The 57,671-nt window shown below is 46.9% G+C and carries 47 protein-coding genes, 1 tRNA gene and 1 pseudogene (2 of these 49 cut by a window edge); 30 read left to right on the top strand and 19 right to left on the bottom strand.

The annotated features are described in order from the left end of the window. The 3 genes from ICE90_RS07485 to metG form a co-directional block, all read right to left on the bottom strand. Nucleotides 1-836, bottom strand: partial view of a ScpA family protein gene (locus tag ICE90_RS07485; protein ID WP_215320375.1) — the 5' portion only. The gene continues 28 nt to the left of window position 1, outside the view; 836 of the gene's 864 nt are visible here — the first part of the coding sequence; the start codon lies at nt 834-836; its stop codon lies beyond the left edge, outside the window. After that, nucleotides 829-1,017: a DUF3460 family protein gene (locus tag ICE90_RS07490; RefSeq protein ID WP_215320373.1), complete on the bottom strand. Its 189-nt coding sequence runs from the start codon at nt 1,015-1,017 to the stop codon at nt 829-831. Before ICE90_RS07490 ends, ICE90_RS07485 begins: the two co-directional genes overlap by 8 nt. Before the next feature lie 103 nt (nt 1,018-1,120). Further along, nucleotides 1,121-2,791, bottom strand: coding sequence for a methionine--tRNA ligase (metG, locus tag ICE90_RS07495; protein ID WP_216191786.1), 1,671 nt, complete (start codon nt 2,789-2,791; stop codon nt 1,121-1,123). A gap of 161 nt (nt 2,792-2,952) precedes the next feature. On the opposite strand from metG, the gene ICE90_RS07500 reads away from it, so the two are divergent. From ICE90_RS07500 to ICE90_RS07515, 4 genes are read left to right on the top strand one after another with little or no spacing between them, the layout of a single operon-like run. Then, a complete protein-coding gene (locus tag ICE90_RS07500) occupies nt 2,953-3,795 on the top strand; it encodes a formate dehydrogenase accessory sulfurtransferase FdhD (RefSeq protein ID WP_216191788.1) in 843 nt (280 codons plus the stop codon). 40 nt (nt 3,796-3,835) lie between these two features. Further along, nucleotides 3,836-4,402 carry a dCTP deaminase gene (gene dcd, locus ICE90_RS07505; protein ID WP_216191790.1) on the top strand — a complete coding sequence of 189 codons (567 nt, stop codon included), beginning with the start codon at nt 3,836-3,838 and terminating at the stop codon, nt 4,400-4,402. Between the two features lie 12 nt (nt 4,403-4,414). After that, complete coding sequence (locus ICE90_RS07510) at nt 4,415-5,329, top strand: ion channel (RefSeq protein ID WP_216155698.1); 915 nt, start codon at nt 4,415-4,417, stop codon at nt 5,327-5,329. Continuing rightward, complete coding sequence (locus tag ICE90_RS07515) at nt 5,326-7,593, top strand: arginine/lysine/ornithine decarboxylase (protein WP_216191792.1); 2,268 nt, start codon at nt 5,326-5,328, stop codon at nt 7,591-7,593. Before ICE90_RS07510 ends, ICE90_RS07515 begins: the two co-directional genes overlap by 4 nt. Nucleotides 7,594-7,638: 45 nt before the next feature. Here the strand turns inward: ICE90_RS07515 and ICE90_RS07520 are convergent, their stop codons facing one another. The 3 genes from ICE90_RS07520 to argH are packed head-to-tail and all read right to left on the bottom strand — an operon-like array spanning nt 7,639 to nt 11,140. Next, nucleotides 7,639-9,168: a TRAP transporter large permease subunit gene (locus tag ICE90_RS07520; protein WP_216191794.1), complete on the bottom strand. Its 1,530-nt coding sequence runs from the start codon at nt 9,166-9,168 to the stop codon at nt 7,639-7,641. Further along, the gene (locus ICE90_RS07525; RefSeq protein WP_216191796.1) at nt 9,165-9,716 is read right to left on the bottom strand and encodes a TRAP transporter small permease subunit; all 552 of its coding nucleotides are present in this window, start codon (nt 9,714-9,716) and stop codon (nt 9,165-9,167) included. The genes ICE90_RS07520 and ICE90_RS07525 overlap by 4 nt, the downstream gene beginning before the upstream one ends. A 5-nt stretch (nt 9,717-9,721) precedes the next feature. Beyond that, nucleotides 9,722-11,140, bottom strand: a complete 1,419-nt coding sequence (gene argH, locus ICE90_RS07530) for an argininosuccinate lyase (protein WP_216155689.1) — start codon at nt 11,138-11,140, stop codon at nt 9,722-9,724. A gap of 43 nt (nt 11,141-11,183) precedes the next feature. Between argH and hemC the strand changes: the two genes are divergently transcribed. Then, nucleotides 11,184-12,149, top strand: coding sequence for a hydroxymethylbilane synthase (gene hemC, locus ICE90_RS07535; RefSeq protein WP_216191798.1), 966 nt, complete (start codon nt 11,184-11,186; stop codon nt 12,147-12,149). A gap of 34 nt (nt 12,150-12,183) precedes the next feature. Beyond that, entirely contained in the window at nt 12,184-13,008 is an 825-nt protein-coding gene (locus ICE90_RS07540) for a uroporphyrinogen-III synthase (RefSeq protein ID WP_216191801.1), read from the top strand. A 16-nt stretch (nt 13,009-13,024) separates the two neighbouring features. Here ICE90_RS07540 and ICE90_RS07545 read toward each other — a convergent pair whose 3' ends face one another. Together ICE90_RS07545 and ICE90_RS07550 are read right to left on the bottom strand one after the other, a co-directional pair. Then, entirely contained in the window at nt 13,025-13,597 is a 573-nt protein-coding gene (locus ICE90_RS07545) for a chorismate lyase (protein WP_216191803.1), read from the bottom strand. A gap of 2 nt (nt 13,598-13,599) precedes the next feature. After that, nucleotides 13,600-15,150, bottom strand: coding sequence for a DEAD/DEAH box helicase (locus ICE90_RS07550; RefSeq protein ID WP_216155677.1), 1,551 nt, complete (start codon nt 15,148-15,150; stop codon nt 13,600-13,602). 65 nt (nt 15,151-15,215) lie between these two features. Here ICE90_RS07550 and ICE90_RS07555 point away from each other — a divergent pair, with 65 nt between their 5' ends. After that, entirely contained in the window at nt 15,216-15,410 is a 195-nt protein-coding gene (locus ICE90_RS07555; RefSeq protein WP_216155674.1) for a hypothetical protein, read from the top strand. 36 nt (nt 15,411-15,446) lie between these two features. Here ICE90_RS07555 and ICE90_RS07560 read toward each other — a convergent pair whose 3' ends face one another. Then, nucleotides 15,447-16,844 (bottom strand): coniferyl aldehyde dehydrogenase, encoded by a 1,398-nt coding sequence (locus ICE90_RS07560; protein ID WP_216191805.1) that lies wholly within the window; start codon nt 16,842-16,844, stop codon nt 15,447-15,449. 49 nt (nt 16,845-16,893) lie between these two features. Here ICE90_RS07560 and msrA point away from each other — a divergent pair, with 49 nt between their 5' ends. Continuing rightward, on the top strand, nt 16,894-17,466 hold the full coding sequence (gene msrA / locus ICE90_RS07565) for a peptide-methionine (S)-S-oxide reductase MsrA (RefSeq protein WP_216191807.1): 573 nt from the start codon (nt 16,894-16,896) through the stop codon (nt 17,464-17,466). A gap of 13 nt (nt 17,467-17,479) precedes the next feature. Here msrA and pdxH read toward each other — a convergent pair whose 3' ends face one another. Beyond that, complete coding sequence (pdxH, locus tag ICE90_RS07570) at nt 17,480-18,115, bottom strand: pyridoxamine 5'-phosphate oxidase (protein WP_215320334.1); 636 nt, start codon at nt 18,113-18,115, stop codon at nt 17,480-17,482. A 22-nt stretch (nt 18,116-18,137) separates the two neighbouring features. Between pdxH and ICE90_RS07575 the strand changes: the two genes are divergently transcribed. The 6 genes from ICE90_RS07575 (at nt 18,138) to ICE90_RS07600 (ending at nt 26,038) form a co-directional block, all read left to right on the top strand. Further along, the gene (locus ICE90_RS07575; RefSeq protein WP_216191809.1) at nt 18,138-18,887 is read left to right on the top strand and encodes a ThiF family adenylyltransferase; all 750 of its coding nucleotides are present in this window, start codon (nt 18,138-18,140) and stop codon (nt 18,885-18,887) included. Nucleotides 18,888-19,189: 302 nt separating this feature from the next. Continuing rightward, nucleotides 19,190-20,515, top strand: coding sequence for an amino acid permease (locus ICE90_RS07580; RefSeq protein WP_304609763.1), 1,326 nt, complete (start codon nt 19,190-19,192; stop codon nt 20,513-20,515). 12 nt (nt 20,516-20,527) lie between these two features. Next, complete coding sequence (gene ald / locus ICE90_RS07585; protein WP_216191813.1) at nt 20,528-21,646, top strand: alanine dehydrogenase; 1,119 nt, start codon at nt 20,528-20,530, stop codon at nt 21,644-21,646. An 87-nt stretch (nt 21,647-21,733) separates the two neighbouring features. Then, the gene (locus ICE90_RS07590; RefSeq protein ID WP_072583759.1) at nt 21,734-22,309 is read left to right on the top strand and encodes a TMEM165/GDT1 family protein; all 576 of its coding nucleotides are present in this window, start codon (nt 21,734-21,736) and stop codon (nt 22,307-22,309) included. 45 nt (nt 22,310-22,354) lie between these two features. Next, entirely contained in the window at nt 22,355-24,964 is a 2,610-nt protein-coding gene (gene pepN, locus ICE90_RS07595) for an aminopeptidase N (RefSeq protein WP_216191815.1), read from the top strand. 75 nt (nt 24,965-25,039) lie between these two features. After that, on the top strand, nt 25,040-26,038 hold the full coding sequence (locus tag ICE90_RS07600) for a class 1 fructose-bisphosphatase (RefSeq protein WP_255533332.1): 999 nt from the start codon (nt 25,040-25,042) through the stop codon (nt 26,036-26,038). A gap of 65 nt (nt 26,039-26,103) precedes the next feature. Here the strand turns inward: ICE90_RS07600 and cphA (ICE90_RS07605) are convergent, their stop codons facing one another. Together cphA (ICE90_RS07605) and cphA (ICE90_RS07610) are read right to left on the bottom strand one after the other, a co-directional pair. After that, complete coding sequence (gene cphA / locus ICE90_RS07605) at nt 26,104-28,674, bottom strand: cyanophycin synthetase (protein WP_216191818.1); 2,571 nt, start codon at nt 28,672-28,674, stop codon at nt 26,104-26,106. Nucleotides 28,675-28,686: 12 nt separating this feature from the next. After that, nucleotides 28,687-30,867: pseudogene (gene cphA, locus ICE90_RS07610) on the bottom strand (cyanophycin synthetase); the annotation flags it as partial. 204 nt (nt 30,868-31,071) lie between these two features. On the opposite strand from cphA (ICE90_RS07610), the gene ICE90_RS07615 reads away from it, so the two are divergent. The 8 genes from ICE90_RS07615 to ICE90_RS07650 all read left to right on the top strand — a co-directional run bounded on the left by ICE90_RS07615 (nt 31,072) and on the right by ICE90_RS07650 (nt 40,688). After that, on the top strand, nt 31,072-33,405 hold the full coding sequence (locus ICE90_RS07615; protein ID WP_216191819.1) for an ABC transporter ATP-binding protein: 2,334 nt from the start codon (nt 31,072-31,074) through the stop codon (nt 33,403-33,405). Next, complete coding sequence (locus ICE90_RS07620; protein WP_216191821.1) at nt 33,402-33,869, top strand: DUF1854 domain-containing protein; 468 nt, start codon at nt 33,402-33,404, stop codon at nt 33,867-33,869. The genes ICE90_RS07615 and ICE90_RS07620 overlap by 4 nt, the downstream gene beginning before the upstream one ends. A gap of 550 nt (nt 33,870-34,419) precedes the next feature. Further along, entirely contained in the window at nt 34,420-35,682 is a 1,263-nt protein-coding gene (oxlT, locus tag ICE90_RS07625) for an oxalate/formate MFS antiporter (protein ID WP_215320307.1), read from the top strand. A gap of 113 nt (nt 35,683-35,795) precedes the next feature. Then, the gene (locus ICE90_RS07630) at nt 35,796-36,167 is read left to right on the top strand and encodes a DUF2946 domain-containing protein (protein WP_215320305.1); all 372 of its coding nucleotides are present in this window, start codon (nt 35,796-35,798) and stop codon (nt 36,165-36,167) included. A 79-nt stretch (nt 36,168-36,246) separates the two neighbouring features. Beyond that, nucleotides 36,247-38,439, top strand: coding sequence for a TonB-dependent receptor (locus tag ICE90_RS07635; RefSeq protein WP_216191823.1), 2,193 nt, complete (start codon nt 36,247-36,249; stop codon nt 38,437-38,439). Between the two features lie 2 nt (nt 38,440-38,441). Further along, nucleotides 38,442-39,701, top strand: coding sequence for a sialidase family protein (locus tag ICE90_RS07640; protein ID WP_216191825.1), 1,260 nt, complete (start codon nt 38,442-38,444; stop codon nt 39,699-39,701). After that, nucleotides 39,698-40,174 (top strand): redoxin domain-containing protein, encoded by a 477-nt coding sequence (locus ICE90_RS07645; RefSeq protein ID WP_216191827.1) that lies wholly within the window; start codon nt 39,698-39,700, stop codon nt 40,172-40,174. The genes ICE90_RS07640 and ICE90_RS07645 overlap by 4 nt, the downstream gene beginning before the upstream one ends. 37 nt (nt 40,175-40,211) lie before the next feature. Continuing rightward, nucleotides 40,212-40,688, top strand: coding sequence for a copper chaperone PCu(A)C (locus ICE90_RS07650; RefSeq protein WP_215320296.1), 477 nt, complete (start codon nt 40,212-40,214; stop codon nt 40,686-40,688). Nucleotides 40,689-40,773: 85 nt separating this feature from the next. Here ICE90_RS07650 and ilvD read toward each other — a convergent pair whose 3' ends face one another. Next, nucleotides 40,774-42,465, bottom strand: coding sequence for a dihydroxy-acid dehydratase (ilvD, locus tag ICE90_RS07655; RefSeq protein WP_215320294.1), 1,692 nt, complete (start codon nt 42,463-42,465; stop codon nt 40,774-40,776). Nucleotides 42,466-42,694: 229 nt separating this feature from the next. Between ilvD and ICE90_RS07660 the strand changes: the two genes are divergently transcribed. Further along, nucleotides 42,695-43,324, top strand: coding sequence for a response regulator transcription factor (locus ICE90_RS07660; RefSeq protein WP_216191829.1), 630 nt, complete (start codon nt 42,695-42,697; stop codon nt 43,322-43,324). 78 nt (nt 43,325-43,402) lie between these two features. Continuing rightward, nucleotides 43,403-44,416 (top strand): helix-turn-helix transcriptional regulator, encoded by a 1,014-nt coding sequence (locus ICE90_RS07665; RefSeq protein WP_216191831.1) that lies wholly within the window; start codon nt 43,403-43,405, stop codon nt 44,414-44,416. 60 nt (nt 44,417-44,476) lie between these two features. Here ICE90_RS07665 and ICE90_RS07670 read toward each other — a convergent pair whose 3' ends face one another. The 3 genes from ICE90_RS07670 to ppa form a co-directional block, all read right to left on the bottom strand. Further along, nucleotides 44,477-44,815, bottom strand: a complete 339-nt coding sequence (locus tag ICE90_RS07670; protein WP_072583818.1) for a P-II family nitrogen regulator — start codon at nt 44,813-44,815, stop codon at nt 44,477-44,479. A gap of 70 nt (nt 44,816-44,885) precedes the next feature. After that, a complete protein-coding gene (locus ICE90_RS07675; RefSeq protein ID WP_216191833.1) occupies nt 44,886-46,505 on the bottom strand; it encodes an NAD+ synthase in 1,620 nt (539 codons plus the stop codon). A gap of 34 nt (nt 46,506-46,539) precedes the next feature. Beyond that, the gene (gene ppa, locus ICE90_RS07680) at nt 46,540-47,076 is read right to left on the bottom strand and encodes an inorganic diphosphatase (protein ID WP_216155610.1); all 537 of its coding nucleotides are present in this window, start codon (nt 47,074-47,076) and stop codon (nt 46,540-46,542) included. A 183-nt stretch (nt 47,077-47,259) separates the two neighbouring features. On the opposite strand from ppa, the gene ICE90_RS07685 reads away from it, so the two are divergent. Next, the gene (locus ICE90_RS07685; protein WP_216191834.1) at nt 47,260-49,320 is read left to right on the top strand and encodes a sodium-translocating pyrophosphatase; all 2,061 of its coding nucleotides are present in this window, start codon (nt 47,260-47,262) and stop codon (nt 49,318-49,320) included. Between the two features lie 112 nt (nt 49,321-49,432). Here ICE90_RS07685 and trxB read toward each other — a convergent pair whose 3' ends face one another. Further along, a complete protein-coding gene (trxB, locus tag ICE90_RS07690) occupies nt 49,433-50,389 on the bottom strand; it encodes a thioredoxin-disulfide reductase (protein WP_216155604.1) in 957 nt (318 codons plus the stop codon). A 39-nt stretch (nt 50,390-50,428) separates the two neighbouring features. Here trxB and ICE90_RS07695 point away from each other — a divergent pair, with 39 nt between their 5' ends. From ICE90_RS07695 to recQ, 5 genes are all read left to right on the top strand, one after another. Then, nucleotides 50,429-52,741, top strand: a complete 2,313-nt coding sequence (locus ICE90_RS07695) for a DNA translocase FtsK (RefSeq protein WP_370624657.1) — start codon at nt 50,429-50,431, stop codon at nt 52,739-52,741. Between the two features lie 6 nt (nt 52,742-52,747). Then, nucleotides 52,748-53,431 carry an outer membrane lipoprotein carrier protein LolA gene (locus ICE90_RS07700; protein WP_216191836.1) on the top strand — a complete coding sequence of 228 codons (684 nt, stop codon included), beginning with the start codon at nt 52,748-52,750 and terminating at the stop codon, nt 53,429-53,431. Nucleotides 53,432-53,479: 48 nt separating this feature from the next. Next, complete coding sequence (serS, locus tag ICE90_RS07705; protein WP_216191837.1) at nt 53,480-54,790, top strand: serine--tRNA ligase; 1,311 nt, start codon at nt 53,480-53,482, stop codon at nt 54,788-54,790. 45 nt (nt 54,791-54,835) lie between these two features. Next, nucleotides 54,836-54,925: transfer RNA gene (locus ICE90_RS07710), tRNA-Ser, on the top strand. 121 nt (nt 54,926-55,046) lie between these two features. Then, nucleotides 55,047-56,885: a DNA helicase RecQ gene (recQ, locus tag ICE90_RS07715; protein WP_216191838.1), complete on the top strand. Its 1,839-nt coding sequence runs from the start codon at nt 55,047-55,049 to the stop codon at nt 56,883-56,885. 43 nt (nt 56,886-56,928) lie between these two features. Here the strand turns inward: recQ and ICE90_RS10830 are convergent, their stop codons facing one another. Continuing rightward, nucleotides 56,929-57,051: a hypothetical protein gene (locus ICE90_RS10830; RefSeq protein ID WP_255533333.1), complete on the bottom strand. Its 123-nt coding sequence runs from the start codon at nt 57,049-57,051 to the stop codon at nt 56,929-56,931. 195 nt (nt 57,052-57,246) lie between these two features. Next, nucleotides 57,247-57,671: the final stretch of a hypothetical protein gene (locus ICE90_RS07720; RefSeq protein WP_216191839.1), read on the bottom strand. 550 nt of this gene lie beyond the right edge of the window; only the last 425 of its 975 coding nucleotides appear in the window; its start codon lies beyond the right edge, outside the window; it ends in the stop codon at nt 57,247-57,249.

Below are 57,671 nucleotides of genomic sequence, written 5' to 3' on the forward strand. Positions count from 1 at the left end.
ACATAAATTGGGGCATACGGCTCAGCTTGAGTAATTTCTACCAAAGCTTCACGTGAGAGTTCAAGCATTGCAATAAAGTTGACGATGACCACAGGAACACCTTTACCAGACTTGATAGCGTCTTCAAACAATTCACCAAACTCTACAAATTTAGTGCTTTGTAGGCGGCGCAAAATGCGCGTCATAAAGTCACGAACGGATAATTCTTCACGAGTAATCGTATGATGCTGAGTGAGTTTGGCGCGATGTAAAACGTCACGCCAAGCCATTTGCAAGTCTTCTACATTGACATCTGGCCACGCAATGGCGACGGTGGTATCCACGTAACCGTGTGCTACTTGGAAATCACGCCCTTGCTGTGGAATCTGATCGAGCTCTTGCGCTGCTAACTTCATACGCTCGTACTCTAAGAGGCGACGCACTAATTCTGCGCGCGGATCTTCTACTTCTTCTTCGCTATCTGCCTTCTTCATTGGCAGGAGCATGCGAGACTTAATTTCAATCAACATGGCGGCCATGAGTAGATACTCGGCTGCCAGTTCAAGGTTGTGATGGCGGATTTGATCAACATAGCTCAGGTACTGCTGAGTAACCTGTGCCATCGGAATATCGAGAACATTGAAGTTCTGTTTGCGAATCAAGTACAGCAATAGATCTAATGGACCTTCAAATGCCTCTAGAAAAACCTCTAAAGCATCTGGTGGAATATAAAGATCGGTAGGGAGCTTGAAAAGCGGTTCGCCATAGAGCTTGGCGAAAGCAGCCGACATTCCATCGGTAACTGATGGAGTGCTATCTAGTAAATCCGACATCGGCTGTGCGCTAGGCTCAGTCATTCGAATACACGTAGGCGCGTTGCTTGAGTTTTGCAGCTTTTGCGCGGCGCTGGTCTTCAACGCTTAATGGCTCTTTATCCCAAAGCAGGGCGCGACCAGCTTGCTGTTCGGCTTCGAGGTTTGGATGCTCTGTTTTGAGTTCAGTTAAGAACTGGGTGATTTCAGATTGATATCTTGCCATGGCATTTCCTAAAATACTCAATAAATTCAATAACTTATGAAATTAATCCGAAAAGTTATCTAGGGACTACAACTGCCATTATAGGTGCTTTTTAGGGCTATTTTTACAAGTTTGCAGCCAGCAAAGCCTCAATTTGAGGGGCTTCAACCCGGGTCATGAGGTGCTTATAGGGCTTGATAGGGTTCTTACTGGAAAGCGGGGTATTAATGTCTGACCAGGAAAGGGGTGGCAAGGAGAAGAATTCTTCAACTCCAGCTGCTACATGAGGAATCACTGGCTTAAGGTACAGACTCATCATCCGGAATGCCTCCAGGGTAATACTGCAAACTCGCTGTAAATCTGCTTCACGTTCTGGATCTTTAGCGATTTCCCACGGCTTGTTCTCATCTACAAAGCCGTTAACTTTGTCAGCCAACTCCATCACGGTACGCAATGCTTTTGCATATTCGCGTCCCTCATAGAGTTCAGCAATTTTTTCGCTAGCACCAGCAATCTCTTTGAGTAGTGGATTACTCATCGCTTCATCAGAAACTACGCCATCAAATCGCTTCACTAAGAAGCCTGCGCTACGACTTGCAATGTTGATGTACTTACCGAGTAAGTCACTATTCACTCGTGCAACAAAGTCTTGAAGATTTAAATCTAAATCTTCCGTGCTGTCATTGAGCTTAGTTGCGAAGTAGTAGCGGAACCACTCAGGATTAAAGCCGCACTCAATCACGCTATTGGCGGATATTAAAGTGCCGCGTGACTTACTCATCTTCTCGCCATCAACCGTTAAGAAGCCATGAGCAAATACATTGGTTGGCGTGCGATAACCGGCAAACTTCAAAGTAGCAGGCCAGAATAAGGTGTGGAAATACAGAATATCTTTGCCGATGAAATGGTATTGCTCGGTAGTAGTATCTGGCTTAACCCACTCATCAAAATTAAGGCCTTTAGCTTGGCAGTAATTGAGGAAGCTAGCGTAATAGCCAATCGGGGCATCAAGCCACACATAAAAGTACTTACCTGGTGCATCCGGGATCTCAAACCCGAAATACGGGGCATCGCGGGAGATATCCCAGTCGCCCAGCTTGCTTTCGCCAGGCTGGCCAACCCATTCTTTCATCTTATTTCGAGCTTCGGGCTGCAGCGGTGTTTTAACTTGCGTCCAGTCGCGTAAGAATTCTTCGCAACGTGGATCAGACAGCTTAAAGAAGTAGTGATCCGAAATCTTTTTAATAGGTGTTGCACCACTCACTACTGAGAAAGGATTCTTTAAATCAGTAGGTGAATACGTTGCACCACACTTTTCGCAGTTATCACCATACTGATCTTTAGCGCCGCACTTAGGGCACTCGCCTTTGATGAAGCGATCCGGTAAGAACATTTCTTTAACAGGATCGTAAGCTTGCTCAATCGCACGCTTCTCAATCAAGCCAGCATCACGCAGCTTGAGATAAATACTTTGCGCTAACTTCTCATTCTCGGGACTATCTGTGGTGTAGTAGTTATCAAACGAGATGAGGAAGTTATCAAAGTCGCGCTTATGTTCTTTCCAAACATTAGCAATGAGTTCTTTAGGGGTGATGCCTTCTTTTTCAGCGCGCAACATGATGGGGGTGCCATGTGTGTCATCAGCGCCAACATAGTGAACCTCATGACCACGCATTCTCTGAAAGCGCACCCAAATATCGGTCTGCACGTATTCCACCAAATGGCCGATATGGATCTGACCATTAGCATACGGCAGTGCGGAGGTAACAAGAAGGCGGCGTTGAGAACTGCTCATGTAATGCGGACTTAAATAAGAATGTAAGAAGGTTAAATAGGGTGCAGCACTCAATTATGCTGGCTAATGCAGTGATTTTAGTCTGCGGTTAAAGTAAAGCTCCGCGGAGTGTTCTTAAACCCCGATAAAATTGAGTTTCGCCCGACCTTAGAGAGTATTTTATGGCAGTAAAACCAACCATTCAGATGTCTTGTGCCTCCGTGCCCTTGGTGCACGAGGTCGAGGTCTTGGATGAGCTGGGACGCCTTAAAACTACCCATATTCCTGGGGAGCGCCCTTTAACCATATATTTGGATAAGCGTGAAGTGGTGACGCTGATGACTTTGGGGAGTGCCCCAGAAGCATTGGTCTTAGGTTACCTGCGTAATCAGCGCCTTGTGGAGTCTTCTGATGACATTGAAAGTATTCAGGTTGATTGGGAGACCGATTCAGCCGCTGTTAAAACCCGGCGGAGTACGGTAGATATTGATGCCCTGACGAGCAAGCGGGTAGTAACGACAGGTTGCGGTCAGGGAACCATGTTTGGTGGTTTGATTGAGGAGATGGATACGATTCAGCTTCCCGAAGGTCCGGCGCTATCCCAGGAGGCAATAGTTGCCTTGATTGACTCCATTCGGATTCACGACTCGATTTATAAGAAGTCCGGCTCGGTTCATGCCTGTGCAGTTTTTGAGCGAGACGGCAATGAAGGTGTACGCCTCCTCCACTTCATTGAGGATGTGGGTCGGCATAATGCGGTTGACTCGATTTCTGGTTTGATGTGGTTGGCCAATAAACCTGGCAAGGATTTGATTTTCTTTACTACTGGGCGCCTGACCTCGGAGATGGTGATCAAGGGGGCTCAGATGGGTATTCCTTTCCTTCTGACCCGCTCGGGCGTGACCTTGATGGGTCTGGAGCTGGCGCGTAAAACCAATCTCACCATCCTCTCTCGCTGCTCTGGCAAACACTTTGAGATCTATAACGCCCCGGAGAGGGTCGTTTTTAGCCAAAAACCCCTATAAATTCGTCGGTAGGTGAGGGCGAAGGTTTTACAATTCGGTCATGACTATTAAATCAGACCACTGGATCCGCCGCATGGGCGAGCAAGGCATGATCAGCCCATTTGAGCCTGGACAAGTTCGCCAAGACGCCGCCGGCAACAAAATTGTTAGTTATGGCACTTCAAGTTATGGCTATGACATTCGTTGTGCAGACGAATTCAAAATCTTTACGAATATCAATAGCACCATTGTTGATCCGAAGAATTTCGATGAACAATCCTTCGTCGACTTCAAGGGTGATGTTTGCATCATTCCACCAAATTCTTTTGCATTGGCAAGAACGGTTGAGTACTTCAAGATTCCGCGCAGCGTATTAACCGTTTGCGTTGGTAAGAGTACTTATGCTCGCTGCGGCATTATTGTGAACGTCACTCCATTTGAACCTGAGTGGGAAGGCTATGTCACTTTAGAGTTTTCAAACACCACACCATTGCCTGCCAAAATTTATGCGGGTGAAGGTTGTGCACAAGTACTCTTCTTTGAGAGTGACGAAGTCTGTGGCACATCATATAAAGATCGCGGTGGTAAGTATCAAGGTCAGCAGGGCGTTACCCTGCCTAAGACCTAAGCCATTACGGCAGTGCGTAAATTTCTATTTAATCGCCGTCCATCGCGGATTAATCTAGAAGAATATCGCGCTTCGCTCTCGCGCTCAGAAATGGCGCGACCAGAGAATAATTTCTACCATTGGCTGCTAGGTACTACCTGGACTAGCTTTATGTTACTAGTTGTCTTTGTATATCTCGGCACAAACCTTTTATTTGCTTTTGCATATATCGCATGTGGGGATGGCGCGATTACTAATTCACGATCAGACTCTCTGTTAGACGTCTTTTTCTTTAGTGTGCAAACCATGGCAACTATCGGCTATGGCCGAATGACTCCGGTTGGTAGTTGGCCTAATGCGATTGTGACGTTTGAAGCATTTTTTGGGATTGTGTACTCCGCATTAACTACGGGTCTGGCCTTTGCGCGCTTTACCAGGCCTACTGCAGGTATACGTTTCTCTAAAGTAGCCGTGGTTGGTAATCATGACGGCATCAAGACATTGAAGTTCCGAGTAGCCAATGATCGCAGCTCCCATATTGTGGAGGCGCAGTTACGCTTATGGCTCATTGCAGAAAGTATGACAACCGAGGGTGAGCGCTATCGTCGATCCGTTGAATTGCAGCTCCATCGCTCCGAGAGTCCAGTCTTTTCCTTGACCTGGACGGCGATGCATAGCGTAGATGAGGCAAGTCCACTAAAAGATTTCTTGGGTAAAGCGGAATTAAATGGCCATTGGCACCTTTTGATTACCTTTACGGGGTATCACGAGAGCTTAGCCAATCAAGTCTATGCCCGCCATGTTTACTTACCAAGAGATGTGCAGCAAAATGCGACTTTTGTCGATATAGTCACGGTTTCGCCAGACGGCGGCCGGATAATAGATTTAGCCAACTTTGAGAAGTGGGTTCCGAATGTCTCGGATAAATTAGCAGGGGAGTTTTTATGAAATTTCGTTTTCCAATCATCATTATTGATGAAGACTTCCGCTCCGAAAATATTTCGGGCTCGGGAATTCGTGACCTCGCTGAGGCGATTGAGAATGAAGGCATGGAAGTTATTGGTTTAACTAGCTATGGTGACCTAACTTCATTTGCTCAGCAAGCTTCTCGTGCATCATCATTCATCGTCTCTATTGATGATGAGGAGTTTGATGCTGACTCTGAAGATAATGATCTTCCAGCATTAAATAACTTGCGCGCTTTTATTACTGAAGTGCGTAAACGTAATGAAGATATCCCTATCTTCTTGTATGGCGAGACACGTACCTCACGTCATATGCCCAATGACATCTTGCGCGAGTTGCACGGTTTCATTCATATGAATGAAGACACTCCAGAATTCGTGGCACGTCATATTATTCGTGAAGCCAAGGTGTATTTGGATTCTCTGGCTCCTCCATTTTTCCGTGCGTTAACTAACTATGCCTCTGAAGGGTCTTATTCTTGGCATTGCCCAGGTCACTCTGGTGGTGTTGCTTTCTTAAAGAGCCCGGTAGGACGAATGTTCCATCAGTTCTTTGGTGAGAATATGTTGCGCGCTGACGTCTGTAACGCCGTGGAAGAGCTGGGTCAACTTCTGGACCATACGGGCCCAGTGCTGCAGAGCGAGCGCAATGCGGCACGCATCTTCAATGCCGATCATTTGTTCTTCGTTACCAATGGCACATCGACATCAAACAAGATTGTTTGGCACTCTACGGTTGCTCCTGGCGACGTGGTCCTAGTTGACCGTAATTGTCATAAGTCTGTGATTCATTCCATCACCATGATGGGCGCGATTCCTATCTTCTTGATGCCTACTCGTAATCACTTGGGCATTATTGGCCCAATCCCGAAAGAAGAGTTTGAGTGGAAAAACATCAAGAAGAAAATTGATGCAAATCCGTTCATTAAGGACAAGAATGTCGTGCCACGTGTTATGACGCTCACACAAAGTACTTATGACGGCATTGTTTATAACGTTGAGATGATTAAAGAGATGCTGGATGGCAAGGTAGACTCCTTGCATTTCGATGAGGCATGGTTGCCGCATGCCGCCTTCCATCCTTTCTATAAAGACATGCATGCCATTGGTTCGGATCGTAAGCGTACAAAGAAGAGTTTGATGTTCGCAACTCAGTCCACCCACAAGTTACTGGCTGGTTTATCCCAGGCATCACAGGTGTTGGTACAGGATGCTGAAGATACTAAGTTGGATCGTGATTGCTTCAATGAAGCCTACTTAATGCATACCTCTACCAGTCCTCAGTACGCCATCATTGCTTCATGCGACGTTTCTGCGGCCATGATGGAGTCTCCTGGCGGCACGACGCTAGTTGAAGAGTCTATTGCTGAAGCAATGGACTTCCGCCGCGCGATGCGCGAGGTGGATGATAAGTTTGGCGCTGACTGGTGGTTCAAGGTCTGGGGCCCGGATCACTTAGCGGAGGAGGGGATTGGCGAGCGCTCTGATTGGATCTTGGAGCCATCTGCTGCTTGGCATGACTTTGGCAAATTAGCCAAAGACTTCAACATGCTTGATCCTATTAAGGCTACAGTGGTTACGCCTGGTTTGGATATCGAAGGTAACTTTGGCTCTATGGGCATTCCTGCAAGTATTGTGACTAAGTATCTTGCTGAGCATGGCGTAATCGTAGAGAAGTGCGGTCTCTACTCCTTCTTCATCATGTTCACGATCGGCATTACTAAAGGCCGTTGGAACACGCTTGTAACCGAGCTACAGCAATTCAAGGATCACTTTGATAAAAATGCACCCTTGTGGAAGGTATTGCCTGAGTTTGTCGCCAAACACCCACGCTACGAGCGCGTTGGCTTAAAAGATATTTGCCAACAAATTCATGAGTTCTATAAGGGTCGTGATGTGGCACGCATGACTACTGAGATGTATACCTCAGATATGGTTCCTGCCATGATGCCTTCAGAGGCATGGGCAAAGATGGCACACAAAGAAGTAGATCGTGTGCCGCTGGATCAATTGGAGGGGCGTGTAACTGCCATGTTGGTTACTCCTTATCCTCCGGGCATTCCGCTTCTGATTCCGGGGGAGCGCTTTAACAAACGCATCATTGACTACCTCTACTTCGCTAGAGACTTCAATGAGAAGTTCCCTGGATTTGAGACGGATATCCATGGACTCGTTAAAGCTAGCATCGATGGTAAGAGCGAGTACTACGTGGATTGCGTAAGGCAAGAGCGCGACATTACTCTGTAATCAACTCATATTTTGTATTAAAACGCCTCGTACTTGCGGGGCGTTTTATTTTGCCGGCTTATCCAGCTGAAACGTCACCGGAGCATCCTCATCTACCTTGGTTGTGGATGTATCGGGCTTGCTTTCTTCCCCGGTGAAATTAAAGTCTTGGCTTTGAACTACAGCAGCAGGCTTATCTAGGAGAGTTGTAACTAAGGCCGGGAATACCATCACCAGCACAACCATTACTAGCTGTAGACCTACCCAAGGCAGGGCACCCCAATAGATATCACTACTCTTCACTTCTTTCGGTGCTACACCTCTGAGGTAGAAAAGGGCAAAACCAAACGGCGGATGCATAAAAGAAGTCTGCATATTCACACAGAGCATGACCCCAAACCACACTAGTGCTGCACTGGCTGCTGCTTGAGGATTGCCATTCATGGAATCGAGCAATACCGGTGAAAGTAATTTCACTGCTACTGGTGCCAACATCGGCACCACGATGAAGGCGATTTCAAAGAAGTCTAAGAAGAAAGCTAGGAAGAAAACAAATAAATTAACGACGATCAGAAAGCCAATCCAACCACCAGGAAGATTGGAGAAAAGCTCTTCTACCCAGAAGCCACCATCTATTCCTTGAAAGACGACAGAGAAGCAAGTAGATCCAATTAGAATAAAAACCACCATGGCAGTAATACGCATGGTGTTTTGATAAGCCTCTTGTACCAATCCTTTGAGATTAGGAATGCTTGCACGGCGTAGCCAAGCGAGAAGAAGTGCACCCATTGCACCCATAGCACCCGATTCTGTAGGGGTGGCAATACCAGTCATGATGGTGCCCAGAACCAGGAAGATCAGGACCGCTGATGGGATGATTCCTAGGAGGCATTTTTTCCAAAGGGCCCAGCCTTTAAGTGTGAGATCGCTTTCAGGTACAGGCGGCAGATAGTCGGGGCGAACACGACTCAGGAAGAATGTATATAGAGCAAAGAGGGCGATCTGCAAAAGCGATGGACCCCATGCGCCGAGATACATGCTGCCCACATCTGCACTGCCGCTTTGTGTTTTAAGTTGGTCCGCCAACACAATCAATACCAATGATGGGGGCACCAGCTGCGTAATCGTTCCAGAGGCCGCTAAAACGCCTGTAGCGTAGCGCATGTTGTAGCCGTAACGAATCATCACCGGCAAAGAAATCATTGCCATAGCGATCACCTGAGCAGCGACAGTGCCAGTGATGGCACCCAAGATAAAGCCAACGATGATGATGGAGTAACCAAGGCCGCCACGAACGCGCCCAAACAGTTGGCCCATCGAGTCGAGCATTTCTTCTGCGAGGCCGCAGCGCTCTAAAATAGCGCCCATGAAAGTGAAGAAGGGAATGGCTAGCAGTAGATCATTGGCGAGCACGCTACCAAAGATGCGTTGCGGAATAGCTTGCAAAAATGGGAGGCCAAAGAAGCCTTCGCCAATCGCAATGGCTGAGAAAAATAATCCCGCAGCCATTAAAGAGAATGCAACCGGGAAGCCGATTAACATAAAGACAATCAGCCCACCAAACATCAAGGGTGGCATCCACTCTAATGGAATCATTGCATCGGCTTTTCGTAATGGAGATCTTCGGCGGGGAGGGTTGTATTACCCTGTAACGCGCTGATACGCTTAATGATTTCTGACACACCTTGCAGGCTCAGCATCAAAAACCCAAAGGGTACTACAAACTTAATGGGGTAACGTGCTAAGCCACCAGAGTTCAGTGAATGCTCCGTTACCAGCCATGATGGGTAAAAGAGTGTTGTCCAGGAGAGCCAAGCAAATAAGAGGCAGGCTGGCATTAAAAAGAATGCCAAGCCAAAAAGATCAACCCACAAGCGCCCGCGATCAGAAAGTTGTGAGTAAATTAAATCTACCCTGACATGTTCATTGCGTTTGAGTGTGTAAGACGTGCCGAGCATAACTGCAGCAGCGAAGAGATACCATTGAAGTTCTAATGGCCAGTTGTTGCTGACATCGAATCCATAGCGCAGCAGGGCATTGAGTGCTGAAACGACACAAGACAGCAAAATCATGATGCTGGCTGCCTTGCCCAGAAGCTGGTTTACGTAGTCAATCCCCGCAGAGAGTTTGGACCAAAACCCCATGCACTTTAAAGGTCTGCGCGACCCCGTTTAATAGCAGCGAGAACCTGCTCCGGGGCGGTACCACCAGCATGTTGGCGTGATTGCACTGATCCATCAACGGTGAGTAATGCAAACACATCATCGCTAATCAGTTCAGGGCGGTTATCTAAACCACATGCAAAACGCAACTCAGAAAGACTGAGGTCGGTAAGCATACAGTTTCTGCCAACACAGGCCTTAACGGCATGGGCCACTGCTTCATGGGCATCGCGGAAAGCCAAACCTTTTTTAACCAAATAGTCAGCCAAGTCGGTTGCTGTTGCAAAACCTTCTTCAGCAGCCTTCTTCATTACTTCTGCTTTCACTTCAATATGCGGAACCATGTCAGCAAAAATACGCAAGGTATCTTGCACAGTATCTACTGCATCAAACAGAGGTTCTTTATCTTCTTGGTTATCTTTGTTGTAGGCCAGTGGTTGACCCTTCATAAGGGTCAACAAAGAAATCAGATCGCCATATACACGGCCAGTCTTACCACGGGCTAATTCTGGAACATCCGGATTTTTCTTTTGCGGCATGATCGAGCTGCCAGTGCAGAAGCGATCTGGTAGATCGATGAAACCAAAGCGTGGGCTCAGCCATAAGATCAACTCTTCAGACAGGCGCGATACGTGCATCATCAAAATTGATGAGAAGGCGCAGAACTCAATCGCAAAGTCACGATCAGAGACAGCGTCTAATGAGTTATTGCAGATACCATCAAAGCCTAAGGTCTTAGCCACTTGTTCACGATCGATCGGATAGGTGGTGCCAGCTAATGCTGCTGCACCTAAAGGCAGGCGATTGAAACGAGCACGCAAATCTACTAAGCGACTGGCATCACGACTAAACATTTCATAGTAGGCCATCAAGTGATGACCAAAAGTAATCGGTTGCGCAACTTGCAAATGCGTATGACCTGGCATGATCGTGGAAGCATGCTTTTCAGCTAAATCCAATAGTGCAAGACGGAGAGATTTAAGGGTGACAGCAATATCATCAACATTGCTACGCAACCATAGGCGCAAATCAGTCGCTACTTGGTCATTACGTGAACGACCGGTATGCAAACGCTTGCCAGCATCGCCTACCAATGCTGTTAAGCGCGCTTCGATGTTCAGGTGCACATCTTCTAGTGCTAATTGCCAATTAAACTGCCCTGATTCGATTTCACTCTTAATTTGAGCCATGCCCCTTTGAATATCGGCCAAATCTTGGCTGCTAATAATCTTTTGGGTAGCCAGCATTTCAGCATGGGCTAAGGAGCCGGCAATATCAACCATTGCAAAGCGTTGATCAAAGCCAATAGAGGCGGTATAACGCTGAACGAGTTCGTCGACAGGTTCTGCAAAACGGGCCGACCAAGCTTGGGCTTTGTTGGCTAAGGAATTATTTGATGAGCTCATAAACACAGTATATTGGTGTAGGTCTTTAATTATTTTAAATGTTATGTCCCCAACCCTGAATTCCTCCCCATCTGACGCTCCAAAGCGCCTCGTAATTGCCTCCCGCGAAAGTCGCCTGGCCATGTGGCAGGCTGAGCATGTCCGGGATTGCCTTAAAAAGCTCTATCCAGACTGCGATGTCCAGATTTTGGGGATGACCACCCGTGGGGATCAGATTTTGGACCGAGCCCTCTCTAAAGTGGGTGGTAAGGGCCTTTTTGTAAAAGAGCTGGAAACAGCACTTGAGGATGGACGAGCCGATTTAGCGGTGCATTCTTTAAAAGATGTCCCAATGGTGATGCCCGAGGGATTCGACCTTTCTTGTGTCATGGCCAGGGAAGATGCGCGCGATGCCTTTGTTTCCAATGACTATGCAATCTTTGAGGATTTACCACACGGTGCGATTGTGGGTACCTCAAGCCTCAGACGTGAATCAGTGCTGCGCGCAAAATTTCCGCATTTAGTCATACAGCCATTACGCGGTAACTTAGATACCCGTATGAGCAAGTTAGATCGCGGTGAATATCAAGCCATTATTTTGGCGGCTGCAGGCTTAAAGCGTTTAGGTTTGGAGTCCCGCATCCGTGCATTTTTGCCATATGATCCTTACACACCTGCTGCAGGTCAGGGCGCCTTAGGTATCGAAACTGTAAGCAAGCATCCCAATATCAAACAGTGGCTTGCTCCACTAAATGATTTACCAACTTTATTGGCTGTTTCTGCTGAACGTATGGTGTCTCGTCAACTCGGCGGCTCATGTGAGGTACCGTTAGCTGCCCATGCCATATGGGATCAGAACCAAATGAATATTCGCTCTTTTGTAGCGAGTGTTGATGGCAAGGCTATTTGCTTAGCCAATGGCAGCGCTCAGGTGACATCAGTTGAAGACGCAGAGGCGCTAGGACTAGCAGTGGCAAAGGACTTGCTGGCGCAGGGCGCAGCCGACTTAATTCCTAAAATTTCTAAGTAATACATAGAAAATAGAGAAAAAGTAGCTATTGAGCATGAGTACTAAAACGATCATTGTCACGAGACCTAGTGGTCAGGCTCGTCAATTGATTGAAGTGCTCACCAAAGCAATCGAGGCAAGTAGAGTAGGAAAGCGTAGTCTTCCAGAAATTCTCTCTTTGCCTTTGCTAACCATTGTTCCCAGGTCGGACGAACATCTAGCTGACCATATTGCTACCACCCTGAGTGACGCGGATTTTGCCATCTTTGTAAGTCCTAATGCCATCGAGAGTGTGATGCGTTTATTGGAGCGAGATTGGCAAGACTTTTCTAAGAAGATTATTCCCATTGGTGTAATGGGTGGCAGTAGTCATTTTGCCCTGAAAAATCATGGTGTCGGATCGGAAGACAAGCCCACTCCCATCATCATTCCAGGAAATAATGAAAACTGGGACTCTGAAGGTTTGTGGAAAGAGCTTCAATCCCTGAAATGGAATTGGCAGGGTAAAAAAGTAGTGATCTTTAAAGGTGAGGGTGGCCGTGATTGGCTGGCAGATACGCTAAAAAAGGCAGGCGCCACTGTAGAGGCTATTTCAACCTACACACGTGTGCCCTTGGGTATTGATAATCCTGCTTGGCAACTGGTGCGAGAAATGGATTTGAGTAAATCACTTTGGTTGCTCACTTCCTCTGAGGCTGTTCGCTATCTTGGCGAAGTCATGAAAGACCAATTTACGCAAAGCCTCAATGTCGCCAGTGCACTATGCCCACATCATAATATTGCGGATGCGGCGGAAATGATTGGGTTTGGTGAAGTCTTTACAAGTGAGCCGGGTGATGAGGCTTTGATCAAGTCAACTTTAGCTTGGCTGACAATCTAAAAGTAAAGGCGAATAATCAACGCTTTGCAGTCTGTAACAAGGCAGGCAAAAAAATCTCATTTACCAAAATAGGATGACCTTTTAAGCGATAGAGGGTACGTCGTGCCCATAATGGCGAACTCAAGCCGGCAAAGTGCTTAGAGCACTTTTTCCATAATTCACTCCTTTTATCAAGGCGCGCAATATCGCGCGGCGGCTTTGCCTTAGATTGTTTGCGAGTTTTACTAAATAAGACCGCACCCAATGGCTTAGTGCCTAATCGCAAGACCTGATGATTACTGCCGCTGGAGCTGAGTGTTGGAATGACGCTGTGTGCCATAACCAAGGCAATGCCATTTGAGCAGAGTAGTACTTCACGTACTCTGCAGCGTCTGAGCTTGAAATGAAAATAGCGACTTTCGTCGCTATTGAGTGATTGAGGGCAATCACGCAAAACCTGAATTTCTAGCTTTTGCCCAATTGCATTCTCAATTTTTTGGGTGAGAGACCCGGTATCGCTTAGCCAAGGTTGCCACTCGCGTGGCGCCCGATGGATTTCACCGGAACCGACTCGATTCCATGCAGAACGGAGACGATTGCGGTGAATCATTTTTAGCTACCGCTAAAGCTGCGACGTTGACCGCCGGCCTTTGGTTTAGCAAAACGTGGTCCGCCTGCTGGACGTGAGTCACCAGAGCGTGCCGGACGTGAGTCAGCAGAACGCGCAGGACGTGAATCAGCAGAGCGTGCTGGGCGTGAATCGTCTGAGCGACCACCAGCATTGCCGCCGCCTGAACCGCCACCACCAAAGCGAGATTCTGAACGAGCGCCTGAGCCGTAACGACCGCCACCACCTCCAGAGCGATTGCCACCACCAAAGCCACCACCAGAGCGACCACCGCCACCACCAGAACGACCGCCACCAGAACGGCCACCGCCACCACCAAAGCTTGGCTTGGCTTGTGGCTCAAGACCGGCGATGACTGAAGCAACGATATCTTGCTGTGTGAAGCGTTCGATATTGCGGATCTTCGCGCGATCACGATGTTCAACCAAAGTGATAGCAACACCATTGCGACCTGCACGACCTGTACGACCGATGCGATGCGTATAGTCTTCTGGTTTCATTGGCAGGCCAAAGTTAATCACGTGACTAATACGTGGCACATCGATACCACGAGCCGCTACGTCAGTCGCAACCAAAATCTTGGTGTGACCTTTACGTAAAGACTCGAGACGGCGCATACGCACAGCTTGAGGCATTGCGCCGTGTAGGGCAGTTGCTTCATAGCCATTGGCACGCAATGTGTCAGCAATTTTTTCGCTCTCAATCTGAGTGCTTGCAAACACAACCGCTTGATCCAAATCGGCATCAGCCAAAATGTGCTCGAGCAATTTATGCTTGTGTGACATGCTGTCAGCCCAATGTAATTTCTGTTCAATGTTGGCGTGCTTTTCACCTGCGTGAGCAAGTTCAATACGCTTGGCATCTGTAGTTAACTCGTTTGCTAAAGACATAATCTTTGGCGCGAAAGTTGCAGAGAACATCAAAGTTTGGTTACGGCCTGCGCAACGCTTATCAATTGCCTCGAGGTCGTCAGCAAATCCCATGTCGAGCATGCGGTCTGCTTCATCGATAACGAGTTGCTTAACATCGTCTAAGCGAATTGCTTTGCTATCGCACAAGTCGAGCAAACGACCTGGAGTTGCAACAACTAACAATGCACCTTTTAATGCCTGGATCTGCTTGCCGTATGGCATGCCACCCATCACAGTTGCGATACGGATACCTTTCATGCCACGAACTAAGTTCACTGCATCAGCAGATACCTGTTGAGCCAATTCACGAGTAGGGCAGAGCACTAACACTTTAGGTTGTGCGCGACCTGGTACCGGTGAGTTGTTCGGGTTGTCTTCGATGAGTTGATTAATCAAAGGCAATAAAAAGGCTGCGGTTTTACCGCTACCGGTTTGGCTGCTGACCAATAAGTCACCACCAGCTAAAGCCGCAGGAATAACCTGAGCTTGCACGGAAGTGGCTTGGGTATAACCCAGTTCAGCAACGTTTTTAAGGAGTGATGCCGCTAGGGCAAAATTCTGGAACTCAGTTCCAGTGCTCTTTGAGTCTTTCGACTCATGATTAGTTTCTTTAGAAAAAGTCATGCTATTACACATCCCCTTTAAGGGATGTCTCCGTATGTTGCACCCATGGTTTTTTATAGGGTGCGATGGTCAAAGGCATCGACCATCAGACAAGCGGCAGCGTTGTTGTGTTTATGACTTCTAAACTAATCGCTGAAATAGAGCTGGGGGGCGATGAATCAAATTGCTTTAAAAAGCCTCCCATTATGGCATTTTCAGCACTCGATTACAAGGGTTTTCCCGACTTAATTAGCAAATGGAGAGATAAAGCCCTCATCTAATGAGCTTAGTCATTCAAGTATTACTTGTTTGATTCTTTATTTGAGGTAACGCAAAAGCCACTCAGTCACTTTTCCATATGGAGGACGCGCTGTTTTAGTTCCCTTGAAAAGGTTTAAACCAAAAAAGCCGCGTACTTCCAGAATCGACTTTTGATGGCTGAAGGCATCAAAGCCTGCTTTGCCGTGGTAACTCCCCATACCACTCGCTCCCACTCCACCAAAAGGAAGGTCTTCAATGGTGATGTGTAGGAGTGTGTCATTAATAGTGACGCCACCAGAACACGTTTCATGTAAAACGCGCTTCATATTCTTTTTGTCTTTGCCAAACCAATATAGAGCCAAGGGATTGGGTTTGTTGTTTACATAAGCAATCGCTGCCGAGGTATCTGCAACAGTCACGATCGGCAGTATGGGCCCAAAGATTTCTTCATGAAGAATGCGGGCTTCTGGCGGAACATTGATCAATGCGATAGGTTCAAACGGTCTTGCACCAGCACCAGGGTTATTGAGTAAAGGAATCACTTTTGCACCACGGTCAAGCGCATCGCTGACTAGGTGTTGCCAGTATTCCAATTGGCGCCCATCAATCGGGCCTGTTAGTTCTTCTGGTTTGCTAAATTGAACTTGAGCTGCAGTTTGTAATTCTTGAATAAATTCTGCTTGAATGCCTTGCTCTAGCAAAACATAGTCTGGGGCAATACAAGTTTGACCGCCGTTCAGTAATTTGCCGTAAGCAATGGATGCAGCAGCATCTTTGAGTTTTGCGCTCTTATCAATGATAACGGGCGTTGTACCGCCAAGCTCCAGAGTGACTGGTGTCAGATTTTCTGCGGCAGCACGCATCACTTTTTTGCCAATAGCTCCCGAGCCAGTGAAGAAAAGATGATTAAAAGGCAGTGCTGCAAATTGCTCAGCTACTTCTGGGCCACCAGTAGTGACGCAGAACTCACTAGGGTGAAAATATTCTTGAATTAAGCTGGCAATAAATCCAGAGGTGCGTGAGCTTCGTTCAGAAGGCTTTAACCAAACACGGTTACCAGCAGCAAAAGCGGCGATTGCTGGAATGAGCGCTAATTGAACCGGATAGTTCCAGGGACTCAGAATGCCAACTATGCCAAGCGATTGACTTTCAACCCAGGCTTGTGAAGCGCCCATATGGGATGGAACTTCTCTTTGCTCTGGCTTCATCCACTCTTTGAGATGCTTGCGGGTGTACTTGCATGCCTGATAGATCATCTGGCATTCAGCAAGCCTTGTCTCCACTGGATGGCGTACTCCGAAGTCAGCCTCGAGCGCTTTACAGATTTTTTCTTCATTTGCCTCAATCATTTTTTCAATGCGGGCAATTCGATCCAGTCTCACTTCGAGAGTAGGGTTTGGTTCTGCAGCATAAGCTGCTTTCATTTCATCGAGCTGGATAGTGAAGCGATTCATAGTCTATTAATAGTTGGCAGGTATTGGAATAAGGCATTAGGATAAAGCCATGGAAACAAATTTAGATAAAAAAGAACCCCTTTTAGAGCGTGCAACCTTGGGTGGGGGCTGTTTTTGGTGTTTGGAAGCGGTTTACCAGCAAATTTCAGGAGTTCGGTCTGTGGTTTCTGGCTACGCCGGTGGCGCTAGACCCAATCCGACTTATGAGGCTGTTTGCACGGGTGTGTCAGGCCATGCCGAGATTGTCGATATCTTGTTTGATCCGCAAATTGTTTCATTTAGGGATTTATTGGAAATCCTTTTCGTGATTCATGATCCGACTACCTTGAACTATCAAGGCAATGATCATGGCACGCAATATCGCTCAGTGATTTTTACGCATAGTGAAGAGCAGTCCCAGATTGCGCACGAGGTAGTGCAAGAACTTGAGGAATCAAAAATCTATGCCAATCCAGTGGTGACGCAGATCGATGCTGCACCAACCATTTATCCTGCAGAAGACTATCACCAGAATTATTTTCAGCAGCATCCCAATCAAGGATATTGCATGGCGGTAGTTGCACCTAAGCTAGCTAAATTTAGAGCGAAATTTAAATCACTCATAGCGCCGCAGTATTCCTGAGGATTAAAGGTCTCTAGGGCGCTAGGCGATTCACTCGCCAGTTGGCACCTGCTAGTTTGTAGTGCATGCGGTCATGCAATCTAGATGGGCGACCTTGCCAGAATTCAATTTCATTGGGGCGCAGGCGGTAACCACCCCAATGTTCTGGACGTGGAGGGGTATTGCCAAACTCTGTCTTAAAACGTTTTTCCGCTTCTTCTAAGAATTCACGGTTTGGGATGGCGGCGCTCTGAGGCGAGGCCCAGGCACCAATTCTGGAAGCGGCTGGGCGAGAATGGAAGTACTCATCACTTTCAGCTGCACTAACTCGCTCAACAACACCCTGAATACGTACCTGGCGCTCTAATTCATGCCAATGGAAGAGGAGGGCTGCTTGAGGGCGGATGGCCAAGTCTTTGCCTTTTTGACTCTCGTAGTTAGTAAAAAAGGTAAAGCCATTTTGGTCTGCGCCTTTTAGTAAGACAATACGGGCTGATGGATTGCCAGCCTGGTTAGCCGTTGCCAAGGTCATTGAGTTGGGTTCAGGACATTCTGCTTTCACAGCTTGATCAAACCAAAGCTTGAAAAGCTGAAGCGGGTCTTGGGGAACCTCGGTCTCTGAGAGCTGACCAAAGGTATAGTTTTTGCGAAGTTGTGCAATGGGGTCCATTTATTCAGTATAAAGAGAAGCTATGGCAGAAGACAAGGTAGAAGGCAGTTTAGAAAATCGTCGTTTTGGCGGGGTCTCACGACTCTATGGGCCAGAACTGCGCGAGCGCTTTCTGAATGCAACGGTTGTTGTGGCTGGTCTAGGTGGAGTTGGGTCCTGGGCAGCAGAGGCCTTAGCCCGAACTGGTATTGGACACCTTGTCATTATTGATTTTGATCATATCTCCGAAAGCAATACCAATCGACAGCTGCACGCTATAGAAGGGCAGTTCGGTAAAGCAAAAGTCGAGGCGATGAAGGAGCGCATTCTGCAAATTAACCCAGAGATCAAGTTGACTGCTTACGATGAATTCTTAGAGCCAGAAAACTTAGATCGACTCATTCCAGCAAATGCATTGGTATTGGATGCGACTGATTCAGTACAAACCAAAATTGCTTTATCAGTGTGGGCCGTGAAAAATAATCGTGCTTTAGTCATGTGTGGCGCCGCTGGTGGCAAGTCAGACCCCACATCAGTACGCTGCGAAGATCTTTCTCGTACCGAACAAGATGCTTTATTGGCTAAGGTTCGCCAAGGGTTAAGACAGGATCATGGTTTCTCTAGAAATCTCAAGAAAAAAATGGGCATTCGCGCGATCTACTCGTATGAACCACGAGCGGGGGCTTCCAGCGGAGGCCTCGCCTGCATGGGTTATGGCTCTACCGTGATGGTAACGGCTGCTTGTGGGCTTGCAGCTGCAGCAGAAATTCTGAATCTCATCTCTGCGCAGTAAATTTTTCTCAAAAATTGCCGTAAATCCTTAAGGGGATTCCCTGTAGGAAATTACTGATTCTTTTGCAATCAGAAATAATTTATTTCAAACTCTGCGTTGATTTCAAAGACATTTTAATATTTTCCTAAATAGATTTATTTAATTTATCACTTTAGTAATTTTCCTCCTCTAGTACTGATCACCAGTCCTCCCTAGACTTTGCTCCGTTGGCAAGTTGCCAATGACAAATCGAAAGGAGGTCTCCCTTGCAGACTGAACAATCTGGCTTAAAACGTCACCTCAAAGTACGGCATATTCGTTTGATGGCCTTAGGCTCAACGATCGGCGTTGGATTATTTCTGGGGTCAGCTAGCGCAATTCAAATAGCAGGTCCGTCTATTCTTCTGGGTTATTTGCTGGCAGGCATTGTTGCCTTCATTGTTCTGCGGACACTTGGTGAAATGGCGGTGCATGAACCTGTAGCCGGTTCTTTCGCAGCCTACGCCAATACGTATGTGGGTCCACTAGCGGGGTATATGGTGGGTTGGGGATATTGGACTTATTGGATTGTGGTTGGAATTGCTGAAGTTACAGCGGTTGGCATCTATATGGGCATTTGGTTTCCTGAAACCCCGCAGTGGATTTGGGCACTTTCTTCTATCGTGATGATGGGTTTAATCAACCTGATTGCAGTAAAGGTATTTGGAGAGTTTGAGTTTTGGTTTGCGCTTATTAAAGTAGTTGCGATTGTCGCGATGATTGCGCTTGGAGGTTCAGTCATCTTGTTTGGCTTTACGAATGATTGGCAGCCCATTGGCCTGAATAATTTATGGCAACACGGCGGCTTCTTTCCAAATGGTATCGGCGGAATGTTGTTGTCATTGCAAATGGTCTTGTTTGCTTATGTTGGTATAGAAATGATTGGTCTTTCTGCGGGCGAGGCAGAGAGCCCACAAAAAACCATTCCGATGGCCATTGATTCTTTAGCTTGGCGTATTCTCATTTTCTATATGGGTGCCATCTTGGTTATTTTGGCTATCTTTCCCTGGAATCAAGTTGGGCAGCAAGGCAGTCCATTTGTAGTAATGTTTGAGAGGCTGGGTTTGCGAGAAGCGGCAGGCTTAATTAACTTTGTCGTGATCACTGCAGCGCTCTCTTCTTGTAATGCCGGCATTTTTAGTGGTGGACGCTTGTTGTACTCCTTATCGTCTAACGGCTACGCTCCCAGATCCTTCTCAAGGCTTTCTAGGTACGGCGTTCCTCATCGTGCGGTGATGACCACAGTCGGAGTCTGCATGTCAGGTGTAGTACTGAACTACTTTGTACCTGACAAAGCCTTTCAATACATGATGGCTGCAGTGACCTTTATTGGCTTAATGGTTTGGATCGCGATCTTGATTACACAGATCAAATTCCGTCGCTCGCTGTCCAAATCCCAAGTGGCAGAATTACGGTATCGCGCTCCTTGGTGGCCGTATTCCTCATGGTTTGCTCTGGCATTTATCGGATTGGTGGTGGTGTTGATGGGCTTTCATGAGGATGCACGGATCGCACTCATCGTGGGGCCGTGTTTATTGGGCGTGTATCTCGCAATGTTTTATGTCGTGGGCCTACATCGCAAAACAGCAAACCAACGTGACTTTAAATAATAGGAGAAGGCAATGATTATTGGCGTACCTCAAGAGGTTAAAAATAATGAGTTCCGGGTTGGATTAACCCCCGGTAATGTCAGTGGACTTTGTAAACAGGGGCATTCTGTTCTGATTCAGAGAGGTGCTGGCGAGCAAATTGGCTTAACGGATGAGTCTTATCGGCTTGCCGGTGCCGGCCTCGTGAATAGTGCAGCAGAAGTGTTTCAAAGGGCGGAGATGATTGTGAAAGTCAAAGAGCCTCAGGCGCAAGAATGTGCCATGTTGCGCGAGGATCAAATTCTGTTTACCTATTTACACTTAGCACCAGATCCAAGGCAGACAAAAGCTTTGTTGCAATCAGGCGCTACCTGTATTGCCTATGAAACAGTGACTGCTATGAATGGCGCCCTCCCTCTATTGGCGCCCATGAGTGAAGTAGCTGGCCGCATGTCTATTCAGGCAGCTGCATCCCATTTAGAAAAGACCAATGGTGGCTTAGGTGTGTTGATGGCAGGTGTTCCTGGTGTATCGCCAGCAAAGATTGTCATTCTGGGTGGTGGAGTGGTGGGCCGTAATGCTTTGCAAATAGCGGTTGGCATGGGGGCTGATGTTTGCATCTTTGATCGTGATATTGATCGCTTACGCCAGATCGATATGTTCTATGGCAATCGAGTGAGAACTTTTTATTCTGACAGTTTACTGATTGAACAAGAGGTATGTGAAGCTGATGTCGTGATTGGAGCGGTTTTGCTACCTGGTGCAGCAGCTCCCAAGTTGGTTACGCATGACATGATTAAAACAATGAAGCCTGGTTCGGTTGTGGTGGATGTTGCCATTGATCAAGGCGGCTGTTTTGAAACATCCAAGCCTACTACGCATGCGGACCCAACCTTCGTGGCGGACGGTGTAATTCATTATTGCGTTGCCAATATGCCCGGAGCAGTTGCAAGAACATCTACCTTTGCTTTAACCAATGCGACTTATCCGTTTGTTGAGGCTTTGGCAAACCGGGGAGTCATGAAAGCGCTCTCAATTGATCATCACTTGCGCAATGGTTTGAGTGTGCACAAAGGGATGCTGACATCCAAACCTGTTGCGATGGCTCAAGGTTTGGACTATGCAATAGCCGAGGAGCTTTTAGTGGCGTAGCCATATATATCCAAAATGAGTGGGTCTAGTGAGGGCTAGGATTTAAACTATCCCTAATACGCAAAACCTATTGGACCTAGATCATTTATGGATTTTTCAGCCTTAACCCTCTCTGCTGGGGTGGTTGCCCTAGCGGAGATGGGCGATAAAACCCAATTACTTTCATTGATGCTAGCGGCTCGCTATCCCAAGCAGGCGTTAGCGATCATTGCAGGCATCTTTATTGCCACTATTGCTAATCATGCTTGTGCTGCCTTATTGGGTCATTGGCTTACCACCCTAGTGTCACCGGATGTGATGCGTTGGATTTTGGGTTTGAGCTTTTTAGGAATCGGCTTATGGTTACTAGTACCAGATCATATTGATGATGCGGCTGGTTCTAAGGTAGCCGATAGGGCTCTCCAAGTATTTTTACTCACGGTAGGCTTATTCTTTTTGGCTGAGATGGGTGATAAGACGCAAATTGCGACCATTGCCTTAGGCGCCCGTTATGAGGACGTATTCTCCGTAACGGTTGGCACCACATTGGGGATGATGCTGGCAAATGCCCCTGCCGTCTGGATTGGTCAGAAATTCACGAAACGTATGCCCATTAAGTGGGTTCATGCAGTGGCGGCAGTTACTTTTATTGCTATTGGCTTGGCCACCCTAATATGGGCCTGAGATAACGAGACAACCAGTCTGCCAGCCTAGACTTAAAATAGGTTCATGAAAACTGATCTCCCCCAGAGCTTTCGTAGGCTCGAATACCTCCCACCTGTATACACCTTCGATCACGTCGAGCTCGATATCGCTCTGGATCCAGCGCGAACCATTGTGAAAAGTCGTATTGAGGTTTTGCCAGGCAAAAGCTTTAAGCCAGGAGCCCCATTGGTTTTAGTTGGGCAAGAACTCGAGTTTGTCAGTTTGCGCATCAATGGTGAAGCGCATCGCCATTTTGAGTTAACACCAGAAACACTGACGATTCATTCGCTGCCAAATGAAGGTAAAGAAAAGTTTGTCGTAGAAATTATTTGCGTTTGCATCCCAGAAAAAAATACTACTCTGATGGGTTTGTATGTTTCTAATGGGAACTTTTTCACTCAATGTGAGGCAGAGGGTTTCAGGAAGATTACTTACTTCTTGGATCGCCCGGATGTGATGGCGCGTTATCGCGTGACATTGCGTGCACGCGAAGTAGAGTGCCCGGTGCTGTTATCCAACGGCAACTTACTAACTACAGAAAAACTACCTAATGGATGGCATAGCGCTACTTGGGAAGACCCATTTCCTAAGCCCTCCTATTTGTTTGCCTTGGTTGCTGGTAAGTTGGAATGTATTGAAGAGACCATCACCACTAGCAGCGGTGCTAAGAAGTTACTGCAGATCTGGGTTGAGCCGCATGACCTCAAGAAGACTCGACATGCCATGGACTCCCTAATAGCCTCTATTCATTGGGATGAAAAGCGTTTTGGATTGGAGTTGGATTTAGAGCGCTTCATGATTGTGGCGGTAAGTGACTTCAATATGGGGGCAATGGAAAACAAGGGTTTGAATATTTTCAATACCAAGTTTGTTCTTGCCCAGCCAGAGACTGCGACAGATGCAGACTTTGCCAATATTGAGAGTGTCGTTGCCCATGAATACTTCCATAACTGGACCGGTAATCGTGTCACTTGTCAGGATTGGTTTCAGCTATCCCTGAAAGAGGGTTTGACAGTATTTAGAGATCAAGAGTTTTCTGCTGATCAAATGGGTAGTGAATCCGGTAGGGCGGTAAAGCGAATTGAAGATGTTCGATTGCTTCGTCAATTGCAATTTCCTGAAGATGCGGGCCCGATGGCGCATCCGATTCGTCCAGATGAGTACCAAGAAATCAATAACTTCTATACCGTTACTGTTTATGAGAAGGGTTCGGAAGTTGTTAGGATGTATCAAACTCTTTTGGGTAAAGACGGCTTCCGCAAAGGAATGGATCTCTACTTTAAGCGCCATGATGGTCAGGCGGTTACCTGCGATGATTTCTTAGCCGCGATGGCTGATGCTAATGGCAAGGATCTGACTCAGTTTAAGAATTGGTACAGCCAGGCAGGCACCCCCAGAGTTCAGGTGCAAGAGCACTATGACGCCGCTACAAAGCAGTACCAGCTGACGCTGATGCAAAGTTGCCCGCCTAGCCCAGGCCGGCCGGAGAAGAAGCCCTTTCATATTCCACTGATGATGCGATTAATTACAAAGGCGAATGAACAGGCTGAACAATTATTGGAATTAACGCAAGAAACTCAAACTTGGACTTTTAACCATATTGAAGAGCGACCAGTGCTTTCGATTAATCGCAACTTCTCTGCGCCGATTAACTTAGATTTCAAGCAATCCGAGGCAGATCTTCTCACTTTATTCTCAAGCGATGATGATGCATTTAATCGTTGGGAGGCTGGTCAGAAGTTGGCTATGCAAATGATTTTAAATAATCGTTTGCCTGATGAAAAACTGATTGAAGCGTACCGCAATATCTTGCTAGACCCTAATTTGGATCCAGCCTTTAAGGATCTGGCTTTAACACTGCCTGCAGAGTCTTATTTGTATGAGCAATGCACGAGCGTAGATCCTCAGAAGATATTTGCAGCGCGACGCGCTTTCCGTAAAGAGATTGCCAAACAGTTGCAACTTGAGTGGGCTGCCTTGTATCAGCAGATGCAAACACCTGGACCATTTAAGTCTGATGGGGTAGATGCTGGTAAGCGTGCCCTGAAAAATCTAGCATTGAGCATGTTGCTTGAGGCGGCGCCAGCAGTGTGGGCGCCAATGGCAGCTAATCAATATCAAATTGCTGACAATATGACTGACCGCTATGCAGCCTTATCCGCATTAGTGGTGCACGGCGCAAAACAAGCTAAAGATTGCTTAATTGATTTTTACAATCGATTTGCGAATGATGCTTTAGTAATCGATAAGTGGTTTGGCTTGCAATCCAGTCGTCCCCCAGTTGACGGTCTTAATTCCACCCTCACTGAGGTGAAGAATCTCCGCGAGCATCCTGCATTCAAATTGAACAATCCAAACCGAGTTCGCAGCGTGATTCATTCATTCTGCGCCAACAATCCTGCTAGCTTTCATCAGGCGGATGGCAGTGGTTATGAATTCTGGGCGGATAGTGTATTAGCTCTAGATCCTATTAATCCACAAGTAGCGGCTCGTCTCGCCAGAGCCCTGGATCGTTGGCGTTTGTTTGCCCAGCCGTACCAAGATCATATGAAAGCCGCCCTAGAGCGGGTTTCTGCATGCCCAACACTCTCTCCCGATGTAAGGGAAGTGATTGGAAAGGCGCTGGGTAACTAATGGTTTTCATAACAAGGCAAAATAGAGCCAAATAGACCAATACAGACCACTTTGGAAAAAACTGGAGAAATACCTTTGTCCTCAAGTACCCATATCAATTTCAAGCAATATTTGACCTCCACGAAGCCAGCTGGCGTTGCTATCCCGGCTGGATTGCAAGATTTGCTGATCGCGGTTGTTAATACCTGCTCAACTCTCAGTCATGAAGTAGCGCAGGGCGCCTTGATTGGCTTGTTGGGTTCTGCTGGCACCGGCAACGTACAGGGTGAAGTTCAGCAAAAGCTCGACATCATTGCTAACGATCTATTAATTGATGGCGTTAAAGGTTGTAAATCGCTCGCAGGTTTAGCTTCAGAAGAAATGGAGCTCCCAGTTCCAGTCCAGGGCACAGGTGACTACTTGCTACTGTTTGATCCACTGGATGGCTCATCTAATATTGATGTGAACGTGTCGATTGGAACTATTTTTTCTGTTCTCAAGAAACAAGACCCGAATGCACCGTTACAGACCTCTGACTTTTTATTGTCAGGACGTCATCAAGTTGCTGCGGGTTATGTAGTGTATGGCCCTCAAACTACGATGGCCTTGACCTTGGGTGATGGTGTGGTGATGTTTACCTTGAATAAGGTGACTGGTGAGTTTTTGCTTATCAAGGATGCGGTCAAGATTTCTCATTCGACTAAAGAGTTTGCAATCAATATGTCCAATATGCGCCACTGGGCTGACCCAGTTCGTCGTTATGTTGAAGAGTGCTTAGCTGGCGTTAGTGGGACGCGTGACAAGGACTTCAATATGCGTTGGATCGCTTCCATGGTGGCGGATGTGCACCGTGTTTTATCTCGTGGCGGGGTGTTTATGTACCCATGGGATCAACGTGAACCACACAAGCCGGGTAAGTTACGCTTGATGTACGAAGCGAATCCAATGAGCTTTCTAGTGGAGCAAGCGGGTGGTGCCTCCACCAATGGCACTGATCTTATTATGGATTTGCAGCCAACTGACTTGCATGAGCGTGTTTCTGTAATGCTGGGCTCTAAAGAAGAGATTGATCGCATCATGCACTATCACGCATAAGTAATCTCACTTCATAATAAAAAACCCAATCGATTGATTGGGTTTTTTATTGGCAGAAGTAGTTATTAAGGTCTTACCTGCTGCTTAAGATAGGCAAGAGACTCTTCCACTTGATCAATCAGAATTAAGCAGATATCGCCAGCAGCAAGATCGTTAAGTGCGGTATCAATCGCTTTAAATTCACCATGTATCTCTTGAACTTGCTTTGCCTTAGTTGCGCCAACTAAGCCTTCTTGCAATAGCTTTAATACTTCACCATCTTCACGACCACGCTGGCAGGCATCTTGATAAAGAATGACGTTGTCAAAAGAGTTGCCCAAGATACGGGTTAGATCACGGATATCTTCGTCACGTCGATCGCCCGCACCGCTAATAACCACGTGGCTCTTCTTGGGTTTCATGGCCTCAACTGCGCTAGTAAGGGCGCGCATAGCATCGGGGTTGTGACCATAGTCAGCAATGACGGTGGCACCATTGTGTTGGAATTGATTAAACCGCCCCGGCACTGAATTCGGATCGCTTTCGAAGCTATGTAAACCGCGAGCAATCTTTTCTGCATCAAGACCAAGGGCCCAGGCTGCGCCAATCGCAGCCATGGCATTTTCAATTTGGAAGCCTAGTACGCCATTTTGGGTCAGGGGAATTTCGCTAATGGGGAAGCGATACATCACACGTGATCCTTTGGATGCAACAATATAGGTGCCGTCAAAATAAATAACTTTTTTATTCTTGGCGCGATGAGCGGCAATAACTGGGTGATGTTGATTTTGGGCAAAGAAAATCACTCGACCAGAACACTTGTCACCCATCTTCACAACCATTGGGTCTGCCGCATTGAGCACTGCGGCACCAGTTGGGGCAACGTTTTGCACAATTACGCGCTTGAGAATGGCTAAATCCTCAACGCTGGTAATGTAATTAAGGCCCAAGTGATCACCTTCGCCAATATTGGTTACAACCGCAACTTCGCAGCGATCAAAGCCAAGACCTTCGCGGAGCATTCCACCACGAGCAGTTTCAAGTACAGCCGCATCAACATCTGGATGCATCAGGACATTTCTGGCACTCTTAGGCCCGCTGCAATCGCCGGTATCGATAAGGCGATGATTGATGTAAACACCATCAGTTCCTGTCATACCAACACGTAGGCCAGTTTCATTTAATAAATGAGAAATCAAGCGAACGGTAGTGGTTTTACCGTTTGTACCGGTAACCGCTACCACTGGAATGCGGCCATCTTCACCTAGTGGGAACATCATATTGATGATGTCTTCGCCAACAGGACGTCCTTTGCCATACGATGGCTTGAGATGCATACGTAAACCAGGCGCAGCATTGACTTCAACAATACCGCCACCTTGTTGTTCCAATGGCTTGTAGATATTTTCGCAAAGGATGTCTACACCAGCAATATCAAGTCCAATCATCTGGGCGGCCGCGACTGCGCTCGCTGCTACATCCGGGTGTACATCATCGGTAACATCAGTAGCGGTTCCGCCTGTACTGAGATTGGCATTATTGCGGAGCAGAACGCGTTCGCCAGTCTTGGGCACGTATTGTGGGGTAAGACCAGAGCTTGCAAGATGCGCCATGGCAATGTCATCAAAGCGAATTTTGGTTAATGCTGTTGCATGACCATCACCACGCAATGGATTTTTATTCTCGATTTCAACAAGTTCGGCAACGGTGTGACTGCCATCACCAACTACTTGTGCTGGCTCACGCCGAGCAGCGGCCGAGAGGCGGTTGCCAACGACGAGTAGGCGATAGTCTGCACCAGGAAGATAGCGCTCAACAATCGTTTCACGGCCAAAGGCTTGAGTGACAACAAAGCCAGCGCGCACTTCTTCTTCAGTTTGAATGTTGGCAACAACGCCTTTGCCTTGATTGCCATCTTTCGGCTTTAAAACAATCGGACCGCCAATTTTTTGAGCGGCACGCCAAGCATCATCAGCGGTGGTAACTACTTCGCCAATAGGAACTGACACGCCAGCAGCGGCAAGTAAGTTCTTGGTGAGTTCTTTATCTTGGGCAATCGCTTCAGCAATTGCGCTGGTATCGCTAGTCTCTGCAGCTTGAATACGTTTTTGTTTGCTGCCCCAACCAAATTGCACCATGCTGCCTTCAGTCATGCGGCGGTAGGGGATGTTACGTTGTACTGCGGCATCAACAATGGATCCAGTACTTGGTCCAAGGCGAACGTCTTCGTAAAGAGCTTCTAACTCTGAGAGGGCGGCAGCGAGATCAAATGGCGCATCGTTGAGTGTTGCTTGAATCAAAGCAAAACCAAAGTCGAAAGCCATGCGACCCACGACTTCTTCGGTGTATTCCACTACCACTTGATAAACACCAACATCGACTGTTTGCACTGTGCGACTAAAGGTAACGGGGCAACCCGCTTGAGCTTGAAGACCAAGCGCTGCATGCTCAAGAGCATGGGCTAAAGAAAGCACTTCATTGTGGCCACCGCGACGCATGCTCCCTAGCTGAGGAAAGCGCTCGCGAATCTTGGTTTCAAATTGAGGGATAGAGTCGATTGAGCGTTCAGACTCATCACAAGAAACAATCGCTTCTAAGGCGGTGTGGCGGCTCCATAAATTTGGGCCGCGCAACATGCGAATACGGGTAATTTCCAATTAAGCCCCTGTAGCAGTAGTGGCGTCAGGCACGAACGTTTCTGCGCCTGCTTCGATAACGTTAAATGGAATTTCCAGAGCCCAGGCTGCTGCTATAGCTGCACCTAAATTCATGGTTTTCCAAGGAGTAGAGTGGTTGGCTTCTGAGTGATGCGGCACAGGAATAGATTTCTGATCCAGCATTCCAGACTTCAAGGTAATTTGCTGTTTACCAATGACAACGGCACGACCACCGTTTGTTAAGTGGGCTTTGACAATCTCAGAGTCCGAATTCTCAGTAAAGAAAATCACCTGACCATCACAAAGCTCGGCCATTTGCACGCACATTAGGTCATCGGCATTGAGTACGGCAACGCCTGTTGGAAGAACGACATCAACTTGAGTACGAACGACACTAAAGACTTGATCTTCATCGTAAATAGCGTACTGCGGGAAGTTGGCTGTTGGATCGACATTGAGAACTACGCCAACTTGGCAACGATCGTAAGCTAAGCCTTCAATCAACATTGACAAATGATTGTTCTCAATCACCACCGCTTCTACTGCACGATTCAGAAGAGTGCGTCGGGCATTTTCCCAATTCGATGCATTGGAATTGGGAATGGCGCGGTTGCCGAAAAACAATCCTTTACTGCAAGACAGTCCAACATACACATTAGTTAAGCGTAAGAAATGGGCAATCATTTCGGCGACAGGGGTTTTGCCTCGTTCACCACAGACGCCAACTACTGGAATGCGGAAATCCACTCCAGGCGGGAAGAGGTGATTTGCTATCTCTTTGCCAACGGGTTGTGGTTTGCCGCTGGCAGGCTTTAGATGCATCAGCAGGCCAGGACCAGCATTGACTTCAACAATGGCAGCGTTTTGATCTGCCAATGGTTTGCTAATGTCCTGAGCCACTAAATCAACGCCAGCAATTTCAAGACCAACGACACGAGCAGCTAAGGCTACTTGACTGGCAACATCAGGATGAATTGAATCAGTGACGTCAAATGCCACGTTGCCGTTGCTCTGAATGAGTACTTTGTGATCTATTGCAGGAACACTATCACCCTTTAATTGTTGACGTGCCAGCTCGAGCTCTACTGCAGAATCTATGCGCACAGGATTAAGAGGATGTTCTTCCGCAGTGCCGCGACGGGGATCAGAATTAATCTGTATTTGAATGAGCTCATGAACGGTATGTTTGCCATCACCAGTGACCCATACGGTTTCACCTTTTGCCGCAGCAACTACTTTGTTGCCTACAACTAGTAAGCGATGCTCATCACCAACAATATGACGCTCAACTAACACTTCGCTACCTTCATCAATCGCAACAGCGTAAGCGGCTTCAATTTCTTGTTGGGTATAGAGATTGATAAATACACCGCGGCCATGATTGCCATCGATCGGCTTAACCACTACAGGTAAGCCAATATCTTGCGCCGCTTCCCAGGCATCATCAGGACTGGTAACAGTTCTGCCTTCAGGCGTTGGAACTCCAGCGCTACGTAGCAAGCTCTTAGTTAAATCCTTATCGCGAGAAATGGTTTCAGCTATTGCGCTTGTTTGATCGGTCTCTGCTGTCCAGATGCGGCGTTGTTTAGCGCCGTAACCCAGTTGAACCAGGTTGCCTTCAGATAAACGAATTGATGGAATGCCGCGCTCTTCAGCTGCATTCACAATGCATGCTGTACTTGGACCCAGCAAAAGATCATCGCCAAGATCACGTAAATTTTCGATGATGGTTTGCACCAGAGCAACGCAGTCAGCATTGTCTTGCGCTATGGCCAAATAAAGATCACGCGCATATTTGAGGGCGGTGAGTGTGACCTCCTCATTGATTGCGCTAACCATCACTTTGTAAACACCGCGCCTATCGCCGTCACGTGCTTTACCAAAGCCGCCAGGTATGCCGGCTAAATTTTGTAGTTCAAGCGTGAGGTGCTCCATAATATGTGCAGGCCATGTGCCTTCTTCAACGCGTTTCAGGAAGCCGCCGGTTTCACCATAACTACAGCGATGTTCAACGAGACTTGGAAGGGCTTTTACTAGGCGGTCATAAAAGCCGGGAATCAGGTTAGAGGGGTAGTCCTCTAAATCGCCAATATCGAGCCAAACCTCAATTACGGGATGGTAAGTCCACATATTGGGACCACGGAGATGCTTAACGCTCAGAATCTCGATGGATTTATCTAGTAATTGGGGCATATGCAGTGTTGCGATGGTCGGCGCCAGCTTTTGGCGTTGACGCGTCAGACAGTCTCTCTGTTTCTAATAGTTATTTGAAAAACTCACAAAATTGACAAAAATTCATAAAAGGGCCTACTTAGACAATTTAACGGCTTTTGACCCTCTAAAGTTGACAGGAGCAATAAATCTAAAAAATTCAGCTCCACTATACTTTTAAGGTCAATGAAGCCACAAATCCTACCTTTTGCCCCTGTGCTACCTAGCTATTGGCTGGCTATTTTGGAGGCTGAAACTTCCCCGATAAAGAGCCCCGAAGCCCTGTTAGCGTGGGTTGAGCTCGATTTAGGCGCCGATTTACGCTTTGAAAAAAGCCTGCTTTTGCTCAACGAACAAGGTCTATTTTGGATGGACGGCAAGGTATTTCACTCCTGGAAGTTGGAGAAAAACACCCATTTAATCCACGGTGATCATGCTGGAGTAGGGCATCTACGCCTAGAAACCCCCGATAAATTGCTGGGTTCCTGGAATTTCACCTTGGCGGTTAATCCCCAAGTGCTTCGCTTCCAGTCCAGTTTTAAGCAATTAACTCGTGGTGAAGAAGTTAGCAATGGTGAGGTCAGCGAGTATGACAAGCAAGTTTGCCCAGTTTGCTTAAGTCCTAAGCCCGCGAATTCGGATTCTTGTCCGACTTGTGATCCTGAGGACGATGCACCGCCATCTACTTGGACGCTATTTAAACTCTGGCGTTTTGCACGGCCCTACAAGAAACAATTGTTGCTGGGATTTGTATTGACCCTGCTATCTACGGGTGCGACTTTAATTCCGCCTTACCTCACTATGCCATTAATGGATCATGTGTTGATTCCATATGAGCGCGGCAATCCTATTGATTTTCATTTGGCCAGCATGTATCTGTTGGCATTGTTTGGCGCTGCAATTGTTGCTTGGGGTCTGGGTTGGTGGAAGACCTATTTACTTGCATTGGTGAGTGAGCGCATTGGTGCTGATTTACGCAATACTACTTTCGAGCACCTACTCAAACTTTCGCTGGAATACTTTGGTGGCAAGAGAACTGGTGACTTGATTGCCCGCATTGGCGCTGAGACCGATCGTATTTGCGTTTTCCTCTCCTTATACGCGCTGGACTTTGCTACCGATGTGTTGATGATCACCATGACCGCGGCCATCCTGGTATCCATTGATCCTTTGCTGGCCTTAGTTACCTTGGCACCATTGCCATTCATTGTTTGGATGATTCATATAGTGCGCGATCGTTTGCGTTTTGGTTTTGAAAAGATTGATCGCATCTGGTCTGAAGTAACTAATATTTTGGCGGACACTATTCCAGGCATTCGGGTAGTCAAAGCCTTTGCCCAAGAGGATCGCGAGCTGAAGCGCTTCGTGGATTCTAATAAACATAATCTACAAATCAATGATCGCGTGAATCGCGTATGGGGATTATTTTCTCCTACGGTAACCTTGCTAACTGAAACCGGTCTACTAGTGGTGTGGGGTTTTGGTATCTGGCAAGTTGCGCACCAGAAAATTTCTGTTGGTGTTTTGATTGCTTTCTTGGCCTATATCGGACGTTTTTATATTCGTTTAGATTCTATGAGTCGGATTGTTTCGCATACACAAAAAGCCGCTGCTGGCGCTAAACGTATTTTTGATATTTTGGATCACGTCTCTAGCGTTCCTGAGCCTATCAATCCAGCGCCTTTGGGTGAAGTCAAAGGCCGCATCTCCCTGCGTGGCGTAGGCTTCCGTTACGGTAATCGTGCTGTTTCTAAAGGCGTTGACTTGGATATTGCTCCCGGAGAAATGATTGGCCTAGTAGGTCATAGTGGTTCCGGTAAGAGCACTTTGGTGAACCTGATCTGCCGCTTCTATGACGTGAGCGCAGGATCGATTTCCTTGGATGGTCGTGATATTCGCAGTATCAGAATTGCTGACTATCGCAAGCGTATTGGTTTGGTATTGCAAGAACCATTTTTATTCTTTGGCACGATTGCAGAGAATATTGCTTACGGTAAACCAGATGCAACTCGCGAAGAAATTATTGAGGCAGCACGCGCCGCTCATGCCCATGAATTTATTCTTCGCCTTCCTTTAGGTTATGACTCCTTAGTAGGGGAGCGCGGTCAATCACTTTCTGGTGGCGAACGTCAGCGCATATCCATTGCTCGTGCATTGCTGATTAATCCAAGTATTTTGATCCTAGATGAAGCAACATCCTCGGTTGATACCACTACTGAAAAAGAAATCCAGCGCGCTTTGGATAACTTGGTTAAGGGCCGCACTACTATTGCCATCGCTCACCGTCTCTCCACCTTGAGAAAAGCGGATCGCTTAGTGGTTCTAGATAAAGGTGAGATTGTAGAAATAGGCTCTCACGATCAATTGATGGAAGCCCAGGGTGCGTATTACACCCTGTATCAAGCCCAGCTGCGTCATGCTGCGGAGCTCGTTGAAGGCGGTGCTATTGGTGAAAGTCTAGATGAAGCTCAAGAAGAAAGACTGGAAGAAGTTGCTAAGCAAGTTGGGGGTGGGGTATGAGCGCGACTCATCAGCTAGAGCGTGATGCGCTAGGACGTCTAGTCTTTATCGACATCAAAGGTGAGCGACACATTGGCGTTCATCCTGTCAGAGCTTTTCCAATTACTGCACCTGCTGCGGGTATTGGCATCATGAATCAATCTGGAAAAGAGCTTTGTTGGTTCCCGGATATCACCGCTATTTCTGAAGCAGAACTTGGATTGATCGAGGAAGAACTGGCTGAGCGCGAGTTCATGCCAGTCATTGAGAAGATCACTAAGGTTTCTACGTTCGCCACTCCTAGTATTTGGGATATCGAAACGGATCGAGGTCCAACACGAATTCGCCTCAAGGGTGAGGAAGATATTCGTCGAATTGCTGGCAATACATTGCTTATTGCCGATTCCAACGGACTGCAATTTCTCATCAAAGACTCTACGCAATTGGATAAAGTTAGTAAAAAGCTGCTAGATCGCTTCCGCTAAAAAGGATTTGCCACGCCAATCCCAGTTCGGCAGGTGTCACTGGGGCATTCCCCCTAAATTGAGATAATTCCCTACAAAAACAGAGACTTACTACACTTTTTCCTGTTTTTTTTGGCCTGTTGCACCGCAATAGTATTAGGGTTATAATCTAGGTACTAACCCTTAAGGAGATTCAAATGACTGTTTTATTGAATATGATTAACCAGCTTTTTTCTGAAAGCAAACCAAGCCAAGACAAGCCTGCTCGTCACTATGATTTTGACGGCGCTTACCGCGGCATGTAATTTAAAAAATTACAGCATTTCAAAAGCCACCTTCGGGTGGCTTTTTTGCTTTCTGTCGTCACTCGTCTGTAGATCCGCACATCTATTGATTTGCCCTTGTAAAGCTTATATTTCATAGGTTTAAGGCAAGGGTAATCACTAGTGGGGATTTGAGTGAATCTTGATTAGTGTCAAGTATTCCAATGTGTAAATGCTTAAAAATCACATAACCCAAATTTTTGGGCGTGATGAGTATTTATAAAAAAGTAAAAAATAGGAGATTCAGGATGAGCGGCGAGAAAACTGCAGGACCTTTAGGAGGTCGTTGGTTTCAGCTACTAATCGGCGTTGTTTGTATGTCGATGATTGCAAACTTGCAATACGGTTGGACTTTGTTTGTAAACCCAATCGACGCTAAGTTTGGTTGGGGTCGCGCAGCGATCCAAGTTGCGTTCACTATTTTCGTATTGACTGAAACTTGGTTGGTACCAATCGAAGGTTATCTCGTAGATAAATTTGGCCCTCGCCCAGTGGTTTTTGTTGGCGGTCTTTTGTGCGGTCTTGGCTGGATCATGAATTCCCATGCAGACACACTAACTATGCTCTACGCGGCTGCTGCAGTTAGCGGTGTTGGCGCTGGCGCTGTTTACGGTACTTGCGTAGGTAATGCGCTTAAATGGTTCCCAGATCGTCGTGGTTTGGCTGCAGGTATTACAGCTGCGGGCTTTGGTGCGGGCTCTGCATTAACCGTAATTCCAATTGCAAAAATGATTGCTGAACAAGGCTATCAAGAAACTTTCTGGTTCTTTGGTATTGGTCAAGGCGCAATCGTTGTCTTGTTAAGTCTATTCCTTTCCAAGCCAATTAAGAGTGCTATTACTGCAGTTAAGGCTGCTGTTGCGCAGACTCGTAAAGATTTCCGTCCAATGGAAATGGTTAAGCAACCAGTGTTCTGGATCATGTACCTCATGTTCGTGATGGTTGCTGCGGGTGGCTTGATGGCAACTGCTCAATTGGCTCCAATCGCTAAAGACTTCCAAGTTGCTGGCGTAACGGTGAGCTTGTTAGGTCTAGCATTGCCAGCTCTGACTTTTGCATTAACCATTGATCGTGTTTTGAACGGCTTAACCCGTCCTTTCTTTGGTTGGGTATCAGACAAGATTGGTCGCGAACAAACTATGACCCTTTGCTTCTCTTTTGAGTGCGTAGGTATTCTTGGTTTGTACTACCTCGGTCATGACCCGGTCATGTTTGTGCTGTTAACTGGTTTGGTGTTCTTTGCATGGGGTGAGATTTACAGCTTGTTCCCATCAACCAACGCCGATACATTTGGATCAACTTACGCTGCCGGTAATGCAGGCCTCCTCTACACAGCAAAAGGTACTGCTTCATTGTTAGTGCCACTGTCTAGCGTATTGGTAGCCACTACTGGTGGTTGGGAAGCGGTATTCTGGGTTGCTAGTATCTTGAACGGTACCGCTGCAATCTTGGCTTGGTTTGTATTGCGTCCAATGCGTCGCAAACTCATCGAGCGTTCTGCTGCTATGTAAGTTAGGTTAAAAGTCTAATAAAAAAGGGTCTTCGGACCCTTTTTTATTGCCTGCACCAATACGAGGGCAAATCCAAGATGAGGTTGGGGAAAATCAGATAGAATTCCTCCATCATGAGTTCCTCCAAAAACCGCTTCGTTCACTGGATTGCTGCCTTAGCAATCGCAATGAGCGCGCTGGCGCCAGCCGCATCTCAAGCGGTTTCAGTGGCTAAGCATGGCGAAGGTTTTGCAATGGAGATTTGTTCTGTCGATGGCAGCAAGATGCAAATCGATGTTCAAGATGACGGGAAAGACGTTGCCAATCAAATGAAGCCTTGCCCGTATTGTGTAGCGCAGAGCGTTATCACTCCGGCATTCAACACTAATCTCAGATTTGAAGCTCCGCAGACTTTCGCTTTGCTGCCTCAGCTTTTCTACCAATCACCCAAACCACTTGCTGTTTGGATAACCCCGCCTTCAGCAGCTCCACCAGTACAAGCCTAATCAAATTAGGGCATAGCCTAGCTATGTAGTTGGCAACGATTTAATCAATACGTTGTCGTATTGTTCAGTGGAGCAGTAAATGTTATTTCAGCAAAAGAAAATCAGCGTATGCGTGGGTGTGCTATTTGGGTCTGTACTAATCAACGCGCAAGCACAAATTGCGCAGCCACCCGACTACGGTCAAAAAATAGGTGATGTGGTTGTTAGTGCCACTCGCTCTGGTACCGAGCTAAAGGACATGACTCAAAACACTTCTATTTTGACGAATGAAGATATTCAAAACGCCCCGGAAATGACGGTTGACCAGGTCTTAAAGAATCAAGCAAGTGTATTTTTAAATGATCAACCGTATTATGAAAAGGACCCCACCGGTCAGAGTTTGAATGTCCGTGGTCTTGGTGCTGCGCGGACTCTGGCATTGATCGATGGACTGCCTGCAAACGACGCTATGTATGGAACCATTCAATGGAATCTTGTCCCCCTCTCAGCAGTGCAGGATGTAGAACTGGTTCGCGGTGGCGTCTCCAATCTTTATGGCAACTATGGCATGGGTGGTTTAATCAACATCACTACCAAGCCCATTAACGATAACAAAGGCGAAGTGTCTGCCAGTTATGGTTCATACAATACAAGCAATGTGGCTGCTTCAAAAGAAGTGGCAGTAAATGACGTATTAAAGCTACGAGCATCTGCGGACTACTTTAATACGGATGGTTATATTAACCAGCCTACTATTTCTCCGGCAACAGTCTATCCAGCAAAGAATAGAGCAGGGCAGTCAGCACCTCTATTGCCTGGGATGGGTCCTGAAAGCGCTAACAGTGCAAATTACCGACTTCAAGGAGCCTTGAAATTAAGTTCTGATACGGATGCTTTTTTTAATCTTGGTTCCCACAATATGCAAAATCTACCATCTGGTGGATATAACTTTGCTACCAAGACAACTCAAGAAACTACTTTTTCTGGAGGAGCAACTACGCGTTTGAGCGCAGCGCAAAAGGTTCAGGTAAATGCTTTTTACGAAAACACCACTCTGTGGCAGCAAAATGTCAGTAATAGCGGTGCAACACCAGCTTATATTAGTGCCAACTATAACGATCCTTATTCAACGCTAGGGGCATCTGCGCAATATACCCATGACTTAAAGGATCAAACCATTAATCAGGTAGTAGTTAGTGTTGATGGAAGACAGGTAGCTGCACAGAATTTAACGAATTCCTTTAGTTCTGCTGCTGGATATGCAAATGGAGTGGTTACCTCTTCTGATTACGCAAAAGGTCAGCAACAGTTTTATGGTGTGATGGCGCAAATGAAGGCTAAAACAGATGCCATCCCATTGCAAGCTACTCTCTCACTTCGAGAGGATCAATGGCAAAGCCAGACCCCAACCTATTGGATCGCAGGTGCAAATGGTGTTCAAAATTACACCAATGTCCCTAATCAAACTGCATATAAGTTCAGCCCTAATCTGGGCTTGTTATTACAGGCTACTAAGGAGTGGGACTTTAGGGGGGCGGCCTATCAGGGTTTCCATGCGCCTGGTTTGAACAACACGCTTCGTACTTATGGAAATTCAACGAGCGTTAGCCTGGCCAATCCATTGCTGAGCCCCGAGAACATGACTGGCTATGAACTAGGGACTGACTATCGTTGGAATGCGGGCTTTGTGCAGATCACGGGCTTTAATGCGAATGTAAAAAACGCAGTTTATGCACCCAATGTTTCTCAGGCACAAGCTGCTGCTGCAGGTTGTCCAATCTCAGTTTGTACCGGAGCTAATGGCCAAACATTTAGCTTGTACGGCAATAATCAGAATCTTCAAAGTCGTGGGCTTGAGGTACAGGCACATCATGATCTCAATACTCAGTGGGCTGTTGATGGTACATATACCCATACGAACACCATTCTTACTTGGATTGGCTCGGGGGTTAGTGCATCCTTAAATCCAATTGGATCTCAGGTTGGCGGTGTGCCACAAAACATGGGTTATGCAGGAGTGACCTATATGCCGCTTCCAAAGACCAGTCTGACAGCCAATGTTCGTTATATTGGTAATTCTTGGTTGGATGGCGCACACACCTTACCAGTTCCTTCCTATGCAGTTGTTGGTTTAAAGGTGAACCATCAATTAACGCCAGAAGCCTCAGTATTTGCCAGTGTGATCAATATGTTCAATCGAAGCTACATCACTTACGGTACGGGAACTAGTCAAGGAAGTTATATCGCCGGGCAACCACAGAGCATTACTGTAGGTGCACGTATCATCTTCTAATTATGAATTCGACCCCATACTCTTTTAATCGATTCTTATTGCTCGGAGCGCTTCTTTCGGGAGTGCTGAGCTTTGCTGCACAAGCTCAAATGCAAATGGATCATTCATCGCATATGGCCGGTGCAAATCCAGCAAAAGTGAGCAGTGTTTGCCAGGGAATTGGGTTGGAGTGTGCCAATGCTGCAACCCCATTTTTTACGCAGGATGGAAGGCTATTGCTGGTATGGACCGCGAGTGGCGTGGTCTCAGTTGCGCAGTCTTCTGATTTAGGAAAAATATTTTCACCAGCAGTCAAAATTGCTGAGCACGGTAAATCATTAGATGCTGGCGCTGATGCACGTCCACAAATTGTTGCTGATAAACAAGGGGATGTCTTTTTGGCATATGCATTTTTCAAAGATGCAAACTGGAATGCGCAAATCAATACTGCTAGATCGACCGATGGGGCAAACACATTCACCAAAGCAGTGTCCTTAGTAAATGATGGCTCCAGTCAGCGCTTTCCATCGGTTCTGATCAAGCCAAATGGCGATATTTTTATCTCTTGGATCGATAAGCGTTTAGTTTCTGCAGCAAAGCAGGGTGGACAAAATCGTCTTGGCGGCTCAATTGCCTATTCTTTTTCTCAGGATGGCGGCAAAAGCTTTCAGGCAGAACGCTTTGCTAATGAGAGTAGTTGTGAGTGTTGTCGCATTGGTGGCAGCCTTGATCCAAAAGACAACCCAGTGCTAGCGTATAGAGCAATATTTCCTGGAGGCATTCGGGATCAGGCCAGCCAAGTGATTTCTGCTTCAGGTGCAGGACCAATCCGTAAGGTGGCTGATGACAACTGGAAAACGGATGCCTGCCCGCATCATGGACCATCCATAGCAGTATCAAACACCGGTACATTCCATGTGGCTTGGTATACCCAAGGCAGTAAGCGCTCTGGAGTCTTTTATGCCAATTCCACCAACCAAGGTGCCACCTATTCCAAGCCTACTCGCATAGGCGCTGAAACTGCCAATGTATCCAGGCCATATCTATTGGCATTGGGCCAGCAAGTTTGGTTGGTATGGAAGGAGTTTGATGGCGTGCAATCATCCGTATATTTAAAAGAATCTAGCGATGATGGAAAAACTTGGGCAATTCCTAAAATACTATCTAGTACAGCAGGGTACAGTGACCATCCCTTGTTGCTAGCTCAAGGGAATCAAGTATTTTTATCCTGGCTTACGCGTAATGATGGATACCAACTCATCAATATTGGACAAAAGCAATGAAAAAATATTGGCTTATTTTTATTCTCACTCTCTCAATGACTGGGTTTGCCTTCGCTGATCCAGTTTCTTTGAAGCCTTATCAGGTGGGAGATTGGAAATCCATCATCAAAGCCGCAAATGGTGGACCTCTGGCTATTAATTTTTGGGGGGTGACTTGCCCATCCTGCGTTAAAGAGATGCTGCAGTGGGGTCTTTTTATCAAAAACAATCCAAGCGCTAAAGTAGTTTTTATTCAGGTTGATGATGTATCAATCGAGTCGATGAAAAAAATGTTGAGCAAAGCAAATCTAGAAAAAGCCAATAATTATTATGTAGCAGCGCCTTTTGATGAGCGCCTGCGCTATGAAATCGATCCTAAATGGCATGGCGAAACACCTACAACCATAGTGATCGATAAAAATGGTAAAGCTACCAGAAAAACAGGCTTAGTAGACTTTCAGCAATTACAAAATGCTTTGATGGTTAAACCATAATTAAATGTATCGCTTATCAATTACCGGGAGAATGTAAATGAAGACAAAACTATTAGTAACACTGTGTGCCGTTGCGGGGATGGCTTTCGTAGGGACGACATGGGCGCAAAACGTTTCCAAAACCGTCACTACTAACGCTATCAAAATTGAAGATGCTTATACCCGTGCTACAGTTCCCGGTCAGCAGGTAGCCGGTGGCTTTATGAAGATTGAAAATAAAGGCGCTGCTGATCAATTGATCTCTGCCAGCTCACCTGTTGCAGGTGAAGTGCAGCTCCACGAGATGGCAATGGAGGGCAATGTTATGAAGATGCGTCAGGTAAAAGATATTACTGTGCCAGCAGGTGGCGCTGTTGAATTAAAACCTGGCGGCTTGCACTTAATGTTTATCAACATCAAAGCTCCATTAGCTGCAGGTGAAACGGTTCCCGTGAAGCTGAAGTTTGCTAAGGCAGGTGATGTTGAGGTCAAGATGCCAGTTAATGCAATGGGCGCTGGAGCTATGAAGCACTAAGTCAATTGATTGGGTGGTACACGCAATAAAAAAGCCCCTAGTTTTACCTGGGGGCTTTTTCTTTTAAGGCTTTTACTTGATTAACTTAGTCACCTAAGTTCAAGTCAGTTACCGCACCTTTACTTGCAGTGCTTGCAAGGCGAGCGTATTTTGCTAATAAGCCACGAGTGTAGCGAGGCTTAGGTTGCACCCAAGCTGCGCGACGCTTGGCAATTTCTGCTTCATCAACGTTCAATTGAATCAGTAGTTGATGGGCATCAATCGTTACCGAGTCACCTTCATGAATGAGGGCAATTGTGCCGCCTACGTAGGCTTCAGGAGCTACGTGACCCACAACCATACCCCAGGTGCCACCAGAGAAGCGGCCATCAGTGATGAGGCCTACAGACTCACCTAGACCTTGCCCTACAAGAGCAGAGGTTGGGGCAAGCATCTCACGCATCCCTGGGCCGCCTTTAGGGCCTTCATAACGAATCACAACGATGTCACCATCTTTGATCTTCTGGGCCATGATGGCTGCCATGGCATCGTCTTCAGAATCAAACACACGGGCTGGACCAGTGATCGATGGATTCTTGAGACCAGTAATCTTGGCGACGCAACCTTCTGGAGAGATATTACCCTTCAAAATTGCTAAGTGACCTTGTTTGTACAAAGGATTGTCTAAGGTGCGAATCACTTTTTGATCAGCGCGCGGTACTGACGGAACATCTTTTAGCACTTCGGCGATTGTTTTGCCGGTAATGGTCATGCAGTCACCGTGGAGTAATCCGCCATCTAGCAAGATCTTCATGACTTGTGGAATGCCACCAGCTTGATGCAAATCGGTTGCAAGGTAAGTGCCAGATGGTTTCATATCCACGATCACGGGAACGCGCTTACGAATGCGCTCAAAGTCATCAATAGTCCAATCGATTTCAGCTGCGCTGGTGATGGCCAAGAAATGCAATACGGCATTTGTGGATCCACCAACTGCCATGATCACACTGACAGCGTTCTCAATGGATTTCTTGGTGATGATGTCGCGTGGGCGCAGGTTATTTTTAACAGCCTCGACCAGTACGCGCGCTGATTCGGCAGCGCTTGCCACTTTTTCAGCATCAACGTTCGCCATCGTCGAGGAGTAGGGCAAGCTCATACCCAAAGCTTCAAACGAAGAGCTCATGGTGTTCGCTGTGTACATGCCACCGCAAGAGCCGCTACCTGGACAGGCATGCTGTTCCACGCCTTTTAAATCTTCCTCACTCAATCGACCGGAAGTAAATTCGCCAACCGCTTCAAATGCAGAAACAATATTGAGTTCCTTGCCTTTGTAATGACCTGGTTTAATCGTGCCGCCATAAACATAGATGCCGGGCACATTCGTGCGGGCTAAAGCCATCATGCCGCCTGGCATATTTTTATCACAGCCACCAATAACAACGACGCCATCTTGCCAAAGACCATTTACGCAAACTTCAATGCTGTCAGCAATCACTTCACGTGAAACGAGCGAATACTTCATGCCCTCAGTACCCATACCAATGCCATCGGAAACGGTTGGCGTGCCAAAAACTTGTGCTTTTGCGCCGGCCGCTTCTAGAGCTTCAACAGCAGCATCAGCTAATTTTTGTAAACCACTATTACATGGGGTAATAGTGGAGTGGCCATTCGCAACGCCAACCATCGGCTTTACGAAATCCTTTTCCTCGTAACCCATTGCGTAATACATCGAACGATTAGGTGCGCGAGCGACCCCTTCGGTGACCATGCGCGAGCGTTCATTAAGGCGTTTCATGCTTATTACTCCAGAAAAGGTTTGTGTCGAAAGGCTCTATTGTGCCGTGAGATGGGTTAAGGGTGGTCTGGATCGATGGGTTCATCATAATTACTTTAAATGTTGCACTGCAGTATGAAAATGTCGATGAAATCATCAATTTAGATCTAAATATTAGCTAAACAGCTAATAGCTTAGTAAAAGAGGGTGCAGTACATTAAGTTATCAATCACTTTTTCCTTTGAATTCAATGACTAAAGTCGGCCACGTATACCTAATTGATGATGACGAGTCAATGCGCACCTCTCTATCCAGAATGCTGCATGAATTAGGCTATCTCGTCGATGACTATGCGTCTGCAACCGTTTTCTTAGAAAAATCAGTTCCAGTATCTCCGGCCGTCATCTTGTTAGATATGCAGATGCCGGATATGACCGGCCTTGATTTACAAGAAAAATTGCAAAAGTTAGGTCGTAAAACGCCCATCGTATTTGTGAGTGGTCAAAGCCATCCGCACCAAATTGTTCAAGGTCTTAAGCGGGGTGCGGTAGATTTCTTATTTAAGCCATTTAATCTCGAAGAGCTCTTAAAAGCCGTTGCGGACGCAATCGACTTTGATGCCCGCCAGCTAAAGAGGGTTTCTTTGGATGTTGAAGCTAAGAAAGATTATGAAAGCCTCACTCCTAGGGAGCGTGAAGTATGTGGATGGCTTGTTAAGGGCCTTCTAAACAAGGATATTGCCGTAAAACTAGGAACCACCGATGCCACGATTAAGGTCCATAAGGCTAGGGTGATGGACAAAATGCATGCGGATTCTCTACAAGTGCTGGTGAAGAGGTATCTTGAGTCCAATCTTGAGAACCATCCATTAAACACCTAGCTTTGTGGCTAATTACTCTTGTCACGGTTTGGTATTACTATCAATCTTATTGATTCCGTATGAAATGGTTACCGCGTAGTGAATAAACCAGTCAAACTCCCTGAGATTCGTAAAGAGGCATTTACTAAGGCCAGAGAAAATCTTGGCCTCAGCACAAAAGATCTTTCGGGTATGACTTGCCTTTCTGTTCGCCAAATTGAGCAGATAGAAAATGGCGAAAGCAGCTCTTTTTACGGCGATCAAGTTAAATTCACAGCAGCAAAAAAGGTAGCTGGTTTACTCAATCTCACACCTGAAGAGGCATTTGATTTTTCTGGTGTCGCGCAGCCTGTTAAAGCGACTGATGTTGAAGAGAAATTTCAGGAGGAGACAAAAGCCTCTGTGGTAGAGAAAAAGATAAAGACCGAAAAAGTAAAAGAGGTAAAGTACGTTACACCAGCAGCAAAGGTTACAGAGCAACAAGCTCAAAAGAGTAATGCCAATAAAATTACCGACAATGTTATTGACTATCGCGTGAAGTCAGCCTCTTCAGAAAATCCTAAAAAGAAACTTTTTTTACTCTTGGCAATTGGCGCAGCATTAATTTTCTCTGTTGTGAACTTGCGCCCCCTATTTTTTCCTGAGCCAGTTAAAGAAGAAGTGGTGATGATTCAAGAAGTGGCACAAGAGCCTGCTCCTGTAGAGTCTGCACCAGATGCGAAGCCAGCTCCAGCGGTAATGCCGGAGCCAGCCCCAGTGGCGCTTTCAGCTGAATGCCCACCTGCAGATGCATCCGCACTCAATTACAAGCCCGAAGCCCCTAAAAAAGCGGGTGACATGGTTTATCTGCAATCAAAGACTGCTCAAACAGTATGTGTGGTGGATGCTACCGGTAAGACCCAGAACAAAATGCTAGAGCCAGGAGTGGGTGCGAGTGTTTATGGCAAGTCGCCATTGAAGGTGCTCACTGGTGGTCTAAATCAAGTAGATTTGTATTACCAGGGCGCGAAGGTTCGTATTGGTAATACTAGTAGCAAGACAATCATTTTGGAGCAGGCTGAAATTATTCAGCCTGCAAATCCATCAGTCTCTACAGACTCTCAACTGCGTTAATCCAAATAAAAACAGCCGCTTGTTAAGCCGCTGGATTAGTACGTTACGTTAAATCTATTTTCATACTGCTGCGTTATCGGTTTCACCCGTACGAATACGAATCACTTGCTCTACTGCAGTCACGAAAATCTTGCCATCACCAATCTTGCCGGTGCGTGCAGCTTTAGTGATTGCCTCAATAGCAGCTTCAACGCGGTCATCAGAAACCACAGCTTCTACTTTTACTTTAGGTAAAAAGTCGACTACATACTCAGCGCCGCGATAGAGTTCAGTGTGGCCTTTTTGACGGCCAAAGCCCTTAACTTCAGTAACGGTCAGACCTGTAACCCCGACTTCCGCCAATGACTCGCGAACCTCATCGAGTTTGAACGGCTTAATGATGGATGTAATTAGTTTCATTTGCTCCCCCTAATGCAGTAATCATACCTAGATCTGTTCTGAGATACCAAAAACCGACCTACTGAGCGTTCTACGCTCTAAATTGTGAGGTGATGGGGTAGCGCCAATCGCGGCCAAAGGCGCGAGTGGTTACGCGGACTCCCGGTGGGGCTTGGCGACGCTTATATTCATTAAGCTTGATCAAGCGGGTTACTTTTTCTACGCTCTCAGCATCAAAGCCTGCAGCAATGATTTGGGCAATCGATTGGTTTTGCTCCATATAGCGCTCCACAATGCCATCCAGCACTTCATAAGAAGGCAGGCTGTCTTGATCTTTTTGATCAGGGCGTAATTCTGCTGAAGGTGCGCGGGTCAAAATCCGCTCCGGAATAACCAGCTCAAGACTATTGCGATAGGCGCATAAGCGATACACCAAAGTCTTGGCGATATCTTTAATGACTGCAAAGCCACCAGCCATATCGCCATAGAGCGTACAGTAACCAACAGCCATTTCACTCTTGTTGCCGGTAGTCAAAACGAGTCGACCTGTTTTATTGGATAGAGCCATTAGCAAGGTGCCGCGTACACGTGCCTGAATATTCTCTTCGGTAGCGTCTAGCGTTAAACCCTTGAATTGCTCCGCTAGAGAAGCTTCTAAAGCATCTACTGGCCCACTAATCGGAATCTCGTCGTATTGCACACCCAAGTTCTTAGCCATCTCTCTTGCATCAATCCAGGAGATATCGGCTGTATAGCGAGAAGCCATCATGACGGTGCGTACCTTATCTGCACCTAAGGCATCCACGGCAATTGCTAATACCAGGGCTGAATCTACGCCACCAGATAGGCCAATAATCACGCCAGGGAAGCGATTTTTAGTGACATAGTCACGTACACCCAAGACCAGCGCTTGATAAGCCTGCGCCTCAACAGATTGGGGTGGGGTGATCAGACCTTTTTCTAGCTCGCCAGATGCTGTCACTGTAACAAGGCCTAGGCCGGTTTCAAACTGAGGCATTGCCATCACGACTTTGCCATCACTATTTAATGCAAATGAGCCGCCATCAAAAACCAATTCATCTTGACCGCCAACAGCATTGACGTAAACCAGCGGCATTTTAGTTTGTGCAATATGCCCACGGAGCACTTCAATACGCAAGGCTTCTTTTTGCAGGTGGTAAGGAGAGGCGTTGGGGACTAACAATACTTGTGCGCCAGCAGCATGAGATTGTTTGGCGGGACCTGCATGCCAGGCATCTTCACACAAGATCAATCCATAGCGAATGCCTTCACATTCAAAAACACAAGCTTGATTGCCGGGCACGAAGTAACGAACCTCATCAAATACTTCATGGTTAGGCAATTCTTGTTTGGCGTAGCCCGCAATGACTTTGCCGTTTCGTAAAACAGATGCGTAGTTTTGCAAACCTGCGGATGTTTGCTTGGGATGACCGACGATAACAGTCAGATCAGCATGCTGAGCTAGCTCTTTCATCAAGAGCTCGAGCTGTAATAGTGCTGCCTCAATAAAAGCAGGGCGGAGCAGTAAGTCTTCTGGGGGATAGCCGGTGAGCGAGAGCTCCGGGGTGACTACGAGTTTGACGCCTTGGGAGTAGGCATCTAGAGCGGCTTTGTGAATAAGTTGCGCGTTGCCAGCCAAATCACCCAGTAATGGGTTGATTTGGGCTAAGGCAACTTTCTGCGCGCTCACTCCGAATCACAAAGCCTTTTCAATAAACAAAAAATTACTTGTTCTCTTTGTTATAGCGCTCAATGCCTTCAAGAATTTCTTTATGAGCATCAGCAACACCACCCCAGCCACTTACTTTTACCCACTTACCTGGCTCGAGATCTTTGTAGTGCTCGAAGAAGTGTTGGATTTGGTTTAGACGCAATGGATTGATGTCTTCTGGTTTTTGCCAGTGTGTGTAGATGGGCAAAATTTTGTCTTCTGGAACAGCCAATAATTTAGCGTCTTGACCACCTTCATCCTCCATTTGCAAAACACCAATTGCGCGGCAGCTCACTACAACACCAGGAATGAGTGGGAATGGAGTAATCACGAGAACATCAACGGGGTCGCCATCACCAGCAATCGTTTTATTGATGTATCCGTAGTTACATGGATAGTGCATTGCAGTACCCATAAAACGGTCAACGAAAATTGCGCCACTCTCTTTATCTACTTCATACTTGATTGGATCAGCGTTCATTGGAATTTCAATAATGACGTTGAAACTTTCAGGGATCTTTTTACCTGGCTTGACTTTGTCGAGACTCATAAATACTCCGAATAATGATTAGTAAATACCCTGATCCTAAAAAGGGGGCGCAGGGGTGATTCTGTTACATACTGATAAAGCTTAAAGACCATAGTTTAAAGCTTTCGGTAACCAGGTCTACCTAAGTGGAGTTATGCAAAAACAATAAAGATTAACAAATGATTAACTTTAGGGAGTTCAAGCATGAGTAATGTCACTTTAGGCTTGTATTTTGCCTTGGCTTGCGGTGTCCTAGCCGTGATTTACGGTTTTGTGATGCGCGGCTGGATCTTGAAGCAAAGTACAGGCAACGCCAAAATGCAAGAAATTGCAGAGGCGATTCAGCAGGGGGCGGCAGCGTATTTGTCACGCCAATATAAAACGATTGCCGTGGTTGGGGTGGTTCTGGCCATTCTCATGGCGCTCTTCCTTGATTTTGCGACCGCGATTGGCTTTGTCATTGGCGCCGTGCTTTCTGGCGCTTGCGGCTTCATTGGTATGAATGTGTCAGTGCGCGCAAACGTGCGGACAGCGGAAGCGGCCACCAAGGGTATGAACGAAGCGCTCAATGTGGCATTCAAAGGCGGCGCAATTACCGGCATGTTGGTAGTTGGACTGGGTCTCTTGGGTGTTGGCCTCTTCTTTATGTTCCTTGTATCGATTGGTGCTGGACAAGATCTCTCTTCTGTATTGCATCCCCTGATTGGTTTGGCGTTCGGCTCTTCCTTGATTTCGATCTTTGCGCGTTTAGGTGGCGGCATCTTTACTAAGGGTGCAGACGTTGGCGCTGACCTGGTCGGTAAGGTTGAGGCTGGGATTCCGGAAGATGATCCACGTAATCCTGCGGTGATTGCTGATAACGTTGGCGACAACGTTGGTGACTGCGCAGGTATGGCGGCGGACTTATTCGAAACTTACGCGGTTACGCTGATTGCAACCATGGTGCTGGGATCCTTAATGGTTTCTAGCGCACCAGTTGCTGCAATTATTTATCCATTAGTGCTGGGTGGCGTTTCTATCATCGCCTCCATCATTGGTTGCTCGTTTGTAAAAGCAACACCTGGCATGAAAAATGTGATGCCTGCTTTGTACAAGGGGTTGATCATTGCTGGTGGTCTGTCGCTGATTGCCTTCTACTTCGTAACCAATTTCATCATGCCGGACGACGCATTAGGTATTCCTGGTAGCCAATGGCGTTTGTTTGGTTCAACTGTAGTGGGCTTGTTGCTTACAGCAGGTTTGGTATGGATTACCGAGTACTACACCGGTACCCAGTTCAAGCCAGTGCAGCATATTGCTGAAGCTTCAACCAAAGGTCACGGTACCAACATTATTGCTGGCTTAGGTATTTCGATGAAGTCAACTGCTTACCCAGTGCTCTTTGTTTGTGCAGCGATTTTTGCAGCGTATTGGTTGGCTGGTTTATATGGTATTGCAATTGCAGCAACAGCCATGTTGTCCATGGCAGGTATTGTGGTTGCGCTTGATGCATATGGCCCAATTACAGATAATGCTGGTGGTATTGCAGAGATGGCAGGCTTGCCACAATCTGTTCGCGATATTACCGATCCATTGGATGCGGTTGGCAACACTACTAAAGCAGTTACTAAAGGCTATGCAATTGGTTCAGCTGGTTTGGCATCGCTCGTGCTCTTTGCTGACTACACCCATGCTTTAGAGGGTATGGGCCAACAGGTGTCTTTTGACTTGTCCAATCACATGGTCATCATTGGCCTCTTTATCGGCGGCATGATTCCTTACTTGTTTGGTGCAATGGCGATGGAAGCGGTTGGTCGTTGTGCAGGTGCGGTGGTAGAAGAGGTGCGCCGTCAGTTCCGTGATATCCCTGGAATCATGGAAGGCACTGCGAAGCCAGAGTACGGCAAAGCTGTCGATATGCTGACTTCTGCAGCTATTAAAGAGATGATCGTTCCTTCCCTCTTGCCAGTAGTAGCCCCAGTTGTAGTTGGTCTCTTGTTAGGACCTGCAGCATTGGGTGGTTTGCTCATGGGAACTATTGTGACTGGCTTATTCGTAGCGATCTCGATGTGTACCGGTGGTGGTGCTTGGGATAACGCCAAGAAATATATCGAAGAAGGTCACTTCGGCGGCAAAGGTTCTGAAGCTCACAAAGCGGCAGTGACTGGCGATACCGTTGGCGACCCTTACAAAGATACTGCGGGCCCTGCTGTTAACCCACTGATCAAGATCATCAACATCGTGGCATTGCTCATCGTGCCACTCTTGCCAATGGCCTCTCGTTAAGTAATGAGTAGTCATTAAATGCAGTAGCAATCAGACTGCAGCAAACAAAACGCCTAGCAATGCTAGGCGTTTTTTTATTTCATACTTATTTAAAGTTCTAGGCAAATAAAACTTACTCCAAAGTTTCTAAATAACGCTGCGCATCCAATGCGGCCATACAGCCTGTGCCAGCACTGGTAATCGCTTGACGGTAGATATGGTCTTGCACATCGCCAGCAGCAAACACGCCAGGGATATTAGTAGCAGTGGCATTGCCTTCAAGGCCTGAATGGGTCTTGAGGTAGCCATTGTTCATGTCGAGCTGACCAACAAAGAGTTCGGTATTCGGTTTGTGACCAATTGCAATAAAGGCGCCTGTTACAGCAAGGTCTTCAGTGCTGCCATCTTGTTTCTTGATGCGTACGCCAGTAACGCCTTTTTCATCGCCCAGAACTTCTTCGAGAGTAGAGTTCAGTTTCAGCTCCACTTTGCCTTCAGCAACTTTTGCCATGAGGCGATCATTCAAGATTGGTTCAGCACGGAACTTATCGCGACGATGAATCACGGTAACTTTTTTAGCAATGCCGGTGAGGTATAGCGCTTCTTCAACAGCAGTATTACCACCACCGACTACACAAACATCTTGATTGCGGTAGAAGAAGCCATCGCAAGTTGCACAACCAGAAACGCCGCGACCCATAAAGGCTTCCTCACTGGGTAAGCCAATATATTGAGCAGAAGCGCCAGTGGAAATAATCAAGGCATCGCAGGTATAGGTTCCAGAGTCGCCAACTAAGCGAATTGGTTTTTCTTTCAGAGCTGCCGTATGAATATGGTCAAAAATGATTTCAGTATTAAAGCGTTCGGCATGCTTTAAAAAACGCTCCATTAGTTCTGGGCCTTGAACACCATCGGCATCTGCAGGCCAGTTTTCGACATCAGTAGTGGTCATTAATTGACCGCCCTGAGCTAGGCCAGTGATGAGGGTGGGGTTTAAATTGGCTCGGGCTGCGTAGACGGCTGCTGTATAGCCAGCAGGGCCGGATCCGAGGATCAGAACTTTGGAATGTTTTGGGGTATTTGTAGTCATATTCAAATTATAGATTTGCTTGATTACAATCGGTAGAACATGGCAAGAACCGCATACCCGAAGTCCAAGGCTCCAATGAGCTCCCAGCCCCCAGAGAACCGCCCGCAGGGCAGGATGCCCCGCCTCTTATTGGAGGCTCGTTGGTTCATCTCTCTAGGCTTGTGCCTGGGCTTATTTGCCATTTTGCTGACCTATTCCAAGGCTGATCCAGCTTGGTCCCATGCCAGTTTTGAGGCTCCCAAGAACCTGGGTGGTCGTTTTGGGGCCTATTTAGCCGATTTAATGCTGTATATCTTTGGTATTTCTGCCTTTTGGTGGGTTGCCCTATTTGGGCGCCGCGTCTTAAATGGCTGGCGTGAGCTTTGGAGCATTCCTTTGCCACCTGATCCTGATGCTAAGCCAGACTCTCTACTAATGCGTTGGTTAGGCTTTGGGCTGACTCTAGTCTGCAGTATGGGCTTGGAGTCCATCCGCATGCATTCGCTATCCTGGGAGCTCCCTAGACCTCCTGGCGGTATTTTGGGTGAGTTGATTGGTGATCCATTGCAAATGTCTCTTGGATTTACTGGTTCGACCCTGGTTCTCTTATTTGGTCTTTGTGCTGGGCTCTCCTTGTTTTTGCATTTCTCCTGGCTTGATGTTGCTGAAAAGGTTGGGCGCTTTTTGGAGGTTACCTATCACCGCATCCGCGAACGTCGCAATAGTGAGGAAGATCGCAAGTTAGGCGAAGTTGCTGCAGAAGAACGTGAAGAGTTTGTAGAAGAGTTCCGTGGTCGCGTTGAAGTTGCGGCGCCAGTACAAATCGTTCGTGCCCCGATTGAGATTCCAAAGAGTGCTCGTGTAGAGCGCGAGAAACAGCAGCCATTATTTGTGGATATTCCTGATTCAGAATTACCACCGCTCGCATTACTTGATCCAGTGCCCGAAGCAAAAGAAACCATCTCTGCTGACGTGCTGGAATTTACTTCACGCTTAATCGAACGCAAGTTAGCCGAGTTTAATGTTCAAGTGAAAGTAGTTGCCGCCTATCCCGGCCCAGTTGTGACTCGCTACGAAATTGATCCAGCGATTGGTGTGAAGGGCAGTCAGATCGTAAACCTCTCACGTGACTTAGCACGCTCACTAGGTGTTGTCAGTATGCGTGTTGTAGAAACCATCCCTGGCAAAACTTGCATGGCTTTGGAGCTACCAAATCCAACGCGCCAGTCGGTTTACTTGTCAGAGATTCTGACTTCGCAGGTCTACAACGACAATCATTCATTGCTGACCCTAGCCTTAGGTAAAGATATCTCTGGTAGCCCAATGGTGGCTGACTTAGCAAAGATGCCTCACTGTTTAGTTGCGGGTACTACGGGTGCAGGTAAGTCTGTTGGTATTAACGCCATGATTCTGTCGCTACTCTTTAAGGCTAAGCCTGATGAAGTGCGTTTGATCATGATTGATCCGAAGATGCTCGAGATGGCCATCTACGACAAGATCCCGCATTTGTTGTGCCCAGTTGTAACGGATATGAAGCAGGCATACAACGCACTTAACTGGGCGGTAAATGAGATGGAGCGACGCTACAAGCTGATGAGTAAGTTTGGAGTGCGTAATCTTGCTGGTTTTAATAAAAAGATTCTGGAGGCCGAAGAGAAAGGTGAGAAGCTCACCAATCCATTTAGCTTAACTCCAGATGATCCAGAGCCAATCTATAAAGCGCCAGTAATCGTCATCGTGATTGATGAGTTGGCTGACTTGATGATGGTATCGGGCAAGAAGATTGAAGAGTTGATTGCCCGTATTGCGCAAAAGGCTCGTGCTGCAGGTATTCATTTGGTATTGGCAACACAGCGTCCAAGCGTTGACGTCATTACCGGCTTGATTAAAGCCAACGTACCAACCCGTATTTCATTCCAAGTAAGCTCTAAGATCGACAGTCGTACGATTTTGGATCAGCAGGGTGCAGAGGCATTGCTGGGTATGGGTGACATGCTTTATATGGCTCCGGGTACCGGCCTACCAGTGCGCGTTCACGGCGCATTCGTATCTGATGATGAAGTCCATCGCGTGGTGGAATGGCTCAAAGAGAAGGGCGAAGCCAACTACATTGATGGCGTCCTTGAAGGTGCTGACGAATCCAACGTGGATGCATTGACTGGCGAGGGTGGCGGTGAAGCAGATCCTCTTTACGATCAAGCCGTTGCTATTGTTCTTGAAAATAAACGCCCATCGATCTCGCTAGTACAGCGTCACCTGCGCATTGGCTACAACCGTGCCGCACGCCTACTCGAGGATATGGAAAAAGCAGGGCTTGTATCCAAGATGGGCAATGGCGGCAATCGCGAGATTTTGCATCGTCCCTCAGAGTAAGGTGTCATGACAAGATTTTTAATCGCAGCAATCCTCAGTATTGCCAGTATCTTGTTTTCAAGTGCAGCACTCTCGCAAACTGAAAGTGCCTCAGAGCAGTTACGTCAATTTGTACGAAACTCTAAAACTGCTGAAGGGGATTTTGTGCAGCAACAGTTGCGTGCACCTAAAGCAAATGAGCCTCAAGACAAGGGCTTAAAAGTGGTGCGTCAAACGCAAGGCCATTTTGTATTTCAGCGTCCAGGCCGTTTTATTTGGGATACGCAAAAGCCTTACGAGCAAAAGTTAATTGCTGATGGCAGGCAGCTGATCTTGTGGGATAAAGATTTAAACCAGGCGACATTTCGTCCTGCGGGAGAGGTCTTAGCTTCCACGCCGGCGGCTATTCTATTTGGCGAGACTTCGCTAGAACAGCATTTTGACTTGGTTGAAGGCGAAGAGCGTTTAGGAATGAAGTGGGTAGCTTTGATTCCTAAGAAAGATCCCAATGCCAAGAATAAAAATGACCTGCCTTATACAAAGATCTCGATTGGCATGACTAATGGCTTACCGAAAGCTTTGGAGTTAACCGATGGGCTTGGAAGCGTGGTCCTGGTGACTTTGGATAAGATCCAACTCAATGTTAATTTGCCCGCCAATCGCTTTACTTTCACTCCGCCAGCCGGAGCCGAAGTCTTGCGCTTAAACTAGAGTCCGTATAAAACTAAAACCTAGAACCCCTAATCTACAGAGCATCACATGATTGATCCGCAATTACTCCGTAAAGATATCGCCGCAGTTGCTGCACGTTTAGCAACTCGCAAATTCCAACTCGACGTTGAGAAATTCAATGCCTTGGAATCTGAGCGAAAATCTTTGCAAACCCGTACTGAAGAATTGCAAGCTAAACGCAACCAATTATCCAAAGCTATTGGTATGAAAAAAGGCAAGGGCGAGGATGCTTCTGCCGAGATGGCTGAAGTTGCGCAAGTCAATACTGATATGGAATCTGGTGCAACCAGATTAAGTACGCTGCAAGCAGAGATTTCTGATTTCTTAATGGGGATTCCGAATCTGCCAGATGAATCTGTACCAACCGGTAAAGACGAAACAGAAAACAAAGAAGTAAAGCGTTGGGGTGAAGAGCCGATTTTTGATTTTGAGATTAAAGATCACGTTGATTTGGGTGGCCCCCTGGGCCTGGACTTTGAAGTAGCAGCCAAAATTAGCGGCTCACGCTTTGTGGTTCTCAAGGGACCAATCGCAAGACTGCATCGCGCTTTGGCGCAGCTCATGATTGATACTCATGCTACAGATCACAATTATCAAGAGGTGTATGCGCCTTACATGGTGAATGCTGCCTCTATGCGCGGTACTGGTCAGTTGCCGAAGTTTGAAGAGGATTTATTTAAGGTTCCGCGCCAAATGGGCGGTGAAGATGAGGGCGGTGAAGCGAAGACTGAAAACTTCTACTTGATTCCTACTGCAGAAGTGCCGGTAACGAATTTAGTCCGCGATGAAATCGTTAACGCCGATAACTTACCAATGAAGTTTGTAGCTCATACACCCTGTTTCCGTTCAGAAGCCGGTAGCTATGGTCGTGATGTCCGAGGCATGATACGTCAGCATCAGTTTGACAAAGTTGAGTTAGTGCAAATTACTAAGCCAGAAGATTCCATGCAAGCCTTGGAAGAGCTCACGGGCCACGCTGAGCGTATTCTGGAATTGCTCGAGTTACCTTACAGAAAAGTATTGCTTTGCACGGGCGATATGGGTTTTGGTAGTACCAAGACTTATGACTTAGAGGTTTGGGTGCCTTCACAAAAAGCCTATAGAGAAATTAGCTCATGCTCCAGCATGGGCGATTTCCAGGCAAGACGGATGCAGGCTAGATTTAAAGCGGGTCAAGGAAAGCCAGAATTAGTGCACACCTTAAATGGTTCAGGCCTTGCAGTAGGCAGAGCATTGGTTGCATTGCTTGAGAATAAGCAGCAAGTAGATGGCAGTATTGCTATCCCTAAGGCATTGCAATCCTACTTGGGTGGCTTAGCGGTATTAAAGCCAATCTGAGCAAAAACCATAAAACCACCCCAAAGCTATAATTGGCTTTGGTTCGGAGAGGTGGCAGAGTGGTCGAATGTACTTGACTCGAAATCAAGCGTAGGGTCAAACCTACCGTGGGTTCGAATCCCACCCTCTCCGCCATTCAGACTCTATATTTGTTTGCATAGAGAAAATATCGAAAGAGCCCCGCATGACGTGGGGCTTTTTATTTATATATAGTTTGCAATCCGCAGTTATTGAATAAGACAGGGGAGTATTACTTTTGCAGTCGAGCCACCAAGTTCTTCATGATGTTTTCGGCTTTGATCAATTCCGTGGGGCTCAAGAGTCTATTGTTAGACATGTAGTGGCAGGCGGCGATGCTTTGGTTCTGATGCCCACTGGCGCCGGTAAGTCGCTGTGCTATCAAATTCCCTCACTTGTTCGACGTGGTGTTGGCGTAGTAGTTTCACCCCTGATTGCACTAATGCAGGATCAGGTTGATGCATTAACCCAGTTAGGCGTTAAAGCCTCTTTTCTAAACTCCAGTTTGGATGCGGCTACATCTCAAAAGGTGACCAGTCAGTTGTTGGCTGGGGATCTTGACTTAATCTATGTGGCGCCTGAGCGTCTCATGAACCCTGGTTTTCTATCGATACTCGATAGACTTAATTCAGGCCCTGGAATTGCCTTGTTCGCGATTGATGAGGCGCATTGCGTTTCTCAATGGGGTCATGATTTCCGTCCGGAATATCGCCAACTCACTGTATTGCATGAGCGATTTCCTAGGGTACCTCGTATCGCCTTAACAGCAACCGCAGATGCGCCAACTCGAGCAGAAATCGTAGAGCGCCTTTCGCTCGAATCTGCCGAGCAGTTTGTCTCCAGCTTTGATCGTCCCAATATTAAATATCGTGTTCTGCAAAAGCAGAGTGCCAAACAACAACTAGAGCACTTTTTAGATGCCGAGCATGCCGATGACTCAGGCATTATTTATTGCCTATCGCGTCGCAGTGTAGAAGAGACTGCGCAATGGCTAAAAGACCGCGGCTGGGATGCTATGCCTTATCACGCAGGCTTAAGCGTTGAAACACGTAGCGCCAATCAAAAACGTTTCCTACGTGAAGAGGGCGTCATCATGGTCGCAACCGTAGCGTTCGGCATGGGTATTGATAAGCCCAACGTTCGCTTTGTAGCTCATCTTGATCTTCCAAAAAGTATGGAGGGGTATTACCAGGAAACAGGGCGCGCAGGACGTGATGGCTTACCCGCAAATGCCTGGATGGCCTATGGATTCGGGGATGTTGTGAGCTTGCGGCAAATGGTCGATTCTGGCGAGGCTTCTGAAGATCGTAAGCGGGTAGAGCGCCAAAAACTCAACGCACTACTGGGTTATTGCGAATCCACATCATGCCGCCATCAAACAATCTTGCGCTACTTTGGAGAGACGCATCCTGGCGGCTGTGGGAACTGTGATAACTGTCTAGAGCCAGTGGCAACTTGGAATGCCACGCAGGAGGTGCAAAAGGCGTTGTCATGCGTTTATCGGACAGGCCAGCGTTTTGGTGTGACCCATTTAATTGATGTTCTCCTTGGCAAGGTTACTCCCAGAGTCAAGCAGTACTTTCATGAGCAGGTCAGCACTTTTGGCATCGGTGCAGAACTCAACCAGGCTCAATGGAATAGCATTTATCGTCAACTAGTAGCAGGCGGTTATCTAGATGTAGACATTGCCCTGCATGGGGGCTTAAAGTTGGTCGATGAGATCGCATTGCCGGTCCTACGTGGCGAGCAAGAGGTTTGGTTGCGAAAAGAAACGGGCTACTCCAAAGCAAAGGCTACAAAATCAGGAGCAAAGAAAAGTTCTACGCATCCCTTTAGTAATGTTGCAGATGAAAAATTGTGGGAGGCACTCAAAGCTAAGCGTACTGAGCTGGCACGCGAGCAAGGGGTTCCACCCTATGTAATTTTTCATGACAGCACTTTGCAGGAGATGGTGAGGTCTACACCAACTACCTTAGATCAATTTAGCGGTATTGGCGGGGTGGGGCAGGCCAAGTTAGATCGATATGGCGAACACTTTATAGAAGTTATCCAGGAAAACCTAGAGCGCCTCAGTTAAATCAAAATAGGGATTAGAACCATCGTCAATTATTTTTTGGTATCTATTTTGAATCGAGCTTTAAGAGTCTTTTTAATCTTTTCTTTAAAAAAGAATGGGATTCCTCGCTGACTTCAGGCTTCTTCTCAAGGCTCGCATCTTCGCTTTGATGTCGTTTGCCACTCATGATGCCCTCGTGAAACTAAAGAATTTGGTTACCTATGGGCTGTTAGTACAAACTATTTACAACCAGTAAAAAGAGAATTGCACTTCATCTCCCATAAGTAGGGCTCCACTTTACTAATGGAATGTGACATGTTGATGCGATTTTGATGACATTTCATAGTCTGAGATTTAGAGCGTGGAATGCCTTGGTTAGGTTTTAGGGTCTTGGAGTAGACATATTTTCTCTGAGCATAATTGGTGTAAAGCTAAATGGTTGCTCAGACTTTGGATTTACCCCAATCGTTACGGCTTGGACTTGTTCTGCGCCCATCACCTCTAGTCGTAATACGTTCTCCAGAGTATGTTTTTGATCTGCCGTTTTCAGTGGCTGATCAACGATGAGTCGATGGCTATCACCGTGAATTAATAGCACAGGCTTCTTGAATGATTGAGCATTTTTGCTGAATACCTGCAATGTATCTCGATAGCCGCTGTCTGGGTTCACTGCCTGTGTGGGTGTGTAGAACATATCGGCTTGGTAGCAGAAGATGATGCCTAAATAATTCATCTTTTGAGCCAGCGCAAAGCTGTTTTGGATCCAATCTATATTAGCTTGGTTACGTTCGTAATATTCCGCTTTTG

The organism is Polynucleobacter sp. AP-RePozz3-80-G7 (assembly GCF_018882145.1).
GTDB lineage: Bacteria > Pseudomonadota > Gammaproteobacteria > Burkholderiales > Burkholderiaceae > Polynucleobacter.

Coding starts and splice junctions, on each gene's coding strand:
- ICE90_RS07490 (WP_215320373.1), bottom strand. CDS start 1,017: ATGGCAAGATATCAATCTGAAATCACCCAGTTCTTAACTGAACTCAAA.
- metG (WP_216191786.1), bottom strand. CDS start 2,791: ATGAGCAGTTCTCAACGCCGCCTTCTTGTTACCTCCGCACTGCCGTAT.
- ICE90_RS07500 (WP_216191788.1), top strand. CDS start 2,953: ATGGCAGTAAAACCAACCATTCAGATGTCTTGTGCCTCCGTGCCCTTG.
- dcd (WP_216191790.1), top strand. CDS start 3,836: ATGACTATTAAATCAGACCACTGGATCCGCCGCATGGGCGAGCAAGGC.
- ICE90_RS07515 (WP_216191792.1), top strand. CDS start 5,326: ATGAAATTTCGTTTTCCAATCATCATTATTGATGAAGACTTCCGCTCC.
- ICE90_RS07520 (WP_216191794.1), bottom strand. CDS start 9,168: ATGATTCCATTAGAGTGGATGCCACCCTTGATGTTTGGTGGGCTGATT.
- ICE90_RS07525 (WP_216191796.1), bottom strand. CDS start 9,716: ATGGGGTTTTGGTCCAAACTCTCTGCGGGGATTGACTACGTAAACCAG.
- argH (WP_216155689.1), bottom strand. CDS start 11,140: ATGAGCTCATCAAATAATTCCTTAGCCAACAAAGCCCAAGCTTGGTCG.
- hemC (WP_216191798.1), top strand. CDS start 11,184: ATGTCCCCAACCCTGAATTCCTCCCCATCTGACGCTCCAAAGCGCCTC.
- ICE90_RS07540 (WP_216191801.1), top strand. CDS start 12,184: ATGAGTACTAAAACGATCATTGTCACGAGACCTAGTGGTCAGGCTCGT.
- ICE90_RS07545 (WP_216191803.1), bottom strand. CDS start 13,597: ATGATTCACCGCAATCGTCTCCGTTCTGCATGGAATCGAGTCGGTTCC.
- ICE90_RS07550 (WP_216155677.1), bottom strand. CDS start 15,150: ATGACTTTTTCTAAAGAAACTAATCATGAGTCGAAAGACTCAAAGAGC.
- ICE90_RS07555 (WP_216155674.1), top strand. CDS start 15,216: ATGGTCAAAGGCATCGACCATCAGACAAGCGGCAGCGTTGTTGTGTTT.
- ICE90_RS07560 (WP_216191805.1), bottom strand. CDS start 16,844: ATGAATCGCTTCACTATCCAGCTCGATGAAATGAAAGCAGCTTATGCT.
- msrA (WP_216191807.1), top strand. CDS start 16,894: ATGGAAACAAATTTAGATAAAAAAGAACCCCTTTTAGAGCGTGCAACC.
- pdxH (WP_215320334.1), bottom strand. CDS start 18,115: ATGGACCCCATTGCACAACTTCGCAAAAACTATACCTTTGGTCAGCTC.
- ICE90_RS07575 (WP_216191809.1), top strand. CDS start 18,138: ATGGCAGAAGACAAGGTAGAAGGCAGTTTAGAAAATCGTCGTTTTGGC.
- ICE90_RS07580 (WP_304609763.1), top strand. CDS start 19,190: ATGGCCTTAGGCTCAACGATCGGCGTTGGATTATTTCTGGGGTCAGCT.
- ald (WP_216191813.1), top strand. CDS start 20,528: ATGATTATTGGCGTACCTCAAGAGGTTAAAAATAATGAGTTCCGGGTT.
- ICE90_RS07590 (WP_072583759.1), top strand. CDS start 21,734: ATGGATTTTTCAGCCTTAACCCTCTCTGCTGGGGTGGTTGCCCTAGCG.
- pepN (WP_216191815.1), top strand. CDS start 22,355: ATGAAAACTGATCTCCCCCAGAGCTTTCGTAGGCTCGAATACCTCCCA.
- ICE90_RS07615 (WP_216191819.1), top strand. CDS start 31,072: ATGAAGCCACAAATCCTACCTTTTGCCCCTGTGCTACCTAGCTATTGG.
- ICE90_RS07620 (WP_216191821.1), top strand. CDS start 33,402: ATGAGCGCGACTCATCAGCTAGAGCGTGATGCGCTAGGACGTCTAGTC.
- oxlT (WP_215320307.1), top strand. CDS start 34,420: ATGAGCGGCGAGAAAACTGCAGGACCTTTAGGAGGTCGTTGGTTTCAG.
- ICE90_RS07630 (WP_215320305.1), top strand. CDS start 35,796: ATGAGTTCCTCCAAAAACCGCTTCGTTCACTGGATTGCTGCCTTAGCA.
- ICE90_RS07635 (WP_216191823.1), top strand. CDS start 36,247: ATGTTATTTCAGCAAAAGAAAATCAGCGTATGCGTGGGTGTGCTATTT.
- ICE90_RS07640 (WP_216191825.1), top strand. CDS start 38,442: ATGAATTCGACCCCATACTCTTTTAATCGATTCTTATTGCTCGGAGCG.
- ICE90_RS07645 (WP_216191827.1), top strand. CDS start 39,698: ATGAAAAAATATTGGCTTATTTTTATTCTCACTCTCTCAATGACTGGG.
- ICE90_RS07650 (WP_215320296.1), top strand. CDS start 40,212: ATGAAGACAAAACTATTAGTAACACTGTGTGCCGTTGCGGGGATGGCT.
- ilvD (WP_215320294.1), bottom strand. CDS start 42,465: ATGAAACGCCTTAATGAACGCTCGCGCATGGTCACCGAAGGGGTCGCT.
- ICE90_RS07660 (WP_216191829.1), top strand. CDS start 42,695: ATGACTAAAGTCGGCCACGTATACCTAATTGATGATGACGAGTCAATG.
- ICE90_RS07670 (WP_072583818.1), bottom strand. CDS start 44,815: ATGAAACTAATTACATCCATCATTAAGCCGTTCAAACTCGATGAGGTT.
- ppa (WP_216155610.1), bottom strand. CDS start 47,076: ATGAGTCTCGACAAAGTCAAGCCAGGTAAAAAGATCCCTGAAAGTTTC.
- ICE90_RS07685 (WP_216191834.1), top strand. CDS start 47,260: ATGAGTAATGTCACTTTAGGCTTGTATTTTGCCTTGGCTTGCGGTGTC.
- trxB (WP_216155604.1), bottom strand. CDS start 50,389: ATGACTACAAATACCCCAAAACATTCCAAAGTTCTGATCCTCGGATCC.
- ICE90_RS07695 (WP_370624657.1), top strand. CDS start 50,429: ATGGCAAGAACCGCATACCCGAAGTCCAAGGCTCCAATGAGCTCCCAG.
- ICE90_RS07700 (WP_216191836.1), top strand. CDS start 52,748: ATGACAAGATTTTTAATCGCAGCAATCCTCAGTATTGCCAGTATCTTG.
- serS (WP_216191837.1), top strand. CDS start 53,480: ATGATTGATCCGCAATTACTCCGTAAAGATATCGCCGCAGTTGCTGCA.
- ICE90_RS10830 (WP_255533333.1), bottom strand. CDS start 57,051: ATGAGTGGCAAACGACATCAAAGCGAAGATGCGAGCCTTGAGAAGAAG.